This window comes from Anaerolineales bacterium, from assembly GCA_015075725.1.
Taxonomy (GTDB): Bacteria; Chloroflexota; Anaerolineae; order Anaerolineales; family Villigracilaceae; genus Villigracilis.
Genome location: JABTTV010000001.1, coordinates 1,727,921 through 1,785,591, shown reverse-complemented (window position 1 = coordinate 1,785,591; position 57,671 = coordinate 1,727,921). Strand labels below are relative to the sequence as shown.

The 57,671-nt window shown below is 54.1% G+C and carries 56 protein-coding genes and 1 tRNA gene (2 of these 57 running past the window's edge); 16 read left to right on the top strand and 41 right to left on the bottom strand.

Annotation, left to right across the window (positions count from 1 at the left end; translation table 11 throughout):
* The 10 genes from aroA to HS100_08565 form a co-directional block, all read right to left on the bottom strand.
* Nucleotides 1-1,093 carry the 5' portion of a 3-phosphoshikimate 1-carboxyvinyltransferase gene (aroA, locus tag HS100_08610; protein MBE7433966.1) on the bottom strand. 215 nt of this gene lie to the left of the window's left edge, so 1,093 of the gene's 1,308 nt are visible here — the first part of the coding sequence; the start codon lies at nt 1,091-1,093; the stop codon falls past the left edge of the window.
* Nucleotides 1,094-1,125: 32 nt separating this feature from the next.
* A complete protein-coding gene (locus tag HS100_08605; protein MBE7433965.1) occupies nt 1,126-1,980 on the bottom strand; it encodes a prephenate dehydrogenase in 855 nt (284 codons plus the stop codon).
* Between the two features lie 3 nt (nt 1,981-1,983).
* Nucleotides 1,984-3,030, bottom strand: a complete 1,047-nt coding sequence (gene aroF / locus HS100_08600) for a 3-deoxy-7-phosphoheptulonate synthase (protein ID MBE7433964.1) — start codon at nt 3,028-3,030, stop codon at nt 1,984-1,986.
* 79 nt (nt 3,031-3,109) lie between these two features.
* Complete coding sequence (gene aroH / locus HS100_08595) at nt 3,110-3,481, bottom strand: chorismate mutase (GenBank protein ID MBE7433963.1); 372 nt, start codon at nt 3,479-3,481, stop codon at nt 3,110-3,112.
* Between the two features lie 296 nt (nt 3,482-3,777).
* Complete coding sequence (locus HS100_08590) at nt 3,778-4,836, bottom strand: PD40 domain-containing protein (protein ID MBE7433962.1); 1,059 nt, start codon at nt 4,834-4,836, stop codon at nt 3,778-3,780.
* Nucleotides 4,837-4,839: 3 nt separating this feature from the next.
* Nucleotides 4,840-6,195 carry a C39 family peptidase gene (locus HS100_08585; GenBank protein MBE7433961.1) on the bottom strand — a complete coding sequence of 452 codons (1,356 nt, stop codon included), beginning with the start codon at nt 6,193-6,195 and terminating at the stop codon, nt 4,840-4,842.
* A 57-nt stretch (nt 6,196-6,252) separates the two neighbouring features.
* The gene (gene ruvA / locus HS100_08580) at nt 6,253-6,831 is read right to left on the bottom strand and encodes a Holliday junction branch migration protein RuvA (protein ID MBE7433960.1); all 579 of its coding nucleotides are present in this window, start codon (nt 6,829-6,831) and stop codon (nt 6,253-6,255) included.
* Between the two features lie 54 nt (nt 6,832-6,885).
* On the bottom strand, nt 6,886-7,281 hold the full coding sequence (locus HS100_08575; protein ID MBE7433959.1) for a GxxExxY protein: 396 nt from the start codon (nt 7,279-7,281) through the stop codon (nt 6,886-6,888).
* Between the two features lie 53 nt (nt 7,282-7,334).
* Nucleotides 7,335-7,817, bottom strand: coding sequence for a crossover junction endodeoxyribonuclease RuvC (gene ruvC / locus HS100_08570; GenBank protein MBE7433958.1), 483 nt, complete (start codon nt 7,815-7,817; stop codon nt 7,335-7,337).
* A gap of 88 nt (nt 7,818-7,905) precedes the next feature.
* Nucleotides 7,906-8,661, bottom strand: a complete 756-nt coding sequence (locus tag HS100_08565) for a YebC/PmpR family DNA-binding transcriptional regulator (protein ID MBE7433957.1) — start codon at nt 8,659-8,661, stop codon at nt 7,906-7,908.
* A 155-nt stretch (nt 8,662-8,816) separates the two neighbouring features.
* Here HS100_08565 and HS100_08560 point away from each other — a divergent pair, with 155 nt between their 5' ends.
* From HS100_08560 to HS100_08525, 8 genes are all read left to right on the top strand, one after another.
* Nucleotides 8,817-10,562: a hypothetical protein gene (locus tag HS100_08560; GenBank protein MBE7433956.1), complete on the top strand. Its 1,746-nt coding sequence runs from the start codon at nt 8,817-8,819 to the stop codon at nt 10,560-10,562.
* A 1-nt stretch (nt 10,563) separates the two neighbouring features.
* Nucleotides 10,564-11,244: a (d)CMP kinase gene (locus HS100_08555; protein MBE7433955.1), complete on the top strand. Its 681-nt coding sequence runs from the start codon at nt 10,564-10,566 to the stop codon at nt 11,242-11,244.
* A gap of 51 nt (nt 11,245-11,295) precedes the next feature.
* Nucleotides 11,296-11,982, top strand: coding sequence for a 1-acyl-sn-glycerol-3-phosphate acyltransferase (locus HS100_08550; protein MBE7433954.1), 687 nt, complete (start codon nt 11,296-11,298; stop codon nt 11,980-11,982).
* On the top strand, nt 11,945-12,667 hold the full coding sequence (locus HS100_08545) for a 1-acyl-sn-glycerol-3-phosphate acyltransferase (GenBank protein MBE7433953.1): 723 nt from the start codon (nt 11,945-11,947) through the stop codon (nt 12,665-12,667). Before HS100_08550 ends, HS100_08545 begins: the two co-directional genes overlap by 38 nt.
* A gap of 57 nt (nt 12,668-12,724) precedes the next feature.
* Complete coding sequence (locus HS100_08540; protein ID MBE7433952.1) at nt 12,725-16,027, top strand: PAS domain-containing protein; 3,303 nt, start codon at nt 12,725-12,727, stop codon at nt 16,025-16,027.
* Nucleotides 16,028-16,158: 131 nt separating this feature from the next.
* Entirely contained in the window at nt 16,159-18,141 is a 1,983-nt protein-coding gene (locus HS100_08535) for an APC family permease (GenBank protein MBE7433951.1), read from the top strand.
* 12 nt (nt 18,142-18,153) lie between these two features.
* Nucleotides 18,154-18,819 (top strand): TrkA family potassium uptake protein, encoded by a 666-nt coding sequence (locus HS100_08530; protein MBE7433950.1) that lies wholly within the window; start codon nt 18,154-18,156, stop codon nt 18,817-18,819.
* A 1-nt stretch (nt 18,820) separates the two neighbouring features.
* Complete coding sequence (locus HS100_08525; GenBank protein MBE7433949.1) at nt 18,821-19,501, top strand: NAD-binding protein; 681 nt, start codon at nt 18,821-18,823, stop codon at nt 19,499-19,501.
* A 156-nt stretch (nt 19,502-19,657) separates the two neighbouring features.
* Here HS100_08525 and HS100_08520 read toward each other — a convergent pair whose 3' ends face one another.
* The 3 genes from HS100_08520 to HS100_08510 form a co-directional block, all read right to left on the bottom strand.
* On the bottom strand, nt 19,658-20,500 hold the full coding sequence (locus HS100_08520; protein MBE7433948.1) for a class I SAM-dependent methyltransferase: 843 nt from the start codon (nt 20,498-20,500) through the stop codon (nt 19,658-19,660).
* A gap of 33 nt (nt 20,501-20,533) precedes the next feature.
* Nucleotides 20,534-22,348 carry an ABC transporter ATP-binding protein gene (locus tag HS100_08515; GenBank protein MBE7433947.1) on the bottom strand — a complete coding sequence of 605 codons (1,815 nt, stop codon included), beginning with the start codon at nt 22,346-22,348 and terminating at the stop codon, nt 20,534-20,536.
* Between the two features lie 126 nt (nt 22,349-22,474).
* Entirely contained in the window at nt 22,475-24,277 is a 1,803-nt protein-coding gene (locus HS100_08510; protein ID MBE7433946.1) for an ABC transporter ATP-binding protein, read from the bottom strand.
* A 116-nt stretch (nt 24,278-24,393) separates the two neighbouring features.
* Here HS100_08510 and HS100_08505 point away from each other — a divergent pair, with 116 nt between their 5' ends.
* Nucleotides 24,394-24,552, top strand: a complete 159-nt coding sequence (locus HS100_08505; protein MBE7433945.1) for a hypothetical protein — start codon at nt 24,394-24,396, stop codon at nt 24,550-24,552.
* Between the two features lie 45 nt (nt 24,553-24,597).
* Here HS100_08505 and HS100_08500 read toward each other — a convergent pair whose 3' ends face one another.
* Nucleotides 24,598-25,527, bottom strand: a complete 930-nt coding sequence (locus HS100_08500; protein MBE7433944.1) for an aminoglycoside/hydroxyurea antibiotic resistance kinase — start codon at nt 25,525-25,527, stop codon at nt 24,598-24,600.
* Nucleotides 25,528-25,643: 116 nt separating this feature from the next.
* Nucleotides 25,644-25,726, bottom strand: a tRNA-Leu gene (locus HS100_08495).
* A 71-nt stretch (nt 25,727-25,797) separates the two neighbouring features.
* On the opposite strand from HS100_08495, the gene ychF reads away from it, so the two are divergent.
* The 6 genes from ychF to HS100_08465 all read left to right on the top strand — a co-directional run bounded on the left by ychF (nt 25,798) and on the right by HS100_08465 (nt 31,681).
* Nucleotides 25,798-26,856, top strand: coding sequence for a redox-regulated ATPase YchF (gene ychF, locus HS100_08490; GenBank protein ID MBE7433943.1), 1,059 nt, complete (start codon nt 25,798-25,800; stop codon nt 26,854-26,856).
* Nucleotides 26,857-26,926: 70 nt separating this feature from the next.
* A complete protein-coding gene (locus HS100_08485) occupies nt 26,927-28,795 on the top strand; it encodes a M3 family oligoendopeptidase (GenBank protein ID MBE7433942.1) in 1,869 nt (622 codons plus the stop codon).
* 270 nt (nt 28,796-29,065) lie between these two features.
* Nucleotides 29,066-29,584, top strand: coding sequence for a hypothetical protein (locus HS100_08480; GenBank protein MBE7433941.1), 519 nt, complete (start codon nt 29,066-29,068; stop codon nt 29,582-29,584).
* An 18-nt stretch (nt 29,585-29,602) separates the two neighbouring features.
* A complete protein-coding gene (locus tag HS100_08475) occupies nt 29,603-30,481 on the top strand; it encodes a MerR family transcriptional regulator (protein ID MBE7433940.1) in 879 nt (292 codons plus the stop codon).
* 34 nt (nt 30,482-30,515) lie between these two features.
* Nucleotides 30,516-31,187, top strand: a complete 672-nt coding sequence (locus tag HS100_08470) for a hypothetical protein (GenBank protein MBE7433939.1) — start codon at nt 30,516-30,518, stop codon at nt 31,185-31,187.
* Nucleotides 31,184-31,681 (top strand): hypothetical protein, encoded by a 498-nt coding sequence (locus HS100_08465; protein MBE7433938.1) that lies wholly within the window; start codon nt 31,184-31,186, stop codon nt 31,679-31,681. Before HS100_08470 ends, HS100_08465 begins: the two co-directional genes overlap by 4 nt.
* A gap of 21 nt (nt 31,682-31,702) precedes the next feature.
* Here HS100_08465 and HS100_08460 read toward each other — a convergent pair whose 3' ends face one another.
* From HS100_08460 to HS100_08340, 25 genes are all read right to left on the bottom strand, one after another.
* Nucleotides 31,703-32,374, bottom strand: a complete 672-nt coding sequence (locus HS100_08460) for an SDR family oxidoreductase (protein MBE7433937.1) — start codon at nt 32,372-32,374, stop codon at nt 31,703-31,705.
* A gap of 2 nt (nt 32,375-32,376) precedes the next feature.
* On the bottom strand, nt 32,377-33,126 hold the full coding sequence (ribA, locus tag HS100_08455; GenBank protein ID MBE7433936.1) for a GTP cyclohydrolase II: 750 nt from the start codon (nt 33,124-33,126) through the stop codon (nt 32,377-32,379).
* Between the two features lie 35 nt (nt 33,127-33,161).
* Nucleotides 33,162-33,848, bottom strand: coding sequence for a dihydrofolate reductase family protein (locus tag HS100_08450; GenBank protein MBE7433935.1), 687 nt, complete (start codon nt 33,846-33,848; stop codon nt 33,162-33,164).
* Between the two features lie 79 nt (nt 33,849-33,927).
* On the bottom strand, nt 33,928-35,526 hold the full coding sequence (locus tag HS100_08445) for a hypothetical protein (GenBank protein MBE7433934.1): 1,599 nt from the start codon (nt 35,524-35,526) through the stop codon (nt 33,928-33,930).
* Nucleotides 35,523-37,022 (bottom strand): M1 family metallopeptidase, encoded by a 1,500-nt coding sequence (locus HS100_08440; GenBank protein ID MBE7433933.1) that lies wholly within the window; start codon nt 37,020-37,022, stop codon nt 35,523-35,525. Before HS100_08440 ends, HS100_08445 begins: the two co-directional genes overlap by 4 nt.
* Before the next feature lie 73 nt (nt 37,023-37,095).
* The gene (locus tag HS100_08435; GenBank protein ID MBE7433932.1) at nt 37,096-37,536 is read right to left on the bottom strand and encodes an SRPBCC family protein; all 441 of its coding nucleotides are present in this window, start codon (nt 37,534-37,536) and stop codon (nt 37,096-37,098) included.
* 157 nt (nt 37,537-37,693) lie between these two features.
* On the bottom strand, nt 37,694-38,065 hold the full coding sequence (locus HS100_08430) for a VOC family protein (protein ID MBE7433931.1): 372 nt from the start codon (nt 38,063-38,065) through the stop codon (nt 37,694-37,696).
* Nucleotides 38,066-38,106: 41 nt separating this feature from the next.
* On the bottom strand, nt 38,107-39,039 hold the full coding sequence (locus tag HS100_08425; protein MBE7433930.1) for an AraC family transcriptional regulator: 933 nt from the start codon (nt 39,037-39,039) through the stop codon (nt 38,107-38,109).
* Nucleotides 39,036-39,875, bottom strand: coding sequence for a metal ABC transporter permease (locus HS100_08420; GenBank protein MBE7433929.1), 840 nt, complete (start codon nt 39,873-39,875; stop codon nt 39,036-39,038). Before HS100_08420 ends, HS100_08425 begins: the two co-directional genes overlap by 4 nt.
* Entirely contained in the window at nt 39,859-40,683 is an 825-nt protein-coding gene (locus HS100_08415) for a metal ABC transporter ATP-binding protein (GenBank protein MBE7433928.1), read from the bottom strand. Before HS100_08415 ends, HS100_08420 begins: the two co-directional genes overlap by 17 nt.
* A gap of 142 nt (nt 40,684-40,825) precedes the next feature.
* On the bottom strand, nt 40,826-41,761 hold the full coding sequence (locus HS100_08410; protein ID MBE7433927.1) for a zinc ABC transporter substrate-binding protein: 936 nt from the start codon (nt 41,759-41,761) through the stop codon (nt 40,826-40,828).
* A 46-nt stretch (nt 41,762-41,807) separates the two neighbouring features.
* Complete coding sequence (locus HS100_08405) at nt 41,808-42,227, bottom strand: transcriptional repressor (protein MBE7433926.1); 420 nt, start codon at nt 42,225-42,227, stop codon at nt 41,808-41,810.
* 118 nt (nt 42,228-42,345) lie between these two features.
* Nucleotides 42,346-44,883 carry a PD40 domain-containing protein gene (locus HS100_08400; protein MBE7433925.1) on the bottom strand — a complete coding sequence of 846 codons (2,538 nt, stop codon included), beginning with the start codon at nt 44,881-44,883 and terminating at the stop codon, nt 42,346-42,348.
* Nucleotides 44,884-44,964: 81 nt separating this feature from the next.
* Nucleotides 44,965-45,267, bottom strand: a complete 303-nt coding sequence (locus HS100_08395) for a hypothetical protein (protein ID MBE7433924.1) — start codon at nt 45,265-45,267, stop codon at nt 44,965-44,967.
* Between the two features lie 37 nt (nt 45,268-45,304).
* Nucleotides 45,305-45,973 carry a hypothetical protein gene (locus HS100_08390; protein MBE7433923.1) on the bottom strand — a complete coding sequence of 223 codons (669 nt, stop codon included), beginning with the start codon at nt 45,971-45,973 and terminating at the stop codon, nt 45,305-45,307.
* A gap of 92 nt (nt 45,974-46,065) precedes the next feature.
* Nucleotides 46,066-47,427, bottom strand: a complete 1,362-nt coding sequence (locus HS100_08385; protein ID MBE7433922.1) for a hypothetical protein — start codon at nt 47,425-47,427, stop codon at nt 46,066-46,068.
* A complete protein-coding gene (locus tag HS100_08380; GenBank protein MBE7433921.1) occupies nt 47,424-48,173 on the bottom strand; it encodes a TIGR03943 family protein in 750 nt (249 codons plus the stop codon). The genes HS100_08385 and HS100_08380 overlap by 4 nt, the downstream gene beginning before the upstream one ends.
* A gap of 85 nt (nt 48,174-48,258) precedes the next feature.
* A complete protein-coding gene (locus HS100_08375) occupies nt 48,259-49,269 on the bottom strand; it encodes a permease (protein ID MBE7433920.1) in 1,011 nt (336 codons plus the stop codon).
* A gap of 7 nt (nt 49,270-49,276) precedes the next feature.
* Nucleotides 49,277-50,968 carry an AMP-binding protein gene (locus tag HS100_08370; GenBank protein MBE7433919.1) on the bottom strand — a complete coding sequence of 564 codons (1,692 nt, stop codon included), beginning with the start codon at nt 50,966-50,968 and terminating at the stop codon, nt 49,277-49,279.
* Nucleotides 50,969-51,070: 102 nt separating this feature from the next.
* Complete coding sequence (locus HS100_08365; protein MBE7433918.1) at nt 51,071-51,316, bottom strand: acyl carrier protein; 246 nt, start codon at nt 51,314-51,316, stop codon at nt 51,071-51,073.
* Between the two features lie 92 nt (nt 51,317-51,408).
* Entirely contained in the window at nt 51,409-52,341 is a 933-nt protein-coding gene (locus HS100_08360; protein ID MBE7433917.1) for an SGNH/GDSL hydrolase family protein, read from the bottom strand.
* A 113-nt stretch (nt 52,342-52,454) separates the two neighbouring features.
* Complete coding sequence (locus HS100_08355) at nt 52,455-53,558, bottom strand: hypothetical protein (protein ID MBE7433916.1); 1,104 nt, start codon at nt 53,556-53,558, stop codon at nt 52,455-52,457.
* A gap of 114 nt (nt 53,559-53,672) precedes the next feature.
* Complete coding sequence (locus HS100_08350) at nt 53,673-55,106, bottom strand: MBOAT family protein (GenBank protein MBE7433915.1); 1,434 nt, start codon at nt 55,104-55,106, stop codon at nt 53,673-53,675.
* A 202-nt stretch (nt 55,107-55,308) separates the two neighbouring features.
* Nucleotides 55,309-55,695, bottom strand: coding sequence for a hypothetical protein (locus HS100_08345; GenBank protein ID MBE7433914.1), 387 nt, complete (start codon nt 55,693-55,695; stop codon nt 55,309-55,311).
* 94 nt (nt 55,696-55,789) lie between these two features.
* Entirely contained in the window at nt 55,790-56,350 is a 561-nt protein-coding gene (locus tag HS100_08340) for a hypothetical protein (protein ID MBE7433913.1), read from the bottom strand.
* A gap of 132 nt (nt 56,351-56,482) precedes the next feature.
* Between HS100_08340 and HS100_08335 the strand changes: the two genes are divergently transcribed.
* On the top strand, nt 56,483-57,184 hold the full coding sequence (locus HS100_08335) for a phosphatidate cytidylyltransferase (GenBank protein MBE7433912.1): 702 nt from the start codon (nt 56,483-56,485) through the stop codon (nt 57,182-57,184).
* 109 nt (nt 57,185-57,293) lie between these two features.
* Here HS100_08335 and HS100_08330 read toward each other — a convergent pair whose 3' ends face one another.
* On the bottom strand, nt 57,294-57,671 hold the final stretch of the coding sequence (locus HS100_08330) for a transglycosylase domain-containing protein (protein MBE7433911.1). It continues 2,154 nt past the right edge of the window; 378 of the gene's 2,532 nt are visible here — the last part of the coding sequence; the start codon falls outside the window, past its right edge; the stop codon is at nt 57,294-57,296.

Below are 57,671 nucleotides of genomic sequence, written 5' to 3'. Positions count from 1 at the left end.
GCTTCAATTCGGTGCAGGTAGCGGATACTCTGTCCGTCTCTTTGACTCGTGCCGAGGCGATGCCGCGAATACGGGTTGGCGAATCAGCGAACGGAGCGATGGCGGCGAGGGTTTGGGCGGTGTCTGGGATGTCACGCATGTCCACATCTACTCCATGAATTGATGCGTTGCGAGTAACGAGTATCGAATCGCGGCTCTCCTCAACTTCACACCCCATTCTTTTCAAGACATCCACGAAAGCGACATCACCCTGCACGGACTCGCGCGAGATGTTCTCCACTTTGACCGTCCCGCCGCAAATGGCAGGGGCAGCGAAGAAGTAGGAGGCGGCAGAGGCGTCGGACTCAATTGGGTAATTCATGATTGGCAAATACGATGAAGGATGTATAGTGAAACGTGAATACTGGCTACGTTCCACTTCCACGCCGAAGTCTTTCATGATGGCGATGGTCATGTCCACGTAGGGTTTGGAGTTGAGGTCGGTGGCGAGTTCCACTTCGATGGGAGATCGGGCGTAGGGAGCAGTCATCATCAGGGCGGACAGAAATTGAGAAGAAATGTCGCCCGCGATTTTTGTTTTGCCGCCAGGGAGTCCCGATGCAATGATTTTGATGGGAGGGCAGATTTGCGAATTCTGAATTCTGAATTCGGAATTCGGAATTGGTTCGATCTTTGCCCCAAGTTGAGCTAACGCCTCCACTAAATCCCCTATCGGGCGTTCACGCATGCGCGGCTCGCCGTCGAGGATATATTCGCCGTGCCCAAGAGTGAGAAATGCGGTGAGGAATCTCGCAGCGGTCCCTGCATTGCCGATGAAAAGTGCGGCTTGCCTTGCAGGGATTTTCCCGCCCCAACCAGTAATCGACATTGAAACATTCTGTTCATTCAATTGCACGTCAAAACCTAGAATTTGCAGGGCTTTGGCGAAGTAATGCGAATCATCAGAAAACAGGGCGTTTGTCAGATGTGTGGTTCCATTCGCGAGAGCGGAGATCAACAAAGCGCGGTTGGTCAATGACTTGGAGCCAGGCACACGGACGGTGGCGTTGAGTGGATGCGGGATGGGGGTGATCTTCAAAGCGGAAGGGAGCATGAAGAATTAGAAATTGCCTTCTGCGTAAGTGTTCATGTGTTTACCATTGTTTGATAACTGGTTCGGGACTGGTCGAGCAAATATTCCAATTCATTGAAGTTTTCGTTTTCCAATGCGGATTCCATGTCATTCAACGAATTGCGAAATGCCTGGATGGCGCCCAACACGTTATCCCGATTCGATTTCAGGATTCCCATCATCATATGAGAGGGGGTTCCCGCAAGGCGCGATGTCGAGCGAAAACCGGGCCCAATGAAAGGGGAAAACTCTTTCGGCGTGGAGTGCGCGAGAGCCGATGAAATTAAGAATGGAAGATGGCTTGTTGCCGCGATAAATTTATCATGTTCCCCGGCGGCCATCTCGATACAGGAAGCGCCGATGGTTGATATGATTTTTCTAACCGCAGATCTTGCGCGCCGAGTGGTGCGGTCCAATGGCGTAAGAATGAACGGGGCGTTCTCATACAAGTCTTTATCGGCGTTTTCGATTCCTAGATTCTCTTTTCCGCAAATGGGATGTCCGCCAATGGGGTCAAAATTTTCGGGCAGGGCATTCATGGCTTGCAGGATGTCGCGCTTGGTCGAGCCGAGATCTGTAACGATAAGATGTTTTGTAGTGAAGGACGGAAGCTGCTTGAGAAAACTGATGATCGTCGGGACAGGAACAGCCAGGATCAATACATCGAGTTGGGCGAGAAAAGATGCAAGGTCACTTTCAGCGTAGTCGATGATCTTTTTGGATAGGGCAATTTCGAGCGAGGGAAGATGCGCATCGAATCCAATGATGCAGGCGCACTTCCCTTTGAGACTCATCGCAAGCGAGCCGCCCATGAGTCCCAATCCAACGATCCCGATGGTTGTTTCTTTGATCGAAAAGCCATCCTCCATGATTCACCAGCCTGTAGTCACAGGTTTTGTAACCGGCGCGATGCGGCGGCCCATCACCTCGGCAATGGCCTTGACCTGCTTCACCATCTCGGCGAATTTTTCCGGTTTGAGGGATTGCTTGCCGTCTGAAGCAGCATGCGCGGGATCAGGATGAACTTCAATGATGAGTCCGTCGGCGCCTGCGGCAATGGCAGCACGTGCGATTGCCGGAACAAAGTCCACATGACCCGTTGCGTGTGACGGGTCGAGAATCACAGGCAGATGGGTAAGCTGCTTGAGCACAGGGATCGCATTAATGTCGGTTGTGTTGCGCGTGGCAGTCTCAAATGTGCGGATGCCGCGCTCGCACAAGATGACCTGTTTGTTCCCGCCTGCGAGCAGGTATTCGGCAGACATGAGCAGTTCCTCAAGAGTCGCGGAAAGACCGCGTTTGAGCAGTATCGTTTTGCGTGTTTCGCCCAGCATGCGAAGCAGGTTGAAGTTTTGCATGTTGCGCGCGCCGACCTGAAATACATCCACATACTTCAACATGAGATCGAGCTGAACCTGCGACATGATCTCGACGACCATCGGCATGCCCGTCTTTTCGCGCGCTTCGGCGAGATATTCGAGGCCCTCCTCGCCTAGCCCCTGGAATGAATACGGCGATGTGCGCGGCTTGAAGACCCCGCCTCGAAGCGCATTCGCGCCCGCCTCTCTCACCGCCTGGGCTGTTTCCAGAATCTGGGAGCGACTCTCCACCGAACATGGTCCCGCAATGAGGACGATATCCTCGCCGCCGATGTTGAAACCGTCTATAGGAAAGACCGAATTATCGGGGTGCGCCTGGCGCGAGCCCAGCTTGAAAGGCTGGGATATGCGCTTCACGGATTCAACTCCATCGAGCACTTCGAACGGGTCCAAAGAGGAGATATGAAACTCGCCCACCGCGGCGACGATGGCAGTCTCGACCCCGTGTGTGATGTGCGGAGTCAGCCCGTGCTTTTTGATCGCGTTCACGACCTCCTCCAATTGTTGAGGTGTGTAGTGTGGTTTCATTACAATGATCATGGTTCTTCTCCTGATTATTCCGCTGGTATTCATTCGCCTTTGTTATTCTACTCGGGCAGCTCGACCATTGGGATTAATATTACTGCGCCGCCACCAGATCGGGTCTTAACTTCACGGCATCGCGCAGATAGACATGCGCGATCTTATCCTGAGGCATTACCGTATTCCAATGCACCAATACACGGATGACGCGCGGCAGACTGGCCGGCACAGGGATCTCGCGCGCGCAGATCATCGGGACAAGACCCCAGCCCATCTCGCGGGCGGCTTGCGCAGGGAAGGTGGAGTTCAGGTCCTCAGTGACAGTGAAGATGGCGCTCCCGACATCTTCCGGGCGCATCGACTCGTTTGCGCTCAGGATCGCTTCGAGCACCTCGCGAGTGGCTTCGAGGATCAAGTCGGGGTCGTCGGCTGGGACTGTGATCGCGCCGCGGATTCCGCGAATGGGCATAATGTTCTCCTAGATTCGCCCTCACCCCCATCCCCTCTCCCATAAGAAGGGGGGGCCGAAGGCGGGTGAGGGATAAAATAAAAGAGCGAGACCGCGTGGTCTCGCTCTTTTTGCATCCAGATTTAAATTCTCTGTCTACTTAAGCGCCGCCACCGGCAACCGGGTTCCGGAAACCGAAATAAAAGTAAAAGCTAAACCAGCGCGCAGACTTAAGCATGTTGAGCGCTATTCTATGCGCGTGAGGCGATTGCGTCAAGGGGAAACTTCGACCTTTAGCATCTCCCGTCGATCCGCCATCACTTCCCCCACCTCGGCTGCCAATCAGAGATGGGACTATTTGTGAGACGAGTTAAACCCATGCCATCGGGGTGGATGATATAGAGTTCGTTGTTGCCGTCGCGGAAGGAGGTGAAGACGATCCAGTTGCCGTCCGGCGACCAGGAGGGACCGAGGTTATCGCCGCCGTCGGTGAGTTTGACCAGGCCGGTGCCGTCCACATTGATGACGTAAATATTTCGGTCGCCTTGCGGACCGCGATAGAAGGCGAGGCGGGTCCCATCCGGAGACCAGGTGTTGCGCCCACCCATGTTGTTCAGATCCGTCACCTGGCGGGCATCCGAGCCATCGGCGTTCATGACAAATAATTGACGCGCGCCTGCCCGGGAAGAAGCAAATGAGATCATCGAGCCGTCAGGTGACCAGGAGGGATCGATATCGTCCTTGTTTGTCAGCGGATGCGGATTGGAGCCATCAGGCTTCATCAACCAGAGGCCGTTCCCGTGTTTGGTGAATATGATCCAATCACCGGTGGGAGAAAGCTCGGGGGCGTAGAGCGCGCCGATGTTATTGGTTAGCTTTTGCAAGTTGTTCCCATTGATATCAATCGAGTAGATTTCGAACGTTCCGGTATCTCGCGATGAAAAAAAGATCGTATTTCCATCCGGCGAGATGGAGGGATAGAAGGCGGTCGCTTTGAGATTCGTCAACTGTGTGCGGCCGCTGCCATCCGCGTTGAGCAGACATATCTGGTCGATTTGCTTGACGTAACAGGCGAAAGCGATCTTCCCTACAGGCGGCGGGCTGTCGTTGAAGGATGGAATCGGTGTGGGGATAAACTCGGGTTGAAGAGTCAGCGTCAGCGTGGGGAGAGGCGCGGCGGAGTCTGTGGGGAGGATCAAGGTCCCGGCGGTGGGTGAGGGAATGAGGGTGGAGTCCAGCTCGGGCGTGGGTATCCCATTCACCGGCTCATTGGCGACGACAATGATCGAATAGAAGATCAACGAGCAAAGGGCGAGAAATGCAAGAGCCAGGCCAATGATAAGAACGGATTGGACAGGTGTCGGTTTCTCGCCCATAAATTACGGCTGCAACCCCAATTCCTGCAATGCCTGCACGGCGGGATACCAATTCGTATGAATTTGCAACGCGGCGCGATAATCCTTCACGGCGGCGTTGGTATCGCCGATCATATAATAAGCGCGCCCGCGCCAGAGCAGGGATTCTTCAAGGGTGGGCGTGGAGATGGTTTTTGTCAGCGTGGTGGTGGCGAGGTCGATGACATCTTGATAACGGCCCGAGTAGTAATAGGCGAAGTAGGGACCGGTTTGATACCACATCATGCGGAAGGGGCGGTTGCCTTTGGCGGTGTCCCAGTTGGAGTATTGGCGGAAGGCTTCATCATAAGCGAGCGCGGCATCGGAGTATTGATTCAAGACGACATGACTCGTGCCTTTATTGAAAAGGGCAAAGAAGAGATTGTTGCCTTCGAGTGTTTGTATCTCTTCTTCGGCAAGTTGGAGCGCGTGCGCGGCCGCCCAGGCCTCGTCTGCCCAGGGACCGAGGAGATACAACACTTCCGGTTCACGGTTGGCGGGGTAGACCACAAAGAACAAATAATTGAACGAGCGCCAACCGTCCTGGTACTCTTCGTATTTGCTGAGCAGGTCTTTGCCTGGTTTGAGGTAGGCATCCTGCACAATGAATCCGCCGCGAGAATCGTCGTAACCGGTGGTGAACAGGTAATGTCCGAGCCAGTCGATCTTGCCGGTGTAATCGCGTTCATAATAGCCTTTTTCCACAACCACGGGGAATCCAGCGGCAATAAGTCGTTTGAGCAGGTCCATATTTCCGCCGTGACGGTAGAGGGCGCGGAATTCCGTCGTTTGCGTGTTGACGAAATCCACAAGTTCATAGGGCATCACGTTCTTATCGGGCAAGCCGCGTTGGATAAAATCGAGTTTGGTATCGGGCGAGCCGGGTTTGACTACTTTGGCAACATCGTCACGGTCACCGGACCAGCCCCAGAAGTTAAGCGCCATGGTGAGGTTGGCAGGACCGCAGTAATTCCAGCGGTTGTGCTGATCGATGTAAACAACCCCGGGGAGAATCGCTTTTTCGGGAATGGGCGTGGATGTGATCGTTGGTTTTGCAGTGGGACCCGGTCTCAGAGTGACGGTCGCTTCGGGAGTCAACGTCAGAAGAAATTCGGCTCGAACCGTGCCTACGGCTGTTTCGACGGTCAAAGGGCTCGTTTCGCCGCCAGGGTCAAAGACGGCTTCGCTGGGGGGTCTGAAGAAGTAAATGATGCGCGTGCGAATCAGTTCGTATTGGGTCGAGAGTCGGTTTCTGACAGGCGGGAGGAATGCGATGACAACGCCGATCGCGAAGACGATAAGGATCAGCAGGCGTTTGTCGATATTCTTAAGTCGATTCATGAAAAAGATTATACATGAAAGGAAAGTCCCCCATATGAGGCTTACATAAGGAGAAGTTTATCCGCCGATGTATTGCAACGCAAGGCGGAGGCGTTCTTCCACGTCTTTGGGCGCGTCTTTGGGTATTGATTGCAATGCGGCTTGCGCTTCGACGACGGAGTATCCCAATGCAGTGAGTGCGGCAAGAACTTCGCTGTCGTAATCGGCGAGAGCAGCGACTTTGGCAAGTGCATCCGTCGGCTTGAGTTTATCTTTGAGATGCAGGGCGATCTTTTGCGCGGTCTTTTTCCCAACTCCGGGAACCTTGCCGAGCAGTTCTTCTTCATCGGCGAAGATTGCGCGTTGAATGGTTTCAAGCGTGAGCGTGGATAGTACTGACAAGGCGACTTTGGGACCGACCCCGTCCACGCCGAGCAGTATATTGAACAGGTCGCGATCCGTCTGGGATTCGAATCCATAGAGAGTCAGCGCATCTTCCCGGACGACGAGATGGGTAAACAAAAAGAGGATTTCCCCCGCCTTGGCATTCGTCCGCACCGGCGCAGGGACGAAGACTCTCAGCCCCACTCCGCCGACTTCGACGATGATGGCATTATCTTCGATCTGGGAGACTTCTCCGCGCAGGGTGGCGATCATGGTCTTATTTAACCACAGATGAACGCAGATAAAAAGGATATTTTGGATGGATCATTAATTTGAGATTTGCCACCTGGTTGAGGGACGAAGGCATTTTATCTCGACCTTTGTTGTTCCAAAATTGATGAGTAGACAGATCTCCGCGCCAGTTGCACGTAAATAGTTCAAGGCTTGTGCCATGTGTTCGTCCTTGAGCATGGTGACTGCCTTCAGTTCGACCAAAACTCGTTCTTCAACCCATAGATCCGCAGCGAACTCTCCGACAATAATTCCTTCGAATTCGACTTTGATCGGATATTGTTGAACCGCCTTTAAACCCGACTTGCGGATCAAATGCAATAGCGCGTTTTCGTACACTTTTTCGACAATGCCAATCCCCAGTGTGTTGCTGACTTTGTAGGCACAACCGATGATTTTCTCTGTAATGGCATTGGTTTCCAGTGTTGGCACATCAACCTCTCGTGCGTCAAAATCAAAGGTTCATCCGTGTTTATCTGTGGTTATTATTCGTATCGCGCCGTATTCAAATGCGTTATTGCAATCGCCAGCGCGTCGGCGGCGTCGTCGGGTTTGGGGATCTTGTCCAGTTGCAGCAGGGTCCGCACCATTTCCTGCACCTGCCGTTTCTCGGCGTGACCGTATCCCGCCACGGCTTGTTTGACTTCATTGGGGCTGTATTCGCAGATTTCGATTCCCGCTTTTTCGAGCGCTAATAAAACCACTCCGCGGGCTTGTCCGACCGCGATGCCGGTGGTGACGTTGCGCGCAAAGAATAATTTTTCGACGGCGGCGGTATCGGGTTTGAATTTTTTCAATAACTTGTTTAGTTCGTTGTAAAGCATCTCCAGCCGGGCGGAGGCGGAATCCGTTTTCGGCGTGGTGATCACCCCAAAGGAAACAGCGACCAGTTCACCGTCACGCATGAGGCGCACGAGGCCGAAGCCTGTGGTTGCGGTTCCAGGATCAATTCCGAGGGCGAGGGTCATGAGTTAAAAAATTAACCGCGAAGCCCGCTAAGAGCGCGAAGAAAATCTTAAATCTTTGCGTCCTTTGCGCGCTTCGCGGTAAATAGGTTTACGCGTTTTCGAGCGCCGCGAGGGCTTCATCGGACATCTTGACGTTGTGATAGACGTCCTGCACGTCATCGAGTTCTTCGAGATGTTCGATGGCTTTCATCACGGAGAGAGTCTCCTCCACGCCGACTTCGATCTCCTGTTTGGCGATTAGTCGCAGACCGGATTCCTGCGGCTGGACTTTGGCTTTATGCAGCGCGTCGGCGATGGTCTTGAACGACTCCACCGGACCGAAGATTTCGATCTCTTCGCCGCCGTCCAAAACATCGTCCGCGCCGGCTTCGACGCCGAGTTCGAAGGCTTTGTCAAAGTTGAGCATGCTGGTAGGGAAGGAGAAATAGGATTTGCGCTCGAACTGCCAGCCGACCGCGCCCGCTTCCGCCATGTTGCCGCCCGATTTGCTGAAGGCGTGGCGGACGTCCGAGATGGTGCGGTTGCGGTTGTCGGTGACGCAGGCGACCATGAAAGCCGAGCCGTGCGGACCGTAGCCTTCGAGGGTCAATTCTTCGAACACGGTCCCTTCCTTGTCTTCGCCGGTGCCTTTTTTGATGGCGCGTTCGATGTTGTCTTTGGGCATATTTTCGGAGCGGGCTTTTTCCACTGCGAGCCGCAGCCGGAAATTGGTATCGGGGTCGCCGCCGCCTTCACGGGCTGAGATGACGATCTCGCGCGCCAGCCGCGTAAAGATCGCGCCGCGTTTGGCGTCTGCCGCGCCCTTTTTGCGTTTGATGGTGGACCACTTGGAATGACCGGACATACACGTTCTCCTTCAATCAATAACCGTTTCGGTTGGTTTTTTAGGTTGAGCGGAAAAATTATACCATTCTGGTTGAAGGACTTTTTAGCACATACATCAATTCCCAATCACATATAAACCGGTTCACTTGACAGGAACCGATTACAATTGCGCCCATGACCTACCGACGATTCAAATACGAAGCCCCGCTTTACGCGCTGGCTTTCATCATCGCCCTGTTCGTCCGTTTCATTCAACTCGGCGCGCTGCCCCTCACCGACGCCGAAGCCGCGCCCGCCCTGCAAGCCCTGCGCATCTCGCAAGGCGAAGATCCGGCGCTCAGCCCGCATCCGCTTTATATCCTTTCCACGTCCGTGATGTATTTGCTTTTCGGCGGAGGGACGAATTTCCTCGCTCGATCCATCCCCGCCCTTATCGGCGGACTCCTCGTTCTAGCGCCCCTCCTCTTTGACGACCGCCTCAAACCGCGCCCAAGCCTGCTCCTAGCTTTTTTCCTAGCATTAGACCCGGGCTTGGTCGCCATCTCCCGTCAAACCGCGAGCCCGATCCTTGCGATAACTTTCCTCGTCTTTACCGCCGGATTCATCAACAAGAAAAAATATCAACCCGCTGCCATCACAGCCGCCCTTGCCCTCCTCAGCGGACCGTCCGTCTGGTTCGGATTGTTGAGCCTCCTCATCGCGTATCTCATTTCACGATTCCTTCTGGTCCGCAAACCAACCAAAGAAGCGGGTGGCGAGAAACAAGAAGCCTCCGACCTTCAACCCTTCGATACGGCTTCGCCAGTCGGGGCAACGCCTTCAGCCTTCATAATTCATTCTTCGACATTCATCCCCTTCCTCTTCACCTTTTTCCTCGCCGGGACCCTCTTCTTCACCGTCCCCGGCGGGCTTGGCGCGACGTTCTCGTCCATCCCTGCGTTCATCAACGATTGGAGATCCCTTTCCGATATTACGCGCGGAATGCTGTTCATCTCATTGCTCGTCTATCAACCGTTTGCGCTTCTGCTTTCCATTGTGGCATTAATCCGCGGCTGGACTCGCGGTCTGCGGCGCATTATGGTTTTGAGCATCTGGCTTTTCATCCCGCTTTTGCTGGTCGTCTTCCTGCCAGCCCGCGAAATGGCAGACCTGGCATGGATGCTGATTCCGCTCAACGCGCTTGCCTCCCTTGAACTGGCGCGTCATATATCCATCTATCCCGATGAGCGGCGTGAAGTTGCCGGGGTCGCGCTGCTTACTCTCTTCATCTGGGTCTTTGCCTGGCTCGGCATGGCGGGAATCAACTTCCTCCCTGTGGGCACGCCCGATTATCGACTCCGCGCGGGAATGCTGATTGGTTCGTTCCTGCTCTTGGTCGTCAGTCTGATCCTTGTCGCGGCTGGCTGGTCCATCCGAATCGCGCGGATCGGAGGCGTGTGGGGTCTGGCGGTCGCCCTGGGTGTGCTGAGTCTCAGCGGCACATTCGGCTCAACAGGCTTGCGCGGATTGAACGCACCGGAGATGTGGTGGCTTCCCGGCATTCCATTGCAAGAGAGTTTGTTGCGTGAGACCGTCAGTCAGGTCTCGGAGCTTGGGCGCGGAAATGACCATGTCGCCTCCATCGCAATCCTGGGTGTGAATTCCCCCGCGCTCGAATGGGCGCTGCGTGGAAACCCCGTCCAATTCGTAGACACGCTGGACACGGACAGCGCGCCTGACTTCGTCATTACGCCGTTCGAGTCGAATCCCGTCAGTTTGGAATCCGCGTATCGCGGTCAGGACTTCATCTGGAGACAGACGCCCATCTGGAGATACGCAGACACTGCGGCATGGTTCCGCTGGGTTTCCCTGCGCGAAATGCCGCAAAGCAGGGAACTGATCATCTTGTGGGCAAAGAGCGATCTGTTTCTCGATGAATAGCATGACGAATCATCCCCCCTCCATCATCGCATTGGACGGACCCGCCGCCTCCGGCAAGACCACGGTCGGACGACGGCTTGCTGAAAAACTCGGCTATCTTTTCTTCGACACCGGCATCATGTACCGCGCCGTGACCTGGATTGCGCTCGATCACGATATGGACATGCAGAATGAAGAACTTATCACGCAGATGGCGCAGTCTGCTCAGATCGATATCCGACCGCCGTCTCAAAACGACGGGCGTCCCTGCGATGTGCTCATCGGCGGGAAGGATGTGACCTGGGATATCCGCTCGGGCGAAGTTGAATCGAAAGTATCCGCCATATCAGCATACCCCGGTGTGCGCAAAGCATTGTCAGAACAGCAGCGTCGCATCGGCATGCGCGGAAAAGTGGTCATGGTCGGCAGGGACATCGGCACGGTCGTCCTGCCGGAAGCGGATCTGAAAGTGTACCTGGATGCCAGCGCCGAGGAACGCGCGCGCCGTCGATATGATGAGATCGTCGAACGCGGCGAGCACGCAGACCTCGACGACCTGCTCAAGAAGATGATCGAACGCGATAGGATCGACTCGACCCGCGCGGTCGCTCCCTTGCGTCCCGCCGGGGATGCGGTCATCATCAACACCGACGAATTGAACGAAGACCAGGTCTATACCCGCCTGGTTGAGATGTGTGAATAAAATAATCGAGACCTGACAGGTTTTGGCAACCTGTCAGGTCTTTTGATAATAATGAAACCCTATACCGTCCCCCTGCACATACGCCTCAATCGGATTTATCTCCGCCCAGTATTCCGTCTCATCTTTCACATCCTCGGGCAGATAAAAGTTGTGGGACGTGAGAATGTTCCGCTTGGGACTCGGTATGTGATCGCGATGAATCACATCTCGATCTTCGACCCGCCTCTTCTAGTCTCCTTTTGGCCCGAACAGCCCGAGATTGTCGGTGCGGCGGATGTCTTCGAGAAAAAAGGGCAGGGACCCATCCTTAAACTGTACGGGGTCATCCCTGTTCACCGCGGGGATTACGACCGCCATCTACTTGAAACAATGCTGGCGGTCTTGAAGGCGGGTCGTCCGTTGGCGATTGCTCCCGAAGGTGGGCGCTCGCACAAGCCAGCCATGCAGCGCGCCCTGCCTGGAGTCGGATATATCATCGAACATGCGAGCGCGCCGGTCGTTCCCGTCGGCATCCTCAACGCGACTGATGATTTCTGGCAGAGAGCCAGACGGGGTGAACGTCCAAAACTCGAAATGCGCATCGGCAAGCCGATTCACTTCCCGCCGGTGACCCAAAAAGGTTCGGAACGCAGGGAATTGCGCCAGCAGAATGCGGACATGGTCATGCGGCATATCGCAGGGCTGCTACCCGGGGAGTATCATGGCGTCTATGCCGGACAAGCCATCGCCTCCGCCTAAACCCATTACAGAAGTATGGAAGCCGGAGTTGGTGCGCCTGCCCCGGTTAACCCGCCTCCGCCTCGCCTTCCGCAAATTTTCGCACGGGCTGATCAAACTCTTCGCGTGGGCATGTCTGCGGGTGACGAGGGAGGGATTGGAAAACATTCCGCAACGAGGACCATTATTGATCGTCATCAATCATCTCGGCGATGCCGATGTGCCCACGCTCATCTCTTCGCTCCCATTTACACCTGACGCGCTCGCCAAGATCGAATTGTATGACCTTCCCATTCTCGGCGAACTCATCGATCATTATGGCGTGATCTGGCTTCATCGCGGGAAGCCGGATAAACGCGCATTGCGCGCCGCGCTGGACGGTCTCGCCGAGGGCCGCAGAATCGTCATCGCGCCGGAAGGACGCTACTCATTGACCGGCGCCTTGGAGGAGGGCACGCATGGCGCGGCTTTCCTCGCCTATAAATCAGGCGCGCCGATCCTGCCGGTCGCCGTCAGCGGCACAGAGAATGAAAACGTATACGGTCAGGTGAAAAGATTCAAGCGCGCGCAAGTCCATATGCGGGTTGGGAAAACATTCAGGCTGGAAGAAAATGCATCGGCGCGGCGTGAGGCGATGAACGAGGGCACGAGCCGCATCATGGCGGAGATCGCAAACCTCCTGCCGGCAAAATATCGCGGGGGATAATTCACAAAACAGGTTCTTTTATATGCCGGGGCAAATGTTTGAGGCTATAATAAATAAATGGATTTCATCGCAACGCTCCTTGCAGGCATTCCATTCCCTGCTCCGCCCACTTTTGCAGGATGGCTGGCATGGGCTGCGTTGTTTGCCGCGCTGGCAGGATTCCTTTACAACAAGCGCAAAAGCCAGCCTGTGTGGGGATCGAAGGACTGGGGGCTTTTTCTTTTTTTGTTCATCCTTGTTCCTCTTTTGAATTTATTTATCGGTGTGAGATTGACCTTCGGCTCGGTCCGCCCTCTGCCCGGTCTGCCCGCCGAGGTGCCGGGTTCCGCGCTGATGGTTTTCTCCGCCATTCCCTGGATGTTGGGCGGCGGGCTGCTTGGACCATTTGCCGGTGCAGCCCTCGGGGCGTTCGCGGGTTTGATCCGCGGTGCATGGGATCTGTATTCGCTTTTCCCGATCCTCGAATTCGCATTTCTCGGCGTGTGGTTCTCGATCAACACCCGCCAGCGATATAGAACACCCGCATATCGTTTACTGCGCCAGCCATTGACGGGGGCGCTGTTGTTGATTCCCATCCATATCTTGTTCTACACGTTGAGCGCGTTGTTGACCGATTGGGGCGCATCGACGCCTACAACCGCCCGCCTCGATTTTGCCATCAGCAACGCCCTGATCGTCACGCTCGCATTCGGCGGCGAGATGTTGATCGGAGGGTTGGTCGCACAGGTCGTTTCGACCGCCTTTTCCGCCCGCTGGGGGAGCAACCAACCCTTACAGCCTTCACCCGGAGAAAAAAGCCTCGAGTCGCGTTTTATCTTTGCTGTGAGCGCTTTCATTCTGCTCCTGCTCTTCTCCCTGCTCATCGGGGGCTGGCTGTTGACGGGACAATCGGCGCGCGTCCTGCTTGAAGACCGGTTATCGAGCGGGGGGGAATCAGCGGCGCAAAGCGTGCCTTTCTTTTTGGGGACAGGCCAAAGCCTGGCAGAACAAATAGCCGCGGAGCCGGGCATGATCGACTCGACGGGACCGGATTTAACCGCCATCCTTTCTTCGCGCATCAAAGCCGTGCCCTATTTCGATCAACTGATCGTTCTGGATGCAGTCTCCCTTGATGTGCTGGCGATCTACCCCGAGGATTCGCGTTCAGGGTTCCGATTGTATGCCGAAGAAGATTCAGGGATTTTATTTGCCACGCAAGGCGTGTTGACCCAGGTCTATTCCATCCCGTCGAACTCCGAAGCCGCCCCATCTCGGATTTCCTTTCTTGTGGCAATCGTCAGGGAGAATCAAGTGCGCCGCGTCCTGATCGGGCGCACGACCATCGAAGGGAATCCGCTGACCATGCCGCTCGTCAAAAGCCTGGACGATATGCGCGATCTTGATGGTTCGGGCATGCTGGTGGACGACCGCAACAATATTATCTATCATTCGGGTGATGTTCAAACGCTGACGCAATATGAAGGTCAAGCTGGTCCCGAGCCGTTCTTTTACGACAACACCGCTCCCGACGGCACACGCCAGATCGTGTATTACCATCCGGTGGAGGGGCATCCATGGGCGGTCGTCATGACCGTCCCCGCGCGGCGCGCCCAGCAGCTGGCGTTGAACATCTCTGCGCCGCTCGCATTGATGATCATCCTCCTCGCCGCAGTGGCGCTGGTTTTAACGCGACTCGGTTTGCGCGTGGTGACCGGATCTTTGAAGGGACTGGCGGTTGAAGCCAACCGCATTGCGCAGGGGGATCTCGATCATCCGCTGCAAGTCACCGGTGAAGATGAGGTCGCCCAGTTACGGCGCGCCTTCGAGCAGATGCGCGTCGGTTTGCACGCGCGGATGGAGGAACTCAACCGTCTGTTAAGGGTCAGCCAGGATGTAGCTTCCAGCCTGGAGATGCAGGATGCGGTCAAACCGGTGCTCGAGGCGATCCTATCCACCGGGGCAAAATCGGTACGCGTTGTCCTTTCCCCCAGCGTCCTTCCAGATACCTTTGTCGAACCGCCTTCGCGCTTCGCATTGGGCGGCTCGCAGGATACATACGCCCATCTCGACGATCAAATCCTCGACCTCGCGCAAAGCCATGAGAAAGTCGTCCTGCCGAATCTGACCCGTTCGCGCGAATTGGTCCTCGACCCGGGCCTGTCGCAACCGCTGGCACTGCTGGCAGTTGCATTGCGCCATGAGAATAGATATTACGGCGTGGTATGGGCGGGATATGAACAACCCCGTCGATTCTCCGATTCGGATGTGCGCTTTGTGACCACGCTGGCGGGGCAGGCCGCTCTGGCGGTCGCAAATGCGCATCTGTATTTGAACGTGGAAGCTTCACGCCGCCAGTTGGAGGCGATCATCAATTCTTCGCCCGACCCCGTGATCGTAACGGATCATCGCAACCGTTTGTTGATCGCCAACCATGCGGCGGCTTCCGTGCTCGGGCAGGAAACCGGCGAAGCCATGAGCGGCATGGAAACGGAACAGGTCATCAAACTGCGTCCGCTTCTCGCCCTGTTGCAAAGCACGACCTCCGAAAGCCAATCCGCTGAAATCCTGCTTCCCGATAAGCGCACCTATCTCGCGACCGCGTCGCCGGTGCTGGTGGAGGGACGGCAGATCGGCCGCATCTGCATCATGCGGGATGTGACCTACTTCAAGGAACTGGACACCATGAAGTCCGATTTCGTATCGACCGTCAGTCACGACCTGCGTTCTCCATTGACCCTCATCCGCGGATACGCCACCATGCTTGAGACGACAGGCGAATTGAACGAACAACAAGTGGGGTATGCTAGAAGGATTGTCGCCGGGGTCGAAAGCATGACGCGCCTTGTCAACAACCTTCTCGATCTCGGACGCATCGAATCGGGTGTCGGCTTGCAGGTCGAGAACGTTTCTGTCTTGGATATCATCGAACGCACAACCGGCGCACTTCAGTTGCAGGCGTCGCAGAAGAATATCCAATTTAACGTGGTATTACCCAAGGATATGCCTCACGCCGTTGAAGCCGACCAGGCGCTTTTGCATCAGGCGGTTTATAACCTGTTGGAGAACGCCATCAAATACACACCGCCCAATGGCAGGGTGACGATCCGCACTTTATCCCAACCGGGCGCGCTCGTCTTTGTCATCGAAGACTCTGGCATCGGCATCCCCACGGAGGACATTCCGCATTTGTTCGAGAAATTCTATCGCGGCAAGGAACGCGAGGCGCGCGCCCAGCCTGGTTCGGGGTTGGGCCTCGCCATCGTCCGTTCCATCGCCGAGAACCACCGCGGGCGTGTCTGGGTCGAAAGCGTTGCCGGCAAGGGCAGCGCCTTTTATCTGCAAATTCCGCTCGTGCAATCACGGGATCGCAGAGCTGCCTGATTTTGGTTCTCACAGAAACCAACCCCGCGTCCTTCCCCCACTGTGCCATACCTAAAATACAGAATCGGACTATAATCCAGCCTTGTCCTTCCGCGGGAAGGGCTTAATTTTTGCCTGCAAGGCAGTGCTTCATGATCGATCAAGAAAACAAACAAACCCCCATCATCGAACGCAAAACGGAATATAAACCGCCGCGGAACTGGCGCTCCTGGCTGATTGGACGGCCTCTTTCCACAGCGGATGCATCGCATGAGACCATTGGCAAGGTGGTTGGGCTGGCGGTCTTCGCGTCCGATGCCCTTTCTTCAAATGCGTATGCCACGCAGGAAATTCTGGTTGTATTGGCGGCAGCGGGTCCCAATACCTTTGGATATGTCTTCCCCATCTCCCTGGCCATCGTTGCCCTGCTCGCCATTGTTGCCTTGTCATACGTTCAGGTCATCCATGCCTACCCGGATGGCGGCGGTGCATACGTTGTGGCGCGTGACAACCTGGGCGAAAAGGCTGGTTTGACGGCAGCCTCAGCCCTTTTAGCAGATTACATCCTGACGGTTTCCGTGTCCGTTTCCTCCGGCATTGCGCAGATCGTTTCCGCATACCCCGAGTTATATGATTTTCGCGTGCCGATGGCGGTGAGCGCCGTGTTTCTGCTGATGCTCATCAATCTTCGCGGTGTCCGCGAGTCGGGTGCGGCGGTCGCTTTGCCCAGCATGTCGTTCATTGTCATCATGCTGTTCATGATCCTGGTGGGAATGTATCAATATTTCACCGGATCGCTTGGAACGGTCACCAATCCTCCCGAGATCCTGGCACATGGAATTACCGCCTTCGGTCTGCCCTTTCTGATTTTGCATGCTTTCTCCAGCGGAACGGCGGCATTGACCGGCATAGAAGCCATTTCCAACGGCACCACCGCGTTCAAGGAACCGCGCAGCAAGAACGCTTCCACCACCCTGGTATGGATGGCCGCCATCCTCGCGACCCTATTTATGGGCATCTCCTTCCTTTCAAACCATGTCGGGGCTGTTCCTTCCGAGGTCGAAACTGTTATTTCCCAGTTGGGACGCACCATCTTTGGCGGTCAAGGCATCTTTTACTTCGGTGTGATCCTCTTCACCACGATCATCCTGCTCCTGGCTGGAAATACCGCTTATGCCGGCTTCCCCCGCTTGAGCGCATTAATGGCAATGGACGGTTTCCTTCCGCGGCAATTGACCTATCGCGGCAGCCGCCTTGTCTATTCACGCGGTATCGTCCTGCTGGCAGTATTATCGTCATCGTTGATCGTTCTATTCCAGGCGAGCGTGACGCGCCTCATTCCGCTCTATGCGATTGGCGTATTCCTTTCCTTTACCCTGGCTCAATCCGGCATGGCGTTGCGCTGGTGGAAAAGCGGAAAGCTTCTCAACCAGAAAGAAGATGTCGTCCACACGAATACCCGCGTCTCGAAATTGACATACGATCCGCTCTGGCGTTTGAAGATGATCACCAACGGATTCGGCGCATTATGTACCGGCATCGTCATGTTGATCTTCGCCGTCACAAAGTTCCAGGATGGCGCCTATGTGGTGCTCGTCCTGATTCCAAGCCTCATCGGCATCCTTTGGATGATCCACATCCACTACCGGAACCTTGCGCGCAAACTTTCCCTCGATAACTTCGGGATCATCCCGCCGCAGACTCACCGTCACCGCGTCATCATGCCGGTCAGCGGCGTGCATCAGGGAACGCTTTCCGCCCTGCGCTATGCCCGCATGTTATCCGACGATGTGACCTGCCTGCATATCGTCATCGAGCCAGACGATGCGGAGAAGACGCGCAAAAAATGGGAAATCTGGGGCGAAGGCGTCCGTCTGGTGATGCTCGATTCGCCCTATCGCCTGTTCATCGAGCCGCTGCTGGATTACATCGCCGACATCGCCGAAAACCGCCAGCCCGGCGAAATCATCACAGTGGTCGTACCCGAGTTCGTTTCCGACAACCGCTGGACATCCGCCCTGCACACCAATACCGCCGAAATCCTCAGAACCCAATTGAAGAATCAACATGGCCTCGTCATCACCAACGTGCCTTATCACGTCCACGAGGCGGAAGACAGCCATACCGGTCATTAAGGAGTTTTCGAAATGAATTTCATTGTCATAGGTTGCGGGCGGTTCGGAGCAGAACTGGCGTACCGACTCTTCACAAATGGACATCAGGTGGTTGTGGTGGATTCTGAGCCCCAGACATTCAACCGCCTCCACCCGGACTTTCGGGGACGCACCGTCGAAGGCGACTCTCTCTCCGCTGATACTTTGTCCCGCGCCAGCACAGATAAAGCCGACGGTGTGGCCGTCGTTACCAATTCCGACACAATGAACGCTGTGATCGGGCACACCGTCCGCGTGCATTACCCGGAGGTCAGGCAGGTCATTGTCCGGAATTATGATCCCGCCATGCGCGAGATGCTTGAAGCCTTCGGGTTGCAGATCGTCAGTTCCACCGCATGGGGTGCGGAGCGCGTACAGGAGTTGATGATCGACCCGTCGTTCCGTGCCGTATTCTCAGCCGGGAACGGAGAAGTGGAAATGTATGAAATGTTCATTCCCGAAAAATGGAATGGGATGACCATCTCGGAGTTGCTTTCCGGCTGCCACGACATTGTGTGCGCCGCGTTGACCCGCGCCGGGCGCGCAGAATTGCCTTCGCCTTCAGCGAAACTGTATAAAGGCGATGTGCTCACCGTAAGCGCCACGCTGGAAGGGGTTAGGTCTCTCCGGGCAAAACTTCAGGAAGGCAAGGAGGCATAACATGCTTGTATTTATCGCGGGCGGCGGGCGGACCGGCGCCCAACTTGCTTCCCAGCTGCTTCAGCAAAATTACGACGTGCGCCTTGTGGAACACCGTCGCGAACTTCTTTCGCGCCTGCATCATGAACTGCCGACCGAAGTTATCTACGAAGGGCAGGCGACCGACCCCAGAACGCTCAAACAGGCGGGACTGGATAAGGCGAATGTGCTTGTGGCTTGTACCAATGATGACGCCGCCAATCTGGTCCTGTGCTATCTCGCACGTACCATGTTCAAAGTGCGGCGTACGGTGGCGCGCATCAACAACCCGCGCAACGCCTGGTTGTTCGATAAAAACTTCCATGTGGACGAGACCATCAACCAGGCGGACGTGATGGCGCACCTGATCCAGGAGGAAATGTCTCTGGGCGATATGATGACCCTGTTGAAACTGCGCCGCGGACGCTACTCGCTGGTCGAGGAGAAAGTGCCGAAGGGCGCGAAAGCCATCGGTGTGCAGATCAAAGACCTGGGTCTGCCCGAGCAATGCGTCATTGCCGCCATCATCCGCAAGGGACAGGTCACCCTGCCGCGCGGCACCGCCACGCTGGAGGAGTTCGACGAAGTCCTCGCCGTCACTGACGATGAAGGCGCAAAACAACTCGCTCTTCTTCTCGAGCCGCCGGATCGTTCCGTTCTATAGCCTGCTCACGCCGCCGTTTGTTTTGTAATAACCGGAATTCTTAACGCAAAGTCGCAAGGACACAAGGCGTTACAGCCGTTTCCTTTGCGCCTTTGCGTTTTTGCGTATTGTGCATCACCACACCCTTACGAATCACGCATTACGGATTACGTCCGCCTACCCCTTCACCACAATCACAATATCCTGCGTATCCAACATACTTTCCCTGCCGGACCATGAGCCGAAAAGAATCGGCTGTTTGATCATCAGCCCGGCATTTGCAACCATTTGAGTCAAATCTTCGAGATCGTATGCGACGGCACGCTCCGGTGTAATGGGATCGACAGTCAGACAGTCTCCCAAGTCGTGAGCGAAATCATACACTGCGCGTCTTTCGCGAACGAGCCGCTTATTTTCTTCATCGAGAATAAAGAAACTGACCATTGCCCGCCCAGAGGGTTTGAGTGTTCGATTTAATTCCGCAAGATAACGCTCCACCTCGCCGCGCCGCATGTGGGTGAAGACCGATGTCGCAAAGGCAAAATCCACCGAATTATCGCCGCAGGGGAAGTCATACTCCGCTGCGGAGACTTTGCCGCGAGAGTTGTATTCCTTGTTATAGATGTTTGCATAATAAAACTTGAAATTGGGCTTGCGCGAAGTGATGGCGCGTTGACACCAGGCAATGGCGTTCTTTGAAATATCGAATCCATGATACGCGCCTGATTCAGAAAGGTAATTCATCATGGGAATCGCCATCCTGCCCGTCCCGCAGCCGATGTCGAGGACAATCTCGTTTTCCTTCAAACCGCCGACCTTGATAAAGTGATCGAGGAAAACTTCTCCGATCCTCTCGAAATCCCCCGCGCCGATGAAGTGCAATGACCTTGGCGGAGTCAAAGGTCCCGCCTTGCCGGTGAATCGATCCTTCAAATCGAGGAAGGCAAGATAGCTGTCCCGCATGAACCGCACGAGGGGTCTGGGAAGTAGTTGAAAAAATCTTTCGTACCGGCGATACATGAATGAATTCTCCGATGGTCTGATATGCTTTCTTTATTTTCCCACCATCTCCTTGACCTGCTCTACATACGCCAGGGATTGGTGGCGGAAATAAGTGTTATATAACTCGGCGTAATGACCGTTCTGGTCGAGCAAGCCCTGATGATTCCCTTCTTCGATGATCGTGCCTTTCCGCATCACCACAATTCGATCCGCGGCTTTCACTGTGGATAAACGATGCGCGATCAGAATGCTGGTCGAGTTTTTGAGGATCAAATTCAACGCCTGCTGGATCTGCCATTCGGTGAACGGATCGATGCTCGCTGTCGCCTCATCTAAGATGAAGATGGCGGGATTCTGCACGAGAACGCGCATCAACGCCACAAGCTGACGCTGCCCCATCGAGAGACGGTTTCCGCGCTCGCCGACCTCGGTGTGGAGTCCATTGGGTAATGCGTCCAGCCATTCGCCGTCGCCGATGCGTTTGGCGAGACGAAGCATCTCTTCCTCCGGCGCGCCTGGCGCAGCATAACGGATGTTATCGGCAATCGTCCCGGAGAAAAGGAACGGGACTTGCGAAACGATCCCCAATTGGCGGCGGTATTGGGTCAAATCAAACGTGCGGATGTCGCGCCCGTCGATGAGCAGGCGTCCCTGTTGGAATTCGTAGAAACGCGCGATCAACTTGGCAATCGAAGACTTGCCCGCGCCGGTGTGACCGACAAGGGCGAGAGTCTCTCCGGGTTGGATGAACAGGTTGAAGTCCGTGAGAACCGGCTCTTTATCCGAATAGCGAAAATGCATGTGGTCGAAATTAATTTCGCCATGCAGCCGCGGCACATCCCCCTTTTCGATCTGGATCACATTTGGGTCGGCATCGATCAAAGCGAAGACCCGTTCAGCGGCGGACAAGCCCGATTGGATCTGCGCCCAGAACGAAGTGAGATTCAAGACGGGAAAGAAGAACTGGTCGAGACTCATGATGAAAAGATACCATGCGCCGATGCTGATCGCCCCTGTCGCCGCGTTGTGACCGCCCACATAAACAAGAATGCCGACGAAGATTCCACCCAGCGCGTTGAGTGTGGGGAATACGAGCGAGAGCACAAAGCCGCGCTGAACGTTAACGCCGTAGGATTGCTGGTTTGACTCATCGAAGGATTTGAAGATGCTTTCCTCCTGCCGGAAGTTCTTGGCGATCGAGATGCCGCTGATGGTTTCCTTGATGGCGGCGTTGACGTCGGACATGGCTTTCATGCCGCGTTTGGTCACGCGTCTCGCCATGGCGCGAAAACCGGACGCAATCAAAAAAATGAACGGCAGGAAGCTGATGAGCAACAAGGAAAGCCGCACTTCGGTGCGGAACAAGACAATGGCAATGAGTATCGCCTGGATGGCTTGCGCGACCACATCCGTGACGATGACAACGAGTTGACCGAAATCATTCGTATCGGATGTGATGCGCGAGACGATGCGTCCCGATGAGAATTGATCGTAAAAGGAAAGATCATGCTCTGCCGCGGCGCGGAAGGCGCGCGAGCGCATGTCCAGCACCACATCGCCGACAGCTCGAACGATCAATCCGCGCCTGAGCCAGTTCAAGCCCCACAAGCCGAATGCCACGCCGACCAGCGCCGCCCCCACCCAGGTGATCTCGATCACGGTCGGCTCTTCCTGCATCGCGTCGACCATGCGGCTGACAATGACGGGCAATGCAGCGCCGACGATCGCAAGCAAAATGATGATGATGGAAGCAAACAACAAACGCGAAGTCTGCGTATTGAAGTAATTGACCATGCGCCGCACAAGTTCGCTGTCCTTGTATTGGCGGTCGTATTTTTCGTCGTTTAATCCTGCGAAGAAACCCATAAGTTATTTCCGATTTTCGATTTACGATTTCTGATTGGCGATTGTTTATGCCGCTAAGACCGCGAAGATCGCAAAGAAAGAATGGGATTTTCTTGGCGTCCTTAGCGTGCTTCGCGGTTAATGCTTTTACTCTCTGAAGATGCGAGAATACGCCTCGGAGGATTTCATCAGTTCGTCGTGCGAACCGATGGCCGCGATGCGCCCCTTGCGGAAAACGATGATCAAATCTGCCCAGCGGATCTGGGAGAGGCGGTGTGTGATGATAAAGGTCGTTCGTCCACGGGCGGCGTTGGATATGGCGCGTTGGATCTTGTCCTCAGTGGCGGAGTCGATGGCGGAGGTTGAGTCATCAAGGACAAGTACACGCGGGTCGGTGAGGAAGGCGCGTGCCAGCGCGATGCGTTGCCGCTGGCCGCCGGAGAGGGTCACACCGCGTTCGCCGACGACGGTCCCATAGGTTTCGTCGAAATCCAAAATGAAATCATGTGCCTGTGCCGCCATCGATGCCGAGATAATCTCTTCTTTTGTCGCGCCGGGTTTGCCAAAAGCGATGTTATCGCTGAGCGTACGCGAAAAGAGAAAAATATCCTGCTCGATGATCGAGATTTGCGAACGCAGCGCGGCAAGATTCCAATCGCGGACGTCCACACCGTCCACCAAAACCTGACCCGAGGTTACGTCGTAAATGCGATTGATGAGTTTAACAAGCGTCGTCTTGCCCGCACCGGTCTGCCCGACGAGTGCCACAGTCTGTCCAGGCTTGACTTTGAAGGAGATGTTTTCGAGGACAGCGTCTCCCTCTCCCCTTTCCCCTCTCCCTGAGGGAGAGGGGTGGGGGTGAGGGTAACGGAATGAGACATTGCGAAACTCGATCTCGCCGCGAATCTCCGAGGTCCGGCCTGAGGCGTTTTGGTCCAGTTTTGTCTCGCGCTGGATCAATTCCAAAATTCTTCGCGCAGAGGAGAGTCCCAGTGAGATTTGAGAGTAAGCAAAAGTGGAAGTAAACGTCGGGAATTGAAGCAGTTGCAGCATCCCGAAATATGCAATGACCGCGCCCACGTCGATGAGACCCCCTCGCAAGAGGAGAAGCGCATGCACAAGCCCGCCCGCATAGGCAAGCCCGAGCAACAGCATGGCGATGTATCGCGCTTCAAGATCGCCCTGCTTCACGAACGCGTCGCGCACCTTGCGGGCATTCGTCACAAAGCGGTCGACTTCAGCTTCCTCCTGAGCGGCGCCTTTCATGATCTCGACACCGTCGAGCGATTCAGAGAGATGCGTGTTCATTTGGCCGAACGTGGCGCGCACGTCGTCCGTGACGGGCGAGAGCGTTTTGAGGTAGCGTGCCAAGGCAACGAAGTAAATGACCGTGAAGATGAACGGCGTAAGCGCCAGCGAGGGATGATAGCGCGGACCGAAGAACAACGGCATGAGAATGAACATGAACGAGCCGACCACCAGGTTCACGCCGGGACTGAACATGTAATTCACTTCGCGCACGTCGTTGGTGGCGCGCGCCATCGTATCGCCCACAGGCTGCAGGTTATGGAAGGTCATGCTTTTGCCGAGCAGCGAAAGATAAAGTTCGTCGCGGATGTCGCGCTCCATCTTTTGCGCCAACAACTCCGCGCCGAAATTCCGCCCGAGTTGCAGAACGCCGCGAATCACCTGCGAGATGCCGATGGTCAACGCAAGCGGCGGCAACACTGAAGTATCGGGCTGCGGCGCAAGCATGGCGTTGAAGGCATCGCCCGTCAAGACGGGAACCACCACCGCCAACACCGCGTTGCCGATCGCGCCAATGATGAGCATCGCCACGATCCACAAATACGGCTGGATGTGCGAGAGAATCCATCGTACCGGGGAGGAGGTGTCGTATTCGATTGTTCTGTGAAGCGTGAATTCTGCCGGGACACTAAGGGAAGTCATGGGGCAATTGTAACATCCCGGAAAAAATGACCCTCGCAACTCGCATATCGGAGCGGTGTTGTCATATTCAGGCTGGTAATCCTGCCAGCCCAGTTTACTCAAAAGGAGAGTGTAAAATGGCTGCTATTGGTGCTTGGTGTATTGCTTTGTTCTTCATTTGGTACGGCCTCGCCGCTTTCGTCTCTGCCCTCAATACAGATATGTTCAGGAAGATCGGCGCAGTCCTCGCCCTGGTGGGCGGTGTTGTAAGCCTGCTCGGGCTGTTGGGAATGTAAGTACGGTCGTCTCCAGAAACAACCCCGCCGAGTGGCGGGGTTGTTTCATTTAAGGGTCGAGAATATTCGCGCCGCTTCGACGGGATAGCCGGGGTCGAGTTCCAGATCCCAATATGCGGATAGGACCGAATGCGCCAACGCCCAGCCGATGATTTTCTCCCGTGCCCATCCCGTTCTTTCCTTGATGATGTCCACCCGCCTCTCCGCCTGGACCTTGAAACTGATTCCATCCATCGGCTTGACCCACGGGTTGAGCATGAGCGGACCGATCTCATAGCCGGATGGTCCAATCACGCCTTTGGGGTCGATTGCCAGCCATCCGCGGTCGGATGAAAGAATGTTGTAGTGGTGAAAATCTCCGTGCATCAAACGGACAGCCTCATCGGCGAACAAATCCGGTAAAACAGACTCGACCCGTTCCAGTAATTTTTCGGGAATGGGTCCCGTTCCGCCATCGAACATCGGGCGGATTTCTTTCAACCCGTCGAACCAATCGGATAATTTTATAAATGTATCCTGCAGGGGCAAGGTGACCTCGCCCCTATCCAACACCAATTTCTGCATCACATCCATTGCGGTGTGCGTTCGTTCGTCGTCGTCCCCCAACTCCGCAAGCATCCTCCCCGGATGGAGCCTTTCGATGAGTAAAAATCCCCTTTCATCGTCGCAATCCAATAACTGGCATGCGCCTTCCCCATCGAATAATTTCAACGCATTCATTTCGCTGGTCAATTCAGGGTTTGGCACGCCGATTTTGAGAATCACATCCGCCCTCACCCCTAGCTGTCCCTCCAGGAGAGGGGAACTGGCAAACGCGACAAAGTTATACGATAAGTTCGGAATGGCTTGGACGTCCATCAAACCCCAACGATCGGATGCTTCATCGATAAATTGAGGCAGGCGGGAGAGCCAATCGCGTCCGCGTTCACCGAATGCAGCGTGGATATTTACAATGAATTCTCGGGGAAGGTTCATCATCATGGCAGGGAGAAAACGAGCGATCAAACAAAACGTCCTCCATTTCTTTGGAGGACGCGCCTTGCAGGAGTTAACTTATCAGTCGATCTACCTGCTAAGGTATAATGCGGCTGTGCCGAAGGAGGGAATCGAACCCTCATTCCCGGAGGGAACACGATTTTGAGTCGTGCGCGTCTGCCTATTCCGCCACTTCGGCTCTAATGCGCCCCAAAGTATACCACTCAAAATCAATGGCGCAAGACATCGCTTGCTCGATAAAAGGAAACAATGAAACTCGGAATTATTGGACTGCCTCAATCCGGCAAAACGACGCTTTTCAACGCGTTGACGCGCGGGAATGCCCCCACCTCCGCCTCGGCGGGAAGGATGGAAGTCCACCAGGCTGTTGTGGAAGTCCCCGACCCGCGCGTGGACGCGCTCTCGAAGATGTTCAACCCGCGCAAGACAGTCTATGCCAAAGTTGCCTATGCGGATATTGCGGGCTTGGAGGGCGGCTCTGCCAAAAGCGGGATCTCCGGACAGTTATTGAACCATCTCAACCAGATGGACGCGCTCATCCTTGTTGTCCGCGCCTTCGAAAGCGACCTGGTCATGCACCCGAACGGGAGTGTGAATCCAATTCGCGATGTGGAGACGATGACCAGCGAACTGCTGCTGAACGACCTGATCGCTGTCGAGCGAAAATTGGAACGGCTCACGGACGAGCGAAAAAAAGGCGGCACGGACAAGACCGTCAACGCGCGGCAGACGGAACTTTTCGAAAAACTCCACAAAGCGCTTTCAGATAACAAACCGTTGCGCGAACTTGACTTCACCCATGAAGAGGAAAAGGAACTTTCGAGTTTTGGTTTGCTCACCCGCAAACGCCTGCTGACCGTGTTCAATCTCGGCGAGGGCCAGCCCGCGCCGGAAGCGAAACTGGATCACCCGTCTGTGGCGTTGATGTGCAAACTCGAAATGGAAATTGCGCAACTTTCCGCTGAAGACGCGGAAGTCTTTATGCAGGAATACGGCATCAAGGAACTCAGCCTCAACCGGATGATCAATCTATCCTACGAATTATTGCAGGAATTGACCTTCTTCACCGTCGGCGAGGATGAGGTCCGCGCCTGGGTCACTCACCGCGGGGCAACAGCGCAGGAGGCGGCGGGCGAGATCCACACCGATCTCTCGCGTGGATTCGTCCGGGCGGAAGTTGTGGCTTACGAGGACCTCGTCAGCCTCGGGTCCATGCATGAGGCGAAGGCAAAGGGCAAGTTCCGGCTCGAGGGCAAGGAATATATCGTCAAAGAAGGGGACATCGTACATGTGAGATCGAGTCTATAGAAAATCCACTCTGGAGAATGGGTCGATCATCCTTTCTTTATGGTAAAACACAGAAACTCAAGGAGACAGCATGGCATATAAACTATCCAAATGGGATCTTTCCCAACTTTTTCCGGGCTACGAAAGCGCGGAATTACAAAATGCGTTCGACATGATCGAGGAACAGGTGACGTCCTTCGAAGGCGTGCGAGATAAGCTAAAGCCGGATATGCCCGCAGATCAGTTCAAGGACATCGTCAAAGCCAGCGAAGCGACAACGCGCATCGCCAGTAAATTGGATGTGTTTGCCGGGCTTTCATTCTCTGCGGATACACAGGACCAGAAGGCGCAATCCCTGCAGGCGCGCGTCATGCAGTTCCTGGCGGAGAACCAGAACCGCACGCTCTTCTTCAGCCTGTGGTGGAAGGAGCTCGACGACGCCAACGCAAAGCGCTTGATGGACGCCTCCGGCGATTACCGGTATTACCTCGAAGCGATGCGCAACTTCAAGCCGCATACCCTGAGCGAATCGGAGGAAAAGATCGTCAACCTCAAGAATGTGACCGGCATCAACGCGCTCGGTAATTTGTACGACTCCATCACCAGCCGCTATGCATTCAAAATGAAAGTGGGCGGGAAGGAAAAGGAAATGACGGCGGCGGAATTGTTCTCCCACCGCTACAGCACCGACCCGGTTGTGCGCGCCGCGAGTTATCAATCGCAATTCAAGGTCTACGCCGCGGACGGTCCCATCCTCGGGCAGATCTACCAGACCATCGTGCGCGATTGGCATAACGAAAACGTCAACCTGCGCAAATTCAAGAACTCCATCGCGCCGCGCAACCTGAACAACGACGTGCCCGATGACGCCGTGGAAGCGCTTCTCAGCGTGGCTCGCAGGAACGCGGGCATCTTCCAGCGTTATTTCAAGCTGAAGGCGAGGCATCTCGGCATGAAGAAGATGCGCCGCTACGATATTTACGCGCCGCTTGCCGCTTCAAAGAAAAAATACGATTGGGATACCGCCGTCAACATGGTGCTGGATGCGTTCAAAGGCTTCTCACCCAGGGTGGCGGATCTTGCAAAGCGCGTCTTCGACCAGAACCGCATCGACAGCGAAATACGCAAAGGAAAACGCGGCGGGGCATTCTGTGCCGGATTCCTTCCCGAAGAGACACCGTACGTTCTGGTCAACTATCAGGGAAACAGCCGCGAAGTGGCGACGCTGGCGCACGAACTTGGTCACGCGATTCACGCCATGCTGGCAGAGCATCACACGACATTCACCTTCCATTCCTCCCTGCCGCTGGCAGAGACCGCCTCGACCTTCGCCGAAATGGTGTTGATCGATAAGCTGCTGTCTGAGGAAAAAGACGAATCCGTCCGCCGCGACATTCTCTTCAAACAAATGGACGACGCCTACGCGACCGTCATGCGCCAGTCGTATTTTGCGATGTTCGAGAAGACCGCCCACGAGATGACTCAAAAGAACGCCTCGGTGGACGATCTGAGCAAAGCCTATCTCGATAACCTGAAAGAGCAGTTCGGAGACTCGCTCGACCTGAGCGACGAATTCAAATGGGAATGGGTCGGCATTCCGCACATTTACCAGGTGCCGTTCTATGTCTACGCCTATGCTTTCGGGCAATTGCTGGTCTATGCTTTGTATCAGCAATTCAAAGCAGAAGGCGAATCGTTCAAGCCGAAGTACTTGAAGATTCTCTCCGCGGGCGGATCGGAAGCGCCGGAGCGGATTTTGAGCGCGGCGGGAATCAACATCCGTGACCCGAAGTTCTGGCAGGGCGGCTTCGACTTCCTCGGAAGGCTGGTTAGCGAGTTGGAGAAGTTGCCGGTTGAAGGCGTGAAGCGTAATGCGAAATCCGTAAAGAGCAAGGTGAATGCGGTGAAGCGCAAAACCCAAAGCGCGAAACGCAAAGTGGCAAAGAAGAAGAGGAAGTAACGAGGGATGAGGAACGAAAAAGGCGATCCGGATCGGGTCGCCTTTTTGCTTAAACGGACTCGAAATTCTCCTGACTTTCGAGTTGCAACGTCTCCAAACGTTGGACTCCGAAACTTCAATACAACAGAATCCTCGCGTCGGAAAGATGACACGTCCAAAATCATGATAAATTAGACCTTGACTCTCCTGTTACCGGAGGATGTAGACTGATGCTGGTTTACTTCCATTTCTGTACAGTGCGCCGATAGGCGCCTGCGAAAGGAGATTGACATGCCTGCTTCAAAGTTTGCTTACAGTTCGGCCGCTTTCTTTACCGCTGGTATGGTTGTCATTTTCACAATGGGTCTACCAGAATTCGAAGGACAGCCTCCATTGCCAATTAATTTGTTCACACTGTTTGCCTTGATCTTCCACTTGGCGATGTTACCGGTAATTGCGGCATTGCCCGCCCCATCGTGGGCGAAGGCATCGGGTTTTACGTGGGTTGTTGTGGATAACATGCTGGTCTTGTTATCGTTTTACAACACAAGCACAGAACTTATCTCGCCGCTTCGAATGGGCGTTCATCTTGCCACAGCGACATGGATATTTGGTGCAAGCGCGACTCATGACGGCGCATTACGCTGGGTTGGTTTCCTCGTTGTGATCGCGATGGCTGGCGTTTCGCTGATTGGTCCGTTCTTGGGCAGTTCAGTTATGCAAGCATCAGGTCCCGGCGCGTTGTTATTGATCATCTGGATTGTCATGGCAGGTAATCAACTCGGAAAGTCGAATGTTGTTGCGCAATGATTTTATAATCGCCTAACCATGCTAAAGATCGGAGAATTCTCACGCCTCAGCCAGGTGACGATCAAGACCCTGCATCATTACGATGAACTGGGGTTGATCAAACCCGCCCACATTGACCCAGTCACAAACTATCGTTTCTACACCATCGAACAACTGCCGCGCATCCATCGCATCATGGCGCTCAAGGAAATGGGGCTCTCGCTCGAGCAGATCGGCATCATGCTCGAAAGGGAGTTGTCCACGGACGAGATGCGCGGCATGCTGCACTTCAAGCAGGCGGAGATCCAGCAGGAGATGCGCGAGCGGCAAAGGCAACTCTCGATGGTCGAATTCCGTCTGCGGATGATCGAAGCGGAGATCAACTTCCCCGAATTGGATGTGGTGATGAAGCGCCTCGAGCCGATGCGCTGTTTGTCGTTTTTTGCCGCGCCTCACACAACCTTGGAGAAAGGACTGGCATACAGATCCATGGTGGTGTCCACCGTTCAAAAAGCCATCGCTGAGGGAGTCATCCAGCATACCGGAGTCGTGATTGACATCTTTCACGGTGAGACGATCCTCCCTTTTACATCGCCTGATATCAAAGACACACAGCATGAAATATTGCTCGGCGTGAAGAACACACAAGAGGCGATCAAACTGAAAGGCATCGGTCAGCTCAAGGTCAAGGAGGAACCGGGGGTGGAGACCGCCGCCACCGTAATGCTGGAAAAATCCGACCTCAAGGATATTGCAGGACATACCGAAAAAGCGACTTTGCTTCGGCGTTGGGCGGTCGCTCACGGATACAAACCGCATGATTTGATTCGATATTTGAGCCACCGCGGCATCCTCGATTCACCCAACCCGGAAGAATATGTTATCGAAGTGCAATTGCCGGTGGATGCGGAGGAATGAATATGAGCCAGGATGGCTTCGAAAGTGAAAAATCATGAAGACAAATCAGGATATTAAAAGTCCCGCTCACCCCTTTGTTGCCGGGTTCTGGCTGATTCCCGCCATACCTGTATTTGCATTCGTTGTGTTGCCATTCATGACGGCAGTCGGCGTGGACGATTTATATACGCCTGTGGGAGTCACCGTCATGTTCATCGTGCATTTCGCCGCCGGATACATGTGGGCGCATACACTGGGAACGCGGTCGGGGCTTCCTCCTAACAAGGTGATGAATATCTTCGGCGGATTCGGCTTTGCATTTGGAGTTGTGGGTTTGCTTATCCTATATACAGCCGGTTTCCCGATAGAAAATGCCATAAATCGCTGGCTTGAATCGTTCGAAGGGGCTGGCAACCTCGAATTCGGGGCGTTGTTCGCCCCATGGACCGGATTGGCTTGCGGGATTTCAGGCTTCGCATTGGGACTTGGGTTAAGAGATATCAAACTCGCGCTAAAACTTTTGATCTTGGGTTTCCTGACTGGACTTGGTTTGTATCTCGCGATCATGTTCACGATGGAATTGCTCGGTATCAAGGTCGGCAGTGGAAAACCGGTGATGTTGCCGACAACTTTCCTGTCCATGTGGTCGGCGGCTTTGGTGGGAAGCGCGATATTTGGAAGGATGTTGGCGAAAGTAGCAGCTATTGAAAGGAGAGAGCCGGCATGAATACAGAATCTTCCGTTCCGTTCAATTGGCGTTCCCCCTTCGATCTCAATCATCCCGCAGGCGGAATGCTTAGCGGACTCGTTGCCGGGTTGATCGCCGGAATTGTTATAGGAATTGCCGCCCGCCTGGTCATGCGGATCTTTGCGTTAACCCTGGGAGGGACGCCCATATTTACAATCGAAGGCACACTCGTCATAATCAGGGCTGGCGCAACCTTTGGAATCCTGATCGGGATGATTTTCGGTTTCTTCCAGCCTTTCTTTTCGGGCTCCATTATCAAGAAGGGTTTGAAATATGGTTTGTTCTGGTCCGCGGTCATGGCCGTGATGCAGGTTGCCAATCGGGAAGCAATTGAAGAAGCACCCTTGATGCTCGTTCTTCCATTATCTGCTATTCTTCCCATCCTATATGGGATTATCCTGGGCTGGCTGACCGCCAAATTAATCCCAAAAGAACAAATGAATGGAAATGCGCTTGCCCAAACGCTGACGTAAGAAGTAGCCACCGGGAAGGATTCAATACAACGGAATCCTCGCGCCGGTGATCTTGCCCGCTTCGTCTGAAAACAGATATTGCATGGCTGAGACGATCTCGACGGGAGGTGTGCCTTTGCCTTCGTTCTTCACATCGATAGCCTTTACCTGGATGATATTCACCGACACCTTCGCCTCTTTCAACTCCGCGGCGAGGGAAAGCGCCATGTTCTCCTGCGCCGATTTGGCGGCGGTGTAGGCGCCGGATTTGCCGGGCGGGTTCGGGACGGTCGAAGCGGAGACGAGGATGACCCGCCCCCAACCGTTTTTGGAGAGCGGCTCTTCGAAGGCTTTGAACAGGTTAAACGTAGTCTGCACGTGCTGGTTGAGCATGAACTCCAAATCGTCCTGAGGCGTTTCAGTGAAAGTCTTTCCGCCGACCCAGCCGCCGACAAGATGGAACAAGGCGTGGACACTGCCAAATTTTTCGACCACAGCCGCGGCGGAGTCCTGAAGCGCCGCTAAATCGAGCAGGTCAACCGTTTGGGTGAAGAGTCGGTCCGGGGGAAGATCCATTTCGCGGGCGAGTGAATCCAATTTATTCTTATCGAGATCGAGCAGGGAAAGGGTATGCCCCATGCCCGAAAATGTCTTTGCGGTCAGGCTCCCCAGCGCGCCTGTCGCACCAGTGACAACGATCGTCCTTCGTTCCATTTTCAGTCCTGATACATCGCCTTGACCTGATCGTCCGTCATTCCTTCGACGATCGCGGGGTCGCTCTGTTCAGGCAGGTGCTCCTTGCCGTGAAAGTCGATCATGTGGCCGGATTTTTCGGCTTTGGTCTGCAGATAAAAGAGATTGTGCTCGTTCGTTGGCAGGAGGTGCGGCAGGCGCTCGTTGATCTTCACGCCGTGCTGTTCGAGTTGGGCGATCTTCTTTGGATTGTTGGTCATCAACTGAATGGACTTCACCTTGAGAGAATGGATGACATGCGCGGCAACGGCGTAATCGCGCTCATCGTCGCGGAAACCGAGCGCGAGATTCGCCTCGACGGTATCGAGTCCTTGATCCTGCAAAGCATAGGCGCGGACCTTATTCGTCAGGCCGATGCCGCGTCCTTCCTGGCGAAGGTACAACACCATGCCGCGCTCCATTGCGCCGATCTTCTTCAAGGCCGCTTCGAGCTGGTCGCGGCAGTCGCAGCGCAGCGAACCAAGCGCATCGCCGGTCAAACATTCCGAATGCAAACGCACCGGCACATCCTCCGCGCCGATCACATCGCCCTTTATGATCGCGACATGTTCCTTATCGTCCCTGTTGTTCGAAAATGCCACGATATGAAAATCGCCAAAGCGCGTGGGCAGTTCCGCCACCGCTTCGATATGGACGCAAATGCGGTCTTCGCCGTACCCTTCACATTCGTGACAGCAATCTTCTTCCAGCAGAACCTGGATTTTTTCATGCATCAATGTACTCATGCTTACCTCTCCAATGACCGCATTCAGCGGCCCATAAATTTATACTTCAATACCACTCCGCCGTCGTCCCATTCCTCGACCCCGGCGAGTTTCATCTGTAATGCGTCCCCGTGCAGCAACCCAATGCCGTCGGCGGGGGTGGGCGCAGTGGCACCGCCAAAGATCATCGGGGCGATATAGATCATCAATTCATCGACCAATCCCAAGCGCATGAGTTCAAAGTTGATCGTCCCGCCGCCTTCCACCATCAAATGATCCACGCCGATCCTTTTCAATGTTAACACCATGTGATTCAGATCGACACGTGGGGCTTGGTCCACAAAAACCCTGGCGCCCAGCGCCTGCAGTGCTTCGAGTTTCGATATAGATGTCCGCGATGTCGTGAATATTACCAGCGACGAATCGCCTGCCTTAATGAAATCTGAGTCTTCCGGGATGTCTGCGACCGTAACCACCCCAATCTTGATTGGATTCGGCGAACGTCCCTGCCGGATTCTCCCCTCGCGCAGCGCCTCGCTCTTGACCGTGAGTCTGGGCGCCTCTTCCAGAAGCGTCCTCCCGCCGACAAGGATTCCATCCGCCGAGGCGCGCAATTCATCCACACGCTGTTTATCCCGTGCGGAAGAGATCGCCGCGCCTTTGCGGGCATACGTATCGATCTTCCCGTCCGCGGTCATCGCGACGTTGATGAAGACGTAAGGTCGGTTCATATTGTGATTATATGACCACTCGTGCATAGTTGGCGTTCTCTGACGCCGATATGGGACGTTCTCTAACGTCCCCTACGCATCAATACGATCCCGAAAAATAACTGGCGATCAAATTGTCGTAATTGACGTTGATCGTCTCTCTTGCGAGGGCAAAGAAATCCGCGGTTGTGGCATGGCCGTAGGCATGTCGCGCGGCGTAGGCTTTGATGAACTTCGAGAAGTTGCCATAGCCCATCAGTTCACGCATATCGTCGAGGAAGAGCGCACCTTGAAAATAAACGGCATTGGTGTACGCGCGGAAGGAACCGTAATCGTAGATGGTCGCATCCACGTAGCCGCTCGGCTTGAAATAATTGACACGGAATTGCCACCACCACGAGATATTGGCCGGGTAGTTATTCTCGAAAAAGATGCGCTCGCTGTACGTGGACAGGGCTTCATCGAGCCAGGGTTCGAGGGCGTGGTCGTTGCCGACCAGGCTGTACCACCATTGATGGGCAATTTCGTGCACGCCGATGGTCGTCAGATTACTGCGGGCCGAGCCGGTGTACTGGCTGTAAAAATCGGTCGAGAGAAATATCAACCCGTCATACTCCTGCCCGTCGTCCATGTCCGATTGCACGATGGCAAGGGTCTGGTGCGGGTAGGGCGCAAATTCCGCCGAGTAGGTTTGAATGGCTTCGCTGGCGTAGATCAACATGTCGCCACCGCCTTTTTGGTAGCCGTTGAAATAATAGGAGCGGATGCTGATATTGCCGACCGTGGTCTCATTGACGATGAACTCATTGCTGGCGGAGAGCGCCAACGTCCGTGCGCCGTACATGCGGTATCGAGTCCATTCGCCGTTGGCTTCGGGGGATGCACCGACTGCAAGGATCACGCCGGGGTCGGTCTTGATGTTCAACTCCACATCCGATGAGTCATACACGAGGTGTTCGCCCCAGGACATGGGGTCGTGTAAAATCCAGCCCCCGCGATTTGGAACGATAAACGGATACCAATCGACAAGATTGATCTGGTTGAAATCGTAGCCGAAGACATCGCCAGAGCCCTTTTGTGGAATCTTGAGATTGAAACTGAGAGTGATCGTCGTTGCCGCGCCGGATGGTAACGGCTGGTTCAGGGTCACGCCCAGGCGCTGTCCGCTCAGGGAATAGGAAGTCATAGCCGTCCCATCCTGCGCGATGGAATTCAGAGTGAACGCGCCGGTGTAGATATTCGGCTGGATGGAGAAAACCAGGTCGGATAAAGTCCCGCCGGTGTTGTTGTAATAGCGCACCGTCTCATCTGCGGAGATCGATCTGTTCTTGAAATCAAGCGTTGCATTGATGATGTAATTCGTGCGTGAAGAAGTAACAGGCGGAGATGAAGGTGGGGGAGGCGCATTCACCGTCAGCGTGGAAGGAGGCGATGTCAATGTCGCTGGCGGCGGAGAGGTAAACGTCATTGTTGGAATCGGCGATGAAGTAAAGGTCGGGATCGGCGTACTGGTTTGCGCCGCGGGCTGGAACGGAGTGGCCGATTCGGAGCGTTCATATGTCGGCAGGATGAATTCCGCGAAAGGAAGGGGTGTGGATGTTGGAGTGGCAGGCGCGGCGCAGGCAGGAAGGAAAGAGGAAAGAAGGAAGAAGAAAGTGATGCGTAATGTGTTATTCGTGATGCGTAAGTTCTTTTTCATTGATAGACGCTGCGGAAGTATTGGTTGATGAGGTCGGAGATGTCGGTCGCGCCTGCGTTGGCGCGAAGGATGCGAAAGAAATCGTTCCCGGTGACGATCCTGCCGCGACCCTGGTTGAGATAATCCTGAAGGAAGGCAAAGAAGGCATCATCGCCGATGCGCTCGCGGACTTTTTCCAGAAAGTGCGCTCCCTGAAAATAGGTGGCGTTGGTGTAGGGACGAAACCCCTGCCCTTCGTAGATGGGAATATCCACGAAGCCCTCCGGCTTATAGAAATCGATGCGATACGACCACCACCAGGATACCAGGTCGGGATATGTGCTTTCGTAATAAACACGTTCACTGTATGTCGCCAGGGTCTCGTCGAGCCAGGGTTGAAGCGCCTGGTCGTTGGCAACCTGCTCGAACCACCATTGATGCGCGGTCTCATGCACAGCGACAAACGTCAGATAATTGGCGGGCGTTCCATCATACAGGTTATAAAAATCGCGGCTGAGATAGAAAAACGCCGAGTATTCCATGCCGTCGTTGAAGTCGCCCATCACGATGGCGAGGCTCTTATGAGGGTAGGGTCCGAAACGCGCGCCATAGACCTGCAATGCCTGCCCCGATGCCTGCAATGCCCCCTGCCCTCCCGCTTCGTTGAAAGCGAAGTAATAACTGGTGAGCGTCACATCACCAACCTGCGTGCTGGATGTTTGAAAGTCGCGGCTTGCGGCAATGGCAAAGGTCCGCGCGGATGTGATGGTGTAACGAGTCGAACCATCGGGCTGCGCCTCGGGGACTCCGCTCGAAGCGACGATGGGAGCCGAAGCCGGGTCTGCAAATTTGAGGGTCATTTCGTAATCTGCTGAATCGTAAACAAGATGTTCACCGTAATACCACGGGTCGTGCAGGATCCATTCGCCGTCGATGTTCGGGACGATGAACGGATACCAATTGATAAGATTGACCTGCCTGCTGGTATAGCCGTAAATGCGCGGACGGGAAACGTTCGGGTCTTCCTGCTCGGCGAAGGGAAGGCTTAACGTGTATTGAAGTTTGATCTCAACGACTCCGTTTGCAGGGAGAAGAGAAGCGAGAGCGATATCGAGTCGCTGCCCGTCGAGCACGTAGGTCGTCACAGGCTGCCCGTCGATGACAATTCCGGTCAGAGAGAAACCTTCATCCCACAGGTTCGGCGTGACGGCAAGGACGAGAGCGCTGAGTTGGCTGCCGGTCAGGTTGGGATACTGAATGGCCTGGTCCACGCTGACGGTATGGGCATCGTAATCCAATGTGGCATTCAATATATATTTTGCGCGTTCGAGCGCAGGCGCAGGAGTGTTTGCTGGAAGTTGAGTTTCCGCAGCGGCTGCGGGAATTGTCTCAGTAACGGAGGTCACGAAGACCTGTTCGCTAGGCGCTGCCGTATTGACCGCCTGATTGGAGGAACACGCGGCAACCAATAGGATGGCGGTAAAAAGGATGATGATCGATTTTTTATGGTCATGCATGGGCGAGATTGTAACAAAAAAACCGTAGAACAAGTCCATGGACTTGTTCTACGGTCATAAGAATTTGAGTGAATCAGCCTTCGATGGCTTTCTTCATCTGGGCAAGGGTCGCGTCGAATCCGGCGATCATCTGCTTCTTCATCATATCCTCCATGCCGGGCATGGACGGCATGCCGGGAGGAGTGAGAACCGTTTCGGTTTGGAGGATGAGCTTGGTACCACCGTTTTCCGCTTCGAGGATATTGGTGCTGACCATGTCCGAAGCGGGCGGGGTGGCAATGGTTTTTACGCTGTAAAGTTTATTCTTCTCGAAGCCGACCACCTCCGAAGTGATGACATTCACGGTGCCGTTGGCGGCTTTGACGGAGGTCATGATCCTGGTGCCGAGCTTAAGGGGTCCATCCGCTTCTACGCTGGTGACGTACTGGTTCTTCTGCCCTTCGATATTCGTGATATGGGCGAAGACCTTTTCGGGGGAAGCCTTGATGAAGATGGAATTTTCGATAAGCGTCATGGGTATATCTCCTTTGTTTTTGTGAATTTGATGGCGGTATTATCACGGAAGCCCGCCAAACCCACAATGAACTTAAGGGGCATTGGCCTCATGACCATTGGTACTAGGGTCAGAAGTTCATCTGTCTTTCTGTTTTACATCCTGTGATTTCAACCAGTTACACATGCTGGTCTACAAGGATGGCATTCCCATCGGGATCCACCAATGTAAAACTCGCCGGTCCGGTGGTCGATTCATCGGCTTCGCTGGTCAATGCCACACCCTGAGCTTTCAATTTCCGCTGGAGTTCGCGAATGTCTGTAAAAGAGGACAGGTTTTGGGCATTTCCGTCCCAACCCGGGTTGAAGGTCAATATATTCCCCTCGAACATGCCCTGGAAAAGTCCGATCACACAATCGCCGTTCTTCATGATCAACCAATTCTGTGAGATATCCCCGCCAAATGGTTCGAAGCCAAGTTTTTCGTAAAAGTCCTTCGAGGCTTTGATATTTTTGACCGACAGGCTTACCGAGAATGTTCCGAGTTCCATGTTTATTTCTCCTTGTGACGATAAATAGAATCAGATTGCGACTACAAAGCCACAATTGGGATGGCACAATCCATGTCGTAGAAATCCCAGCCAAGTTCGGAAGGCAGACGACGGTAGATCTCCATGGCAGGCAGGTTTGCCGGTTGATAGCGGCTGTTTGGAAGCCAATGCCGGAACAAATACTGAAGGGCTTTATCTTCCTGTTCGATTCCGCCGAGGCAGTGGAGGCTTGCCGCCTCACAAGCCGGGAAATCCAGAATATCCACTTCGCCTTCCGGCTCAACTTCACCCGGCACCTTCAAACACCAATCAAACCTGCAGAGATTCAACGGTGTGATTTCGGGATCGTCTTGCGACATGCCGTAAAGAGTGGTTTCGGACAGATCACCAACATGCCGTGAATACCAATCACAAAGGCGATGAAATGCACTTTTGACACGGTTGAAATCCGCGTACGAGTCAAATACACGGATGTACGCCAGCCTTTGCGCCGGGAGGGAGCGAACCTGGACATTAAACAGGTCGTGTCCCTCGAATGTTTTCAAACTTTCGGCAGTATAGCGGGGAAAGCCGTCAAGGACTTGACCATTCTTGCTGTTTTTCAGTGGGCTTTGGCGATCCCATCCCCGGGCAGTGATTCCAAACTGCTTCTTGAACGCCCGGGAAAATACGGAAGCGGAGCGAAACCCGCATTCGTAGGCAGCGGCAGTGATGGAAAGCTCAGGTGCAGAACGCAATAAAGCGGCGGCTCGTTCCAGGCGCAGGCGGATTGCCATATCGCTGACCGTTTCTTCCGTGAGAGCCTTGAACACCCGGTGGAAATGAAAAGGCGAAAATCCAGCTACCGCTGCCAACGTCTCCAGGGACAGTTCTTTATCCAGGTTCCTGCGGGCATGGTCAAGCACGGCATTGATCCGCTGGATATAAATATTTTCCTGTTGAGGACGTGTGGATATCGCGCCTTTGAAGGTCATCCGCCCCGGAACTTTTTCCACCCAAAGGCGATCAAAAAGAAGACGGTCGCTGTCAAGACGACCGCCGCGCCGGAGGCGATGCTGAGATAGAACGAGAGATACAAACCGATGATCCCTGAAAATGATGCAATAACCGCGGCAAGCATCATCATGTGCGACAGGCGATGCGTAAGTAAATACGCCGTTGCCGCGGGAGTCACAAGCATGGCGACCATCAATGCCACGCCGACGGTTTGAAGCGAAACGGCAACGGTCACAGCGATCAGGGCGAGGAGCAGGTTATTTAGAAATCCGACCGGGAGTCGCAGCGTAGCGGCCAGGGTGGGGTCGAAGGAAAGGGTCATGAATTCTTTGTAGAAAGCAAAGATGACAAGGAGTACGACTCCCCCAAATATCAGAATCAGCCACAAGCTTTGTACCGAGACGGACAACACATCCCCGAAAAGGAAATGACTCAAATCCACGGCGTAGCTGCGAACTGTGGATATCAAGGCGATCCCCAGCGCGAACATCCCGGCGAAGATAATGCCTATGGATGTATCTTCCTTGATCTGCGAATTCTTGCTGATGGCGCCGATCCCCAACGCCGCAAGGACGGATGTTCCCAATGCCCACCAGAAAAGCACATCCTTATCTCCGCCGCTGATCAGATACCCCAGTGCAATGCCGGGCAATATGGTATGGGCAAGCGCATCGCCAAAGAACGCCATACCGCGCAGAACCATGTACGTACCCACCACCGCGCAGACGATGCCAACGAGGATCGCGGCAGTCATTCCGCGCTGCATGAATTCATATTGAAGCGGGGTTGCAAGAAGTTCAATGATTGTGTTCATGCTCTTCGCCGTCGCAACAATCATCAATACTCAAAACGACCTGCCCGTCGACCGGTTTCAATCTTCCGCCATAAGCGCGCAGGAGATTATCGGTATGTAACACGATTCCCGGCTCCCCAAACGCCACCAAACGATGATTCAAAAGCATGATCCTGTCAAAATGTGTCGCCGCCTGATCGAGATCGTGAGTAGCCACCATGACGGTGACTTTTTCCGCCTTTAGACGATCCAGCAAATCAAGCAATCCCTCCTGCGACGGGGCATCGAGCCCGGTCAATGGCTCGTCCATTAACATCAATTCCGCTTCCTGGGCAAGCGCGCGGGCGATGAACATGCGCTGCTGCTGACCACCCGAAAGCTGGCTGATCTGCCGCCCGGCGAGATTAATCAACTCGACCGTTTCGAGGGCGTGATTCACGATATCCCAATCGCGCTTGTGAGGAAAATTGAACGGACCCAGTTTTGCCGAGCGCCCCATCATCACCACGTCGGCCACACTGACGGGGAAATGCCAGTCCACCTGGTTGCGCTGCGGGATATAACCGATGCAAACATGTTTATTCGGTCGTGTTCCGTAGATGTTCACTTCCCCGGAGGTCGGTTGCAGGACACCGGCGATCACTTTGATCAATGTGCTCTTCCCCGCGCCGTTCGGTCCCACGATGGCGACACGCTCGCCTTCATGCAAGTGAAAGGTGATGTTCTCCAGCGCGTCCCGGCCGTTATAGCGGAAGGTCAGATGCGTTACATCCAGAATGGGTTGGTCATGTTTGTGGTTTGTGTTTGGGTACATGTCTATTCCTGTCATTGCGAGGAGGAGCGAAGCGACGACAAAGCAATCCACCGCGTTCATGGAGATTGCGTCGCAAGGCGACGCTTCGGGCTGGGTCTCGGGACGTGGCGCGACGAACACGTGCCACTACTCGACCATCAGCCCTCGCAAAGACATCTTACTTCAACGCATCAGCGATCTGCGTGACATTATATTTCATCATCTCGATATAAGTCGCTGCGGGAGGCCCGTCGGTCAGAGTTTCAAGATACAGGTCTCTGACCACTTTTATATCGGTCTCCGACGCGATCTGTTCGGCGAGAGAGTCGTTCTCCACCTCGCCCAGGAAAATGGCTGGAGCACCCGATAATTTGATCCTCTCAATCGCGGAAGCGACTTCCTGCGCCGAAGCGCTCGCCTCGGAACTGACACTCGGCAGGATGGTATCCACGATCGTGAACCCGTACCGCTCCGCAAAGTAACCCAGCGCTTCATGGTTTGTCACCAGCAGGCGTCGTTCAGCGGGAACTGATTCCACTTGCGATTTGATGAAGCTATCCAAATCTTTCAATTGGGCGATATACACCTCCGCATTGGACCTGTAAACTTCAGCCCCGCCCGGGTCTGCCTGACTTAACCCGTCACGGATGTTTTCCACATAAGTGATGACGAGATTCGGGTCGAGCCACATATGCGGATCGACCGCCTCATGTTCTTCTTCGCCTGCATGTTCCTCGCCCGCGTCTTCCTCCATGGGGTGCGGTTCCAGCCCATCCGAAGCGACGATCACAAGCCGTTCGCCGTCCGCATTTTCGAGCAGCGGCTCGATGAAGTGCTCATATTCGATGCCATTCAGGATCAAAATCGTACTTTCCGAGATCTTGACCACATCCGCAGGTGTGGCTTGATAGGCATGCGGATCTGAGCCGATCGGAAGCAAAGAAACAACTTGAGCGCGGTCGCCCGCCACGTTTTGGGTAATGTCTGCCAGAAAGGTGGTGGAGGCGAGGACGTTCAAGGCGTTGTCCGCGTTTTGAGGGACAGATCCGCACCCGGTGAGGAGAAGAGCCGCAAGGGTCAGGGTCACGAGAATGGTATTGAAAACTTTTTTCATTTAGAACTCCTAAATTTTATCCCCCACAGTGTGAGGGATTTGATGTTTATCTGCAATTTGCACACAGACCGAACAGTTGCAGCCAATGTTCCTGAATTTGATAACCGGTCTTTTTTGCAATCGACCTGGTCAGCGCGTCGAGGTCATCGCCTTCGAAGAACTCGACCTGACCACAATGCTGGCAGAGTAAAAGATGCTGGTGCCCAATCCCCGCGGCAATGAACGCGTGACAACCCATTGGTTGATGCACGCGCTGAATGAGATGCAGTTCCTCCAGTTTCTCGAGCGTGCGATAGACAGTGACCAGACCCAGGGCGCGATACTTCTTCCGCGCCGATTCATAGACTTCCTGCGGTGTCAGGGAATGGGTCGCGCCAAAGACGGTATGCACCACCGCCCGCCGCGCCGCCGTGATGCGGTATCCGTTGTCGTGCAGCTGCTCCAGCCACGCTTCAGAAGAAGTCATTGGGGATTTCCTTACTGAAAACCATTTTCAATTAGTATAATGGGAAAATTTTGGAGGGTCAAGAAAGAAAGAGAAAGACCTCCGAGGTTTTGAAAACCTCGGAGGTCTGCTGGAGACATTACCACACCCACTTTGGATTGAACCCGTCGATTCCCAAATCCCTCACTTCCCCGCTTTCGACATCCATCACCTCCAACTTCGACGAGAACGGGAATTTATCGAGCGCATACAGTTCATACAACACATACTTTCCGTCCGGCGACCAGTTCAGACTGCCATGCAAGGCGTCGATGTCATTTGTCAACATGCGGCCGTCGCTCCCGTCTGGTTTCATCACCCAAATCTGGTCGCCGCGGGTCACGGAAAGATCGCGCCGCACGACGGCAATCGTCTCTCCATCGGGCGACCAGGCGGCAAGCGTGTTCTCGAAACCTTTATCAAGGCTGATATTCACCAGCGTTTGAGATTCAACGCCATAGATGAATAACTCGGTCACGAACTGGTCATGACGGATAACCACATCGCGCAGCAGGATCGTCTTCCTGTTCGGCGCCCACATAGCCGCCGCGCCCAAAACATTTTCGATCACGCGCGTCTCACTGCTCTCGAGGTTATACAAACGGATCCCCTCCGGCGTGGCGTAACTTAACCATTTTCCATCCGGTGACCAGCGCGGGTTACCGCCCGGTAATTGCGGATCTTGAAAAACCGGCTGGGCTTTGGCAGTCGTCACGTCCACCCACCACAAGGTCGGGAGTCCGCTCGCGTTGCCGTCCAGGTTCATGTGTTCATAAATGATCCGGCTGCCGTTCGGCGACCAGACCAATCCCGAACAGATCGCATCCCTGCAATCGGTCAATTTCCGGCTCGACAAATCTTCCAAATCCAGGAGCCAGATTTCATTCGACGCGCTTTCATTCTGAGTGACATAGGCGGCTTGAGAAAAATCCGGCGAGACGATGTAATCATCCACGCTTTGGTTTTCAGCGGAGACCAACTTGGAAGCACCGCTGGAAAAATTCGTGATGAACAATCCCTTGATGCGATTCTCATCCTCGCGCAGATATAAAACCCTCGCCTCATTGACTGACCTTTGAGTTGATTCTGCGAAGGTGACATTTTCCTTCGCCCGGACCGTCGCCCCCCACGTCAGCGCCGCGCCGAGGGCAACGACCACAACCGCCGAAACAAGCGGCATGACTGGCGCAAAGCGGTCCAAAAAGCCCATGCGGTCGAAGAGACGCCGGCTGTTGACCATGAGCAAGCCGATGACGATCAAGACCACAGCGAGACCGAGGCTAAAGGATAGGATCAATGCCAGACCAAGAAAGAGGCGGTTGATCGCAATGGCAACCAAAAGAATCGCGATCGCATCCGGGCATGGGACGAGTCCGCCGCTGACGCCGAGGGCGATCAACGAACGCCAGGTGATGGCTTCGGGGACGTCATGCGAGTGCATTTTGCCATCGCCATGATGATGCATCCCCGCGGACATGGATTCCACTTTGACCGAACCTGTTGGCTTGTGTACGTTCGATTTCGGCGCAAGCGAAATTTTGCGCTTGCCGCCGTCCCCGGCGGCGAGGACGCCGCCTTGAGCAGAACGCGACCGCCAATACACAAAGCGCTGCCAAAGCAGATACAAACCCAAGCCAAGGATAAGCACGCCCGAAAGGACTTCAAGGAACGGAATGACCGTCGTCGGCAAGATGTATTGCGACGCGGCAAGCGTGAGGATGCCGAGCAAAAAGACCGAGCCGGTATGCGTCAGCGTGACAACCGTGCCGAGGACAATGGCATGCCAGGAGGTGCCACGTGAACCGACGAGATACGCCGCGACCACCGTCTTGCCATGACCAGGAGTCAGCGCATGCAAGGCTCCCAAGGCGAGGGCGATCACCAATGCGAAAGCATAAAAAGCCAGCGAACCTTCTTTACTGCGTACCAGGTCGAGCAGAATTTCCTGCGGCGAGCGTTCGGAGAGTTCCGGCACGACCTGCTCGGCGGTTTCGGTAACGACATCCTTCTCCTGCCCAAACGGAAGCGCGGGTGCGCCGCTGTCCCATGTTGTGAGCAGGCGGCCTTGGTCTTCGATGGTCGCCGGGTTGTGGATGAAGTCAATTGTGAGGATGTGACTCTTCTGCGATGGAAAAAGGAAGGCAGAACCATCTTCGGCAGTGAGATAGAACCAGTTGATGGCTTTAGACGACTCCCATCCGTTCTCGATGACGATGCGCTGGGTGTTGTTCGCGTCCTGGCTTAGTTTTGCAGATAACTCGAAGACAAGGATCTCCTCCCCCGCTTGAAAGGCTTGCAGCGTGGACGGAATCGTTATCGAATCAACCGTCAGCGGCAGGGACTTGCCATCGAGCGTGGCGGTCAGTTGGTCCAGGCGCGACTCGCTCCAGTTTTGTCCCTCCTCCTCGCTGACGGAGCCATCCTGGTTCACATCCATCTCGTTCCAAATGAAGTTGACCAGCAATAACCCCGGCTTGACCTGCCACTCGACGCGCATGTCTGTTTGGGTCAGGTTGACGGTGATGGTGTGAGCGTATAAGTCCGCCGGGTGGGCGTGGGCGGATTGGGAAGGAAAGAATGAAAGAAGAAAGAAGAAAAGCGCTATGAATGGGAAGCGGTAAGTGAATGTTTTTTGCACGCAGGGATTATACCTACATTAGTTTTAAGTTTACATTATCGAGGAAATTAATAAACCTTACCGCGGATTGTGACTGCTCAGTCATTCCAGGTAAGGGAGGCTAAAACCTGGCTTTGCATAAAACCGCTTTAAGCCGGATAATGTCCAGATGCTAATGCTGTTCTCATCCCCAAAAGCGTAAAAACCACTAATACTACGCCCGGGCTCATTTTTATTGATAAAGTCAATCCAGGTATATTTTTTATCCGGCACATCAGAGAATAAGTAATAAACAACTATCCGCGCCAATCCTCTGCCGCCCGTCGAGAAAAAATAAACAGTAAAAACAACCAAGCTTAAAATTAAAACTACTACGGACAGAATAATAGCCTTAACACGGCTCATACTTTTACCATAGCACATCCACACACCACTGTCACTACTATGGGTTGAATAGTCTAAGAAGTCTTATTTGTCTTGGGTTCTCAGCCGAAAATTCCTTTGTTGGCCAGAAAAAATAATTCGGTTTATTCATCTCTTCACCAGGACTTACATTGAAGGTCCCCCAACAATTACCATTTACTGATTCGAAACGAACATTAATAAATCTGGTACCTTTTTTAGCGGGAAGCCCTAGATCCCATGCTCCACTATTAACATTTGACTTAAAATTGCGCCAATTAGGATCACTCGTATCTTCTGTGGTAAAAGATGTTTTATAGCAGTCGCCGGTGATTTTGAGACTATTTTCCACGATCTTGGCGATTTCTTCCGAATTCCAGCGATGGGTATTGGGTTCGTAAATTTTCACCCCGTCGGCGTTAAAGGCGGCAAGGTTGCCGTTTGCGTCGGGCGCGAGGGTGTAATCCACGCCCAGGGTCAGGTTGAGTTTCGCCATCTCCTCCGCGGCGATTTGGGCGGGGTCCGGGGTCGGCGTCGGCGACGGCTCGGGGGTAAGAGTCTGTGAAGGGGTGGCGGTAAAAACAGTAGTGGGCGACGATGTTGGGGTCACAGTGGGCAGTTCGTCGGGAGAGCCGTCGCCCTCGGATGGGGACAGGCAGGCGGAAAGGATGCAAGCGATGAAAAGAGGAATGAGGTTGATCTTTCTCATTGCAAACTCCCTGGCAATATCAAACGAACCCAAATTTGACAGGCAAAGTATAACAGGCAAGAACCGCCCACGAATGAATGACGGAAAAAATTTTACGGCAGCCACTGCGGCTGGATGCCTTCGGCGAGAACAGAAGACTCATTCGTGCCTTCACGCCACAAGCCGATCTCGGGCTTGAATTGCCCGCGCATTTTGAATTGCTGGAACAATAACGCAGTTCCCCACGGGTCCCATTGCGGGGAGTTGTAGGTGTAGTCGGCATCCTGCGCAATGACAATGCCTTCGAGCAGGGATGGGTCGAGCACCCACAACACGCGCGAGGGGCTGTCTTCATCCATGCGCAAGCCGAGCACAAGGCGTTCCTCCAGCGAAGACCAGGCAAGGGAGTAATAGGCGTTGTCGTAAACATCCACCGAGCCGAACAAAGGGATCGTCTCACCAGTCGAAAGGTCGGCAAGCATCACAAGCGTGCGCCCGCCGTTATCGGTCTGCTCGAAGGTGGTGTAAAGCAAACGATTCGAATCGGGCGACCAGGTCACCGGTCCGCCCGTGGTGGATGGAAAGAGGACCCGCTCACCGCTTGTAAAATCTATCATGTGGATGAAATCCGCCAAACCGTCGAAGGAAGTGAGGCGGTTCGCATCCGGCGACCAGGAGGGGTTGTATCCCAAAATGCTTTGGTCTTCGTAGACAGGTCCATCCGCGCCGCTTTCCAAGTCCACGACCCAGATGCGGGGCGACCCAAAGGGCAGGTCGGGTGTAGGTCCCGCCGCCTCGCGTGAATAAGCAATCCGTTTATCGCCGGGGGCGATGACGGGCGTGGTGCAGCGGTCGAAACCGCAATCCAGCAAAATTGATTCATCGCCGCCATCGCGACTCACTTTCCACAGATCTATCCCGCCGTTTTGATTGACGGATGTAAATACGATGAAATCCCCTCCCTGGGCGACATCGAACGAGACGACTTTTATTTCTTCGGAAGTGAGACGCTTCGCACCGTCCCCGGACCTGTCCGCTGACCAGATGCCGCTCTGCCCTTCGGCTGTGACTAAATACGCCACCCGCGGTTCACGCACTGAGAACGTCCAGGTTTGCGGCTGTTTCACTTCGCGCCCCTTGATGTTCGTCTCGCCAGCGATTACTTTCACTGTGTAAGTTGTGTCGAGGCTGTAAGGCTTGATGGGGATAAATCGCACACTGGTGTCATCCACCACTTGAAGATAACCTTCATGCACCGGGTCGATGGCGATCAGTTCGGAAGCCATCTCTGCCGAAACAACCTCGGAGAATTTGAATGTAATTGCCTGGTACGGACCGACCACGCCATCCTCCGGCAAATCCACGCGGACTCCAACACCTGCACTTTCGCCGACCCAGATGATCGATCCGGCAATGGCGCCTAGTAAGAGAATCAAGCCAATGGCAAGCGTATCAACCGTAATGCGTGATCTCATGGGAAGAGATAGGGCTGGGCGGGAACGCCCGTGGGCTCGACCGACTCCGCAACGATCAGCGGCGTGCGCCTGCCGTCGAGGTCGATGGATTCGATCTTTCCTTTGACGACCACCCAGGCATCCTGCTCGAGTGAATTCGATTTTTCCCATTGCACCGGCATGGCGATGGCGAACCCGTCCGCAGCGCAGCAGGAAACCACAAACCGGCTGACAAAGAATTGGTCCGTTTCGAGCTCATCGCCGAAATAGACAAACCCCACTACCGACGCCTCCTGCCCGATGAATTCGGTGATGTCATCCTGATAGTTGAACAATTTCAACCATTGCAGGATGTTGCGTTCCTGCGACTCGGTCTCAAAGATGCTGGCAGACGAATCGGAACTGACGAGCGGGGCGCTGGTATTGAATCCCTTGGTGGTGAATGCGGCTGAATCCAACGGGCGGGCAGGAATAAGAAAACCGATGGCGAGCGGAATGAACATGATCCACAAGGCGGAAGAAGAGGGGGCATGGTCATGTTCATGGTGATGCTCTGGGTGTTCCAACTCGTGTTGGCGCGAACGACGGATTTCAGTGAATATCGTCTGTGCCATGATGGCAAGAAAGGCAATGCCGACAATCGTCAATGGCACAAAGCGCGAGTTGATATACCAGGTCAACTGCCCGTTGACGGCTTTGGATACGAAAAATATGCACAAACCCAGCAGGATCAGACCTTGATAGGAACGGAACATTCGTTGAGGCATGGAAACTCCAGAACGACGACGGACGATGGACGATTGACCATGGTTTGTCCTCCATCGTCCATTGTCCGCGGTCTATCGTCCACACTTACTTCACAAAATAATTAAACAACAACCCGGCGATCAGACTCATCATGAACGGGATCAAGATGATGTATACCACGGCGCGGCGTTTGAAGACCTGCAAATACATGATCGTGCTTTTGATGTCCACCATCGGACCAAAGACAAGAAACGACAACACCGAGCCGAAACTGAACGCGCCGGTAAAACCCAAAGCCACAAACGAATCCACCGTCGAACAGATGGAAAGCAGGACGGCAAGCAGGAGCATGATCAAGACCGAGAGAACCGGTCCGCTGCCGATGGATAATAGAGTAGATTGAGCGATAAAGGTCTGCAATCCAGCCGCCAACAACGAGCCAATGACCAGATAGCGCCCCATGTCGAAGAACTCGTCCACGGTGATAAGCAATGCCTTGCGAATTTTCTCGCGGACGGTATCCTCCGCCGCGGCATGGACATGGTCATGATCCCCGCCTGATAAAACTGGAATCAAAACCTCATCCGCCTCTTTCTGGACGGAGAAGACGAGTCCCACGACCACAGCGATGATGAGGCTGATGACGAATCTCCATAGAAGCATCTGCCCCCACCCGAACGCGGATGCAGTGCTGAGAATCACGATCGGGTTCAAGACCGGCGCGGCAAGCAAAAACGAAATGCCCGCCGAAAGCGGCAGTCCCTTTTTGAAAAGCCTGCGCGTGAGCGGAACAACTCCGCATTCGCAGACCGGGAAGATCATGCCCATGAACGCGCCGCTGATCGCCGCCGCGGCAGGTCGCTTCGATACCCAGCGGCTCATTCCGTCGCGGTCGACGAACACTTCCACCAAGCCCGAAGCGAAGGTGCCAAGCAGAAGATAAGGCACGGCTTCGACGAAGATGCCCAGGAAGACCGTGGCAAAGACATTGAGCCTGTCCCATAGCCACGAGAAAAAGTCAACAGGCAACATGCTCGATGCGACGATAACGAGTACAACAAATAGAATTATGAGGATGGCGTTACGCGGCAGGCGGTTAACAGTCGTTGTTTCCACGCAGGTATTATATATCGTTATCCATCTCGAGTTCCTTCAAAAACTTTTCCTTGTTAGCCGGGCGCGCCGTCTTGCCGCTGGAGGTTTTGATGATCCATTTATCATCGACGATTTTGACGTGGCGCAGGGCAATGGCGGAACTCTTGGTGACATGCTTGCGGATGGCGTCCGCTATCGCCTCTTGCTCCGACGGGACGGTTGAATCTGCTTCGGCGATGATGACCACTTCCTCGGTGCCTTCTTCTTCATCGTACATGCCGAATGCGACGACTCGTCCTTTGTGGACGCCGGGTACTTCACTCGCGAGCGATTCTAAATCCTGAGGGTATACGTTCTTACCGCCGACGATGATGAGGTCTTTCTTGCGTCCGGAGACATACAACTCGCCGTTTGCAATGTAACCATAATCACCGGTGAGATACCAGCCATTCTTAATTGCGGCTTCGGTCGCGTCGGGACGGTTGAAGTATTCGGTCAGCATACAGTCGCTTTGCAAGGCGATCTCGCCGACACTTCGATCCGACAAATCGTTGAGGGATTCATCCACGATGCGGATTTTTACGTTGGGTAGCGGACGCCCGGACGAAGTCATTTTCATGGAGGGTGAATCAGGCTTGGGCGGAGTCGCGAGGCGTTGCGTCATGAAGGTTTCGCGGTCGATCACATCCACGGCGGGCGTTCCATCCAGCTGACTTTGAGTCACGGCGAAGACATTCTCTGCCATGGCATAACACGTTTGCAGTGCAGACTTCTTCAAGCCAAACGCCGCAAATTTTTCATGGAAGAGGTCGTGGCTTTCGACATGCACCGGCTCGGAGCAGTTGATGATGGCGCGCCAAGAAGAGAGGTCTAAATTTTCAAGATTGCGCTCGCGGATCTTGTGGGCGCAGAAGTTGTAGGCGAAGTTGGGAAGCCATGTGAGCGTGCCTTTGTATTGTGAAACGGCTTGATGCAATTTATAAGGCGCGCGCACCCAATCGAAGGGCGACATATTGACAAGCGGAATGCGCAGCAGCACGGGCATAAGGAAGCAGGCGATGAAGCCCATGTCGTGATAAAGCGGCAGCCACGAAACGATGACGTCACTGGCGGGGTCGATGCGCAGGGTTTGGCTGTAGGCGTTGAGTTGGTTGAGCACTGCGCGATGCGAAAGCGCTACACCCTTTTGCAAGCCGGTTGTGCCCGAGGAATGTTGCAGGACGACGATATCTTCGGGCGAGGCTTTGAAACCTTGCAAGGTTTCAAAATTCGGTTCGCTCTCGGCTTCGATTTGGTTCGTGAGAATCACATGCCTGACCGAATCACCTTCTGTCAGTGCGCCACGGACTTCGGCTTCGAACTCCGGGTAGGTGACGATGGTGGTTGGCTTGGTGATGGAGATCAGCGAAGCAAGGTCAGCGCGATATTTTTCAGGCGCGAGTTTCTCGGTGAGAAACGGCATGATGGAGGGAATCGCGCCGTGCAGAATTGCGCCCCAAAAGGCATAGATCAAGTCTTCGCCGTGTTGGAGGATGAGGATGACCACTTCGCCGGGTTGAATTCCCTCGCGGGCGTAAGTTAACGCAAAACGATTCGCGCCGCGGATCAGATTACGGTAAGTGAGAGGTTTATCCGCTTGACCGGCATGCTGGATGATGAAGCTGGTCTTGTCGGGGACTTCTTGGTATGAGCGTTGGAGGAGGGTTGGTAAGGTTGTCATTATTTTTTACCGCTAAGCACGCGAAGATCGCGAAGAAAAAACTTCTAAATCTTAGCGTCCTAAGCCCTCAGAATGGGGGTAGCGCACTTCGCGGTTAATGAATTACTTACGAGATGAAATAAGTGCAGCCAATTGATTGAGATTGTCAAATGTATCTGCATTCAATTCAGTATCTTCCACGCGAACGCCGAAGGTATCTTCGATGAAGAGCGCCAGATCCATTAGACTGAACGAGTCGATCAGTCCGCTGGAGATGAGGGACTCATCGGCAGAGATGACTTTACCCGGCTGCTTGAGAATTTTCTCGGCAATGAAGGTTGCAATGGGAGTGATGATTTCAGTTGTCATGAATGATTCCTTTTGAGTGAATTCACCACGGATGAACAAAGATGTTCGATCTGTACCATCCAATTTATCTGTGTCCATCTGTGGTTACGATTTTACTGCTCTTGCAGCCCCACCCTCACTGCATCCAACGCCTGCAAAGCCGTCAGGTTGCGCCAGGGCCAGCCGCTGAGCATGTTCTTGGGTTTATCGAAAAAGTTACGCGAGAACGAAAGATGGAAACCATCATTCAATTCGACGGAATGACCGTGATTCGGCAAAGGCTGCAACGCCGCCCAGAAATTCCACAGCGGGATGTCATATTCTACAGCGATCTCCGCGATCTCGGTGTTGATGCTATGGTCGCCTTCGAGATTGTCGCCCTTGGTGGCAAGGATTGGCACCACGCCCTGTTCAATGGAATATTCGATGATCTGACGCATGTACTTGCCGTAATCATCGGCGGGACGTCCGCTGAAATTCGTTTCAAGGCTGATGATGGCAATGCTGGGGTTATGCAAGCGGAACTCGCAGGCAATCGGGGTCTCGCCTTTTTCGCATTGCTTCGGGTCGGCGCGCAGCGGGGTCAGGATCGCCGCCACGTTGTAACCGTCGCGCATGGCGAGACTGGTGCGCGAGAACGAGCCTTCATAATAATCGATCGTATCTTGCAGGTAGGCGTAGTCGCCAAGGCGGTATGCGCCTTCCTTATCAAAGTCCACGAGGTAGAAACCCGTGTTGGTTTGGCAATCGCCCACTTTAGAGAAATGATTCGGGTCACGTCCCATTGCCAATCCACGCGCGTAGATTTCGCGGGCGGTATCGGTCACTTCTGGGACGATGGGCAGAGTCATCCATTCATCGGGTCCAAGCGTGGGGCGCGGAGTCGGCGCGGATTCTTCGGTGGCGGCTGCAACTTCTTCGGTTGCGGCTTCGGTCACTTTGGGCGCAGATGTTGATTCAATTTCAGGTTGCGGTGTTGCGGTTGGGGTGGTGGTGCAAGCGGCGAGCAAAAACACCGCTAAAAGAAAAAGTTGACGTGCTTTCATTTGGCTCCTATTTCGTCATTGCGAGGGCGGTGCTCTTCCGCCCGAAGCAATCTCATGAATAGGCTATGAGATTGCTTCGCCGCAAAGTACGCGGCTCGCAATGACGGAAATGATTATTTACAATTTTCCAAAATATACGGCGCGAGATTTTCCGCCAGCATATTCTCTCCTGCAGGCGTGAGATGAATGGCGCTATTGGTGAATTCATTTGCGGGCACGATGTCCCAAAAGTCCACATACGTCCAGTCATTGCGCTCGCTCAACGAAGTCATGATTTCGCGGTAATCGTCATACGCCCAGCGCGGGTAGAAAAAATTATAGCGGATGTCGCTGTTCGCGCCCGAACTTATTAACATCGGCTCATTTACAAGCAACATGGGCGTCTCGCCCACCACGCGAAAACCCGTCTCCAGCGCATTGATGGCGAGGTCGTCTTCGGTCAGCGGCGCGGTCAGGTCGTGATAACTTTCGTCCGTTTCGAAATCGGTTTGCGCTTTTTCATACTCGGACGGATAGACCTGGTCAATGCCCGTGGCAGACCACATCACGCCATAGATCTGCAAGCGGAAAAAGTCCGCCCATGCGCGACGGTTGCCCACGAAGGTTTTCTGCCAAAAGGACTTGACTTCGAAATTGGAATCATCCGCCTCGACTCTTAAGCCGTAACTGGTCGCCAGTTCCCGAACCTTTTCTTCATTGTTAGCCACCAGCGGCGTGGACGTTTGCTTTTCCAGCGGGAACGCGTCGAGCGTGGTCATCCAGATGACGAGGTCAGGGTTGTATTGCACCGCATACGAGAGCAGCATGACATCTTTTGTGAGAGAGATGGTCGGGTAGCCCAAGTTATAAGTGCGGACAGTTTTTCCGCAGGCGTTGAGAGTATCCGCGTTGAGTTGACCTGCCAGTGTTTCTTCTGGCTTGAGCAACGTGCCCCATACAGATGAATCTCCAACAATGACGACGCGGAATTCATCGTCAGTTTTTGGCGTGCCCGCAATGACATGCGAAGCAAACATCGCGTCGAGGTCGAAGAGGCTGAGGTTGTACGATTGCTTGGGGTTCTCGCCAAAAGGCAATCGTTCCCGCCCTGGGTAGAGGATGTTGTAAAGGGATAGCTGTCCAACCCCCGTCTGCCATGCGGCGATGACGAGGTTGAAAAGGGCGAATAAGAGCAGTCCCTTGATGAGGACGTTGAGGGGTTTGATCTCTTGCTTCATGATTTTTTATTCCGTCATTGCGAGGGCGGTGCTCTTCCGCCCGAAGCAATCTCATGATTAGCTCATAGGATTGCTTCGCCACAAAGAGCAAAAACGCGGCTCGCAATGACGGATTTAGTTGACTCCAAATAATCTCAATATCACCTGCCACGAAGTGACGGGTGACGATAGCGCGAAGAAGATCCAGCCAATCGCCACGAAGTGGAAGGTGAGCAGAATGCCGCTGATGTTGAGCGCGGCTTGCCTTGCGGGAGTAATCGCCCAGGCGGCGGCTTTGGCTTTGGTGGCGTCGTTCCAGCGGTTGTGGATGAAGAGTCCCAGCCCGTGCCATAAGCCCCAGAGGGTGAAGTTCCACGTCACGCCGTGCCAGAAACCGATCAGCAGCATGGTGGCGACTTGGGTGAGCAGAATCATCATCGGGATGGACATTGGTTTTTGCCAAGACCTGAGCCAGCGTGTGACTGGGTTAAAGAAATAGGCGCGGAACCACTGCGTGAGAGTCATGTGCCAGTTGTTCCAGAATTGGGTCAGGTTGGGTTTGAGGTAGGGCGAGGCAAAATTCTCTGGCAATTTGATTCCGAGCAGTTGCGCAATGGCGAGAGCAATGTCGGTATAGCCGCTGAAGTCGAAGTAGATCTGGAAAGCATAGGCGTAGACGATGACCCACATCCAAAACGTGGAGGTGACTTGGGTTGCGTTGGAGTCGTTCAGGGCAATTAGCGCTAGCGCGTCGGCGATAACGAATTTTTTGAACAAGCCGAGGAGCAAACGTTGACCTGCGGAGTAGAACGTTTCAAGGTTCAGACCTGAAAAGGGAGCACGGAGGTCTTTGATGAAACGCTCCAAGCGGTCAATCGGTCCTGCGGTGAAGGCGGGGAAGAAGATGACGTAGGTGATGAATTCGCCCACGTCCACGGAGGGGAATCTTCCTGACTGTTTATCGCGTATGGTGTGGATGAGACGGAAGGCGACGTAGGAGAATCCCAACCAGCGGAAGTCGTTGATGGAGACGTTGGTCAGGGATTGACCGGAGAGTGTGCGTAGGAAAGATGCGAGCCAGAGAGATAGGGCGGGAATCTTGATGAGTAGAAAAAGCCCAATGGTTAGAACCAGACCAAAGGTCAAGAAAGAAGCGCTGAAACGTGTCAGACGAGAGAAGGCTAACAGCGTCAGTCCTGTTATCAAAAAGATGATGAGAGTCGTTTCGAGTTGGGGCGGGCGCGAGGCGGTGAGGAGTTGAAAGTCTGTGGGGAGGAAGCGGGTGAGGTTGAGCAGCAGGACGACGCCTGTGACGATGGTGAGGATGATGATGTTTTTGCGCTGCTTGCGAGTAGCGTCGTCGGCGGTGATGAACCAGGTGAGGACGATGAGCACGAGCGTGGCGATGGGTGTGAAGAAGTCGGCGCCGCGGATTGGGAGGGCGGGTTGCAGCCAGAAGATGACGACGACGCTGGCGATAAGCATGAACCACGTCCGCCCGTGGTTGCGGAAGGTCGCTGCCCAGAGGAGCGAGGCGGCGGCGAGAATCAGAATATTTTCAAGCGCCATTTAGAAGCCTTGATAGATCCACGTGGGGCTCGAGTCTGCGGTGAAGATGACGAGGACGATGAGGATGAGGCAGAGGAGGAGGGCGAGGAGGTTTTCGCGGGTTAGTAGGTGTTTCATTTTTTCAAACACAAAGGACACGAGGGACACAAAGGTTTAAGGCTTTTTCCTTAGTGCCCTTTGTGTCCTTCGTGTTTAATTGCTCTTAACGTACTCCGCAGACAAGCCAATTGCCGTCTTGCTCAACGACTTCGTAGGTGCGGTCGGCAAGGTCGAGGGATTGGGGTTCGCCGTTGTAGCTCATGTTGAGCATACCGGTGCAGTTGACAAGGGTCTTGTCGCCGTCGGTACCTGCTTCGGTGCAGGACATTCCGTCTACGGTGACTTCGACGAGGGCGAAGGAGTCGAATTCGATAAGGGCGTCATCTTCCCAGTCGGCGCAGGAGTTGGAGATGAGGGCGGCTTGGTCTTTGGTCGCTAGGGCAGTGATGTAGCCTTCGACGGCGGTTGTCGCTCCGCCCGAGGCGGATGCTCCGCAGGCGGCGAGTAGAATGCTCAGAGCGAGCATGAGAATAGTAAGTTTTTTATGCACGAGTGCCTCCATGATTTAGTAAAACGATTGCGGATTATAGCATGGAGAAATTCACAAGAAATAACTATCGTTGCTATCTGTGTTGATTCATTTCTTATCCCAACCCCGGCGGCAACACTCGTTTTATTTCTTTATCTTTACTTATCCTCTCTAGAGACTCGCGTGAATATAAATAAGCACCATGTATGGACGTCCACAAGCGTTCCGTAATAGGTCCTTGTGGTTGACTGGCGAATGTACTCTTATGCACGTAGAGATCATATAAGTACTTAACCTCTTTTATTTTCCCATAAGTAATCGATAGGTAACCAAGCAATTCAATATCTGAAATCCATTGCAACTCTCCTCCATCGGAAAATGTATCCCACACTTCAGCCATCAACATAGCGCCATATAAATCGTCAGTTAATATTATATTTTTCTCGTTGTCTACTAAGTAATTCAGAGTGTCTAAATTGTATTCAATCTCATTACGCAAGCTAGCCAATATCTTGTTTTTCTTTTCCCTCTTGGTCTTTATTTCTGTGAATCTGTTTATCCAAAGTGCTGCCGGGATTCCTAACACGACCCCCAAGAGTGTAGACGCAAAATTGGGTAAGAAATTTTGCCAAAATTGTGAGTTGAAAAAATCTAGCCATAATTGAGGGTTGAACATAGTTCCTCCAATATAAAAATTATACTTTGTTCTAGGAATGAGATTTGCAACCAGAATAATCCTAATAACCTTCCTATCCATTTCGGGTTAAACTATCGAACCAACTACCAAACTACCAATTTAGGAAACTAAATGAACAACTACATCGCCCTCATTTTCACCTTTGTCCTTTCCCTCTCCTTCCTGCGCATCATGGATTTCTTCGCCCATCGCGGCTGGATCGAAAGCAAACTCAGCCGCAAAGTCATTCACATCGGCACGGGTCCGCTGTTCGTATTGTGCTGGTTTCTATTTGATGACGCCCCGTCCGCGCGCTGGTTGGCGGCGCTGGTTCCGTTTGCGATCACGGCGCAGTTCGCTCTTATTGGCTTCGGCGTGATCAAAGATAAAGCCTCCGTAGACGCCATGTCCCGTACGGGTGACCCGAAGGAGATTCTGCGCGGGCCGCTGTATTACGGGATCATGTTCGTCGTGTTGACCGTTGTCTACTGGAAAGATTCTCCCATCGGCATTATCGCGTTGATGATGATGTGCGGCGGCGACGGCATCGCGGATATCGTCGGCAGGAAGTTCGATTCGGCGAAACTGCCATGGAGTCAAGAAAAGTCCATTGCGGGGACGGTCAGCGTCTTCATCGGCGGATGGGTCATGTCCGCGGTGATGATATTCATTTACGTCACTGCAGGCGTCTTTGACGGCTCAATAACCGATTACCTTTTACCAATTACTGCGATTGCAATTGTTGGCGCAGTGGTCGAGTCGCTTCATTACAAGGATATCGATAATATCAGCATGACTCTCGCGTCTGCGCTGGTGGGTCATTGGTTTTTTTAGATAAATTATCGTTGGGATTTTTCTTTTCGGATTCAACGCAAAGACGCAAGGTCGCAAAGAGATGATTGAGATTCCGTTGCGTCTTTGCGCCTTTGCGCTAAGCGTTTTTTTATTTCACCGTCACCTGAATCACCGCCGTATCAACCACCTGCTCGGCGCGGACGACGACCAATTGAACGGCGTACAAGCCGCTCAAGCCGGTCGTATCCCATTCGGCAAGCATCCCGCCATCAACAGGCTCATCGCGGTCTTCGCCTAATTGAATCCACTCCTGCGGGTTCAATCCCTTCCCCACTTGCACGCGATAATATAAAAAGTCATCGCCGGATGCCGTGCCGAGGATCAAGACTTTCCCGTTCACATCCGAGAACAAGGCTGGCGCGGTGATATTCGCAAACGGATTCACCGGCGGAGCCTGGATCGCATCATAAGATGTCGGCGGGACGGGGATGCCTTCGCTCAACGCCCATTCACGCGCTTCGTCGGG

What these genes read in the sequence shown, in the direction of transcription:
- HS100_08605 (MBE7433965.1), bottom strand. Translation starts at nt 1,980, where the DNA reads ATGGAGGATGGCTTTTCGATCAAAGAAACAACCATCGGGATCGTTGGA.
- aroF (MBE7433964.1), bottom strand. Translation starts at nt 3,030, where the DNA reads ATGATCATTGTAATGAAACCACACTACACACCTCAACAATTGGAGGAG.
- aroH (MBE7433963.1), bottom strand. Translation starts at nt 3,481, where the DNA reads ATGCCCATTCGCGGAATCCGCGGCGCGATCACAGTCCCAGCCGACGAC.
- HS100_08590 (MBE7433962.1), bottom strand. Translation starts at nt 4,836, where the DNA reads ATGGGCGAGAAACCGACACCTGTCCAATCCGTTCTTATCATTGGCCTG.
- HS100_08585 (MBE7433961.1), bottom strand. Translation starts at nt 6,195, where the DNA reads ATGAATCGACTTAAGAATATCGACAAACGCCTGCTGATCCTTATCGTC.
- ruvA (MBE7433960.1), bottom strand. Translation starts at nt 6,831, where the DNA reads ATGATCGCCACCCTGCGCGGAGAAGTCTCCCAGATCGAAGATAATGCC.
- ruvC (MBE7433958.1), bottom strand. Translation starts at nt 7,817, where the DNA reads ATGACCCTCGCCCTCGGAATTGATCCTGGAACCGCAACCACAGGCTTC.
- HS100_08565 (MBE7433957.1), bottom strand. Translation starts at nt 8,661, where the DNA reads ATGTCCGGTCATTCCAAGTGGTCCACCATCAAACGCAAAAAGGGCGCG.
- HS100_08560 (MBE7433956.1), top strand. Translation starts at nt 8,817, where the DNA reads ATGACCTACCGACGATTCAAATACGAAGCCCCGCTTTACGCGCTGGCT.
- HS100_08555 (MBE7433955.1), top strand. Translation starts at nt 10,564, where the DNA reads ATGACGAATCATCCCCCCTCCATCATCGCATTGGACGGACCCGCCGCC.
- HS100_08550 (MBE7433954.1), top strand. Translation starts at nt 11,296, where the DNA reads ATGAAACCCTATACCGTCCCCCTGCACATACGCCTCAATCGGATTTAT.
- HS100_08545 (MBE7433953.1), top strand. Translation starts at nt 11,945, where the DNA reads ATGGCGTCTATGCCGGACAAGCCATCGCCTCCGCCTAAACCCATTACA.
- HS100_08540 (MBE7433952.1), top strand. Translation starts at nt 12,725, where the DNA reads ATGGATTTCATCGCAACGCTCCTTGCAGGCATTCCATTCCCTGCTCCG.
- HS100_08535 (MBE7433951.1), top strand. Translation starts at nt 16,159, where the DNA reads ATGATCGATCAAGAAAACAAACAAACCCCCATCATCGAACGCAAAACG.
- HS100_08530 (MBE7433950.1), top strand. Translation starts at nt 18,154, where the DNA reads ATGAATTTCATTGTCATAGGTTGCGGGCGGTTCGGAGCAGAACTGGCG.
- HS100_08525 (MBE7433949.1), top strand. Translation starts at nt 18,821, where the DNA reads ATGCTTGTATTTATCGCGGGCGGCGGGCGGACCGGCGCCCAACTTGCT.
- HS100_08520 (MBE7433948.1), bottom strand. Translation starts at nt 20,500, where the DNA reads ATGTATCGCCGGTACGAAAGATTTTTTCAACTACTTCCCAGACCCCTC.
- HS100_08515 (MBE7433947.1), bottom strand. Translation starts at nt 22,348, where the DNA reads ATGGGTTTCTTCGCAGGATTAAACGACGAAAAATACGACCGCCAATAC.
- HS100_08510 (MBE7433946.1), bottom strand. Translation starts at nt 24,277, where the DNA reads ATGACTTCCCTTAGTGTCCCGGCAGAATTCACGCTTCACAGAACAATC.
- HS100_08505 (MBE7433945.1), top strand. Translation starts at nt 24,394, where the DNA reads ATGGCTGCTATTGGTGCTTGGTGTATTGCTTTGTTCTTCATTTGGTAC.
- HS100_08500 (MBE7433944.1), bottom strand. Translation starts at nt 25,527, where the DNA reads ATGAACCTTCCCCGAGAATTCATTGTAAATATCCACGCTGCATTCGGT.
- ychF (MBE7433943.1), top strand. Translation starts at nt 25,798, where the DNA reads ATGAAACTCGGAATTATTGGACTGCCTCAATCCGGCAAAACGACGCTT.
- HS100_08485 (MBE7433942.1), top strand. Translation starts at nt 26,927, where the DNA reads ATGGCATATAAACTATCCAAATGGGATCTTTCCCAACTTTTTCCGGGC.
- HS100_08480 (MBE7433941.1), top strand. Translation starts at nt 29,066, where the DNA reads ATGCCTGCTTCAAAGTTTGCTTACAGTTCGGCCGCTTTCTTTACCGCT.
- HS100_08475 (MBE7433940.1), top strand. Translation starts at nt 29,603, where the DNA reads ATGCTAAAGATCGGAGAATTCTCACGCCTCAGCCAGGTGACGATCAAG.
- HS100_08470 (MBE7433939.1), top strand. Translation starts at nt 30,516, where the DNA reads ATGAAGACAAATCAGGATATTAAAAGTCCCGCTCACCCCTTTGTTGCC.
- HS100_08465 (MBE7433938.1), top strand. Translation starts at nt 31,184, where the DNA reads ATGAATACAGAATCTTCCGTTCCGTTCAATTGGCGTTCCCCCTTCGAT.
- HS100_08460 (MBE7433937.1), bottom strand. Translation starts at nt 32,374, where the DNA reads ATGGAACGAAGGACGATCGTTGTCACTGGTGCGACAGGCGCGCTGGGG.
- ribA (MBE7433936.1), bottom strand. Translation starts at nt 33,126, where the DNA reads ATGCATGAAAAAATCCAGGTTCTGCTGGAAGAAGATTGCTGTCACGAA.
- HS100_08450 (MBE7433935.1), bottom strand. Translation starts at nt 33,848, where the DNA reads ATGAACCGACCTTACGTCTTCATCAACGTCGCGATGACCGCGGACGGG.
- HS100_08445 (MBE7433934.1), bottom strand. Translation starts at nt 35,526, where the DNA reads ATGAAAAAGAACTTACGCATCACGAATAACACATTACGCATCACTTTC.
- HS100_08440 (MBE7433933.1), bottom strand. Translation starts at nt 37,022, where the DNA reads ATGCATGACCATAAAAAATCGATCATCATCCTTTTTACCGCCATCCTA.
- HS100_08435 (MBE7433932.1), bottom strand. Translation starts at nt 37,536, where the DNA reads ATGACGCTTATCGAAAATTCCATCTTCATCAAGGCTTCCCCCGAAAAG.
- HS100_08430 (MBE7433931.1), bottom strand. Translation starts at nt 38,065, where the DNA reads ATGGAACTCGGAACATTCTCGGTAAGCCTGTCGGTCAAAAATATCAAA.
- HS100_08425 (MBE7433930.1), bottom strand. Translation starts at nt 39,039, where the DNA reads ATGACCTTCAAAGGCGCGATATCCACACGTCCTCAACAGGAAAATATT.
- HS100_08420 (MBE7433929.1), bottom strand. Translation starts at nt 39,875, where the DNA reads ATGAACACAATCATTGAACTTCTTGCAACCCCGCTTCAATATGAATTC.
- HS100_08415 (MBE7433928.1), bottom strand. Translation starts at nt 40,683, where the DNA reads ATGACAGGAATAGACATGTACCCAAACACAAACCACAAACATGACCAA.
- HS100_08410 (MBE7433927.1), bottom strand. Translation starts at nt 41,761, where the DNA reads ATGAAAAAAGTTTTCAATACCATTCTCGTGACCCTGACCCTTGCGGCT.
- HS100_08405 (MBE7433926.1), bottom strand. Translation starts at nt 42,227, where the DNA reads ATGACTTCTTCTGAAGCGTGGCTGGAGCAGCTGCACGACAACGGATAC.
- HS100_08395 (MBE7433924.1), bottom strand. Translation starts at nt 45,267, where the DNA reads ATGAGCCGTGTTAAGGCTATTATTCTGTCCGTAGTAGTTTTAATTTTA.
- HS100_08390 (MBE7433923.1), bottom strand. Translation starts at nt 45,973, where the DNA reads ATGAGAAAGATCAACCTCATTCCTCTTTTCATCGCTTGCATCCTTTCC.
- HS100_08385 (MBE7433922.1), bottom strand. Translation starts at nt 47,427, where the DNA reads ATGAGATCACGCATTACGGTTGATACGCTTGCCATTGGCTTGATTCTC.
- HS100_08380 (MBE7433921.1), bottom strand. Translation starts at nt 48,173, where the DNA reads ATGCCTCAACGAATGTTCCGTTCCTATCAAGGTCTGATCCTGCTGGGT.
- HS100_08370 (MBE7433919.1), bottom strand. Translation starts at nt 50,968, where the DNA reads ATGACAACCTTACCAACCCTCCTCCAACGCTCATACCAAGAAGTCCCC.
- HS100_08365 (MBE7433918.1), bottom strand. Translation starts at nt 51,316, where the DNA reads ATGACAACTGAAATCATCACTCCCATTGCAACCTTCATTGCCGAGAAA.
- HS100_08360 (MBE7433917.1), bottom strand. Translation starts at nt 52,341, where the DNA reads ATGAAAGCACGTCAACTTTTTCTTTTAGCGGTGTTTTTGCTCGCCGCT.
- HS100_08355 (MBE7433916.1), bottom strand. Translation starts at nt 53,558, where the DNA reads ATGAAGCAAGAGATCAAACCCCTCAACGTCCTCATCAAGGGACTGCTC.
- HS100_08350 (MBE7433915.1), bottom strand. Translation starts at nt 55,106, where the DNA reads ATGGCGCTTGAAAATATTCTGATTCTCGCCGCCGCCTCGCTCCTCTGG.
- HS100_08340 (MBE7433913.1), bottom strand. Translation starts at nt 56,350, where the DNA reads ATGTTCAACCCTCAATTATGGCTAGATTTTTTCAACTCACAATTTTGG.
- HS100_08335 (MBE7433912.1), top strand. Translation starts at nt 56,483, where the DNA reads ATGAACAACTACATCGCCCTCATTTTCACCTTTGTCCTTTCCCTCTCC.